This window comes from Escherichia sp. WS2035 (genome assembly GCF_046487065.1).
Lineage (GTDB): Bacteria > Pseudomonadota > Gammaproteobacteria > Enterobacterales > Enterobacteriaceae > Escherichia > Escherichia coli.
Window position 1 is genome coordinate 1 of record NZ_JBJQKD010000014.1, and the last position, 57,671, is coordinate 57,671.

Below are 57,671 nucleotides of genomic sequence, written 5' to 3' on the forward strand. Positions count from 1 at the left end.
CGCGGTGGTCCCACCTGACCCCATGCCGAACTCAGAAGTGAAACGCCGTAGCGCCGATGGTAGTGTGGGGTCTCCCCATGCGAGAGTAGGGAACTGCCAGGCATCAAATTAAGCGAAAGGCCCAGTCGGAAGACTGGGCCTTTTTGCATATGTGCGGAATAAATGCCGGATGCGACGCTGGCGCGTCTTATACTCCCACATAAGCCAGATTCAACAGCGAATACGTCTTCCCCAAATTGCCCACTTCCATACTTCCTCCTTACCAGAAATCTATCCTTAAGCTCCTTAATAACCATTTTCCTGCTAACTAAATTCATGGTTAAGGTTGTATAATGATGCGCAACAAATGTATAACATTTTCTTTACCAAAAAAAATAAACAAAAGCGACCGACAAAAGCATCGGATTACGGCAGGAGACATAATGGCATGGCTGAAAGTACTGTAACGGCAGACAGCAAACTGACAAGTAGTGATACTCGTCGCCGCATTTGGGCAATTGTTGGGGCCTCTTCAGGTAATCTGGTCGAGTGGTTCGATTTCTATGTCTACTCGTTCTGTTCACTCTACTTCGCCCACATCTTCTTCCCTTCCGGGAACACGACGACTCAACTACTGCAAACAGCAGGTGTTTTTGCTGCAGGATTTCTGATGCGCCCAATAGGCGGTTGGCTGTTTGGCCGCATAGCCGATAAACATGGTCGCAAAAAATCGATGCTGTTATCGGTGTGTATGATGTGTTTCGGCTCACTGGTTATCGCCTGTTTGCCAGGCTACGAAACAATCGGTACCTGGGCTCCGGCATTATTGCTTCTCGCGCGTTTATTCCAGGGATTATCCGTTGGCGGAGAATATGGCACCAGCGCCACCTATATGAGTGAAGTTGCCGTTGAAGGGCGCAAAGGTTTTTACGCATCATTTCAGTATGTGACGTTGATCGGCGGGCAACTGCTAGCTCTACTGGTTGTCGTGGTTTTACAACACACCATGGAAGACGCTGTACTCAGAGAGTGGGGATGGCGTATTCCTTTCGCGTTAGGAGCTGTGTTAGCTGTTGTGGCGTTGCGGTTACGTCGTCAGTTAGATGAAACTTCACAACAAGAAACACGCGCTTTAAAAGAAGCTGGATCTCTGAAAGGATTATGGCGCAATCGCCGTGCATTCATCATGGTTCTCGGTTTTACCGCTGCGGGCTCCCTTTGTTTCTATACCTTCACCACTTATATGCAGAAGTATCTGGTAAATACTGCGGGAATGCATGCCAACGTGGCGAGTGGCATTATGACTGCCGCATTGTTTGTATTCATGCTTATTCAACCAATTATTGGCGCGCTGTCGGATAAGATTGGTCGCCGTACCTCAATGTTATGTTTCGGTTCTCTGGCAACCATTTTTACCGTTCCTATTCTCTCAGCATTGCAGAACGTTTCCTCGCCTTATGCCGCTTTTGGTCTGGTGATGTGCGCCCTGCTGATAGTGAGTTTTTATACTTCAATCAGTGGAATACTGAAGGCTGAGATGTTCCCGGCACAGGTTCGCGCATTAGGCGTTGGTCTGTCATATGCGTTCGCCAATGCTATATTTGGTGGGTCGGCGGAGTACGTAGCGTTGTCGCTGAAATCAATAGGAATGGAAACAGCCTTCTTCTGGTATGTGACCTTGATGGCCGTGGTGGCGTTTCTGGTTTCACTAACATTGCACCGTAAAGGAAAAGGGATGCGGCTTTAGTGACGGGTCAGTTGCCAGACGGTATAGCCGGTGCTTGCACCGGCGATATCCCAGGCAAAATCCTTCCAGCTCCAGCCGCTCCCCTCAGGGCGGCTATCCCAAAGCTCTTTTGACGCCCCCAGACTGACAGAGAACATCAATCCAAACATGGCACTGCGATCCCGGCTCATCCCCTGATGCTGTGAATATTCATTTCCGGCGGCGGAAAGCATCGCCGAGGCGATAAAGTGTTGAGCTTTATCCTGCCCGCTCCAGTTATCGTTAGCCATATGGCTGCATCCAGAAAGTAACAATAGCGAACAGACAAAAAGAATACGCAAAACGTGGCCTCCAAAAAACAAACCCCGTACAGGACGGGGTTGTGATTACAGGATGCGGCTAATTAATCGGTCGATGCGGATACGGCGCAAACGGCGGATGAGTTTACGAACCTTCACCGGATAATCGGCAATACTTTGCAGATCGCGGTAGTGCTTAACGATGGTGGTATGCTCGCGGATCAGATCCAGTTCTTTCTCTCGCTGTGGCGCAAGCTCCAGTTGCGGATCGTGGATCAAAATGGCGTTTTCCAGATCCAGACGCCAGGCGCGCGGGTTCAGGTTATTACCGGTGATCAAAATCCACTTATCATCAACCCACATCCCTTTCAGGTGATAGGTGTTGTCGTCATCTTTCCATAACCGAACTACTAACTGGTCAGTGTTGACGTAATACTGTAAACGACTCAGGAAACGACGCAGATTGATCTCATAGAGATAAGGCAATGCGCCAATTATCTTGAAAGGTTCATCTTCCGGAATGTAGAAGTCATTCGCGGTTTTATCACCAACAATAATTTCGACCTTTTTCCCTTCGCGCAGCAACTGGATAATATTGCGCACAAGGATTGCTGGTAGGTTGAAGTAAGGTGTGCAGATGGTTAGTTTCTGCTCGGCACAAGGCATAAGATGGAAAATAGTCTTGTTCAACAGACTCGATTTCCCCAGCCCCACTAGCGGCGTTACGGAAAGCTGATCGTTGTCGGCATCGCCCTGGAAATGATAAGCGGCATCACGCAGCTCCTGGCGGAACAGGCGAATGTCGTTCTTGATTTCCGGGCTTTTTGGCCGATTAACATCATCCAGACGATTAACGCCGCGGCCATTCATAATATTCTGTGTAACCCATTCAAACATAATGTCTGACATCTTACGGTTACGGATCAGATGATAACGGTCGTAGCGATATTTATCGTGCTGATGCAGGTAAACATCGTTCAGGCTGGCACCGCTATAAAGTACGCTATCGTCGATGATAAAGCCTTTAAAGTGCAGAACACCAAGGGCTTCACGGGTATTGATTGGAACGCCATAAACCGGAACATTTACGCCCGGATTTTCCTGCGCCATGCGGCAGTACCAGTCAGCGTTAGTGTTAGATGCCGCAGCGCCAATGCGTCCACGTTGTGCACGATGCCAGTCGACCAGCACCCGCACATCCAGTTCCGGACGCTGCCTTTTAGCCTCATACAACGCGTTCAGAATGCCTTTGCCACCGTCATCCTGTTCGAGATACAGGGCAACAATGCAAATGCGCTGCTTCGCGCTGGCTATTTTTTCCAGCAACGTCTCCCGGAAGTCGGCGGGAGCGTAAAAGAAATCGACATCATCAACTGATTGAGAAATCTTGGGTAGTTGGGCAAGGTGTTGTTGATGTTTATTACGCTTAAATTTTGACAACATCACAGTGCATTTCTTCTCTGTTCATTGAAGGGTCCTCTGTGCAATGCAGACGACATAAGCGGGCAATAATAACACCAGTCCCGATTAAGTGGTCAACATTTCCAGTACCTTACTCATGATTCCTCGCGCTGGGCAAGACTTAGCGTAAGCCCAACGATCCCCTCTTCGAGCTGGATATCAACGTTAAACCCGAGCTTGCGGGCCAGCGCCACCATGCCACGATTGTTTGGCATCGTAATACCATTCAGACGTTGTAGTCCGTGATCTCGCGTATAGGTAATCAACTTTTCCATTAAGCGTCGACCTAAGCCTAACCCTTTAAGATCCGAGCGAACCAGTACGGCAAATTCGGCATCGATGTTATCAGGGTCGGAGATCGCACGTGTGACGCCGAGGATCTCTTCCGTTTGATCAATTCGTCGTACCGCTACAAATGCCATTTCCCGATCGTAGTCGATCTGCGTCATGTTGGCTAAATCTTCATGGGTAAATTCGTTGATCTCGCTAAAGTAGCGGTAATAAAGATCTTCTTTGGTGACTCGCGAAATGAATTGCTGAAGCTGTGGCTCATCTTCTGGCAAAATCGGGCGGAACAAGCAGCGTTCACCGTTTTTCAATTCTACCCATTCTTCCAGCTGATGCGGATAAGGGCGCACAGCCAGTCGGCTCTCGTTATCACCTTCAAACGGCGCGATATCCAGCGTGACATCCAGCGCGGTAAATTCACTGCCAGAAGCCAGCAAAGGATGAATATCCAGACGCTGAATTTCCGGGCAATCGACAATCAAGTTGGAAACCTGCACCAGAAGCTGGCTCAAGCCTGCAACATCCAATGGGCGTAGCGCACTGCGCGCACGAATCTTTTTACTTTTGATCCCCTGAATAACCAGATAGCGGGCCAGGTTCATGTTCAGCGGCGGCAGTGCGACGACGGCTTGATCTTCAGGACGCCACTCCACACCGCCTTCACCCAGCATGATCAACGGCCCGAAAACCGGATCGTGCTCAACCACAACCCGCAACTCCTGAGCGCCAGCACGGTTAGCCATACTTTGCACCAACAGGCCGTGGACCCGCGCCTGCGGCCAGGCCATTTTTACGCGATCGAAAATAGCGTTTGCCGCTTGCTGGACTTCATTGGCTGTACGTAGGTAGAGCATGACGCCCTGAACTTCCGATTTATGTGGAATATCCGGCGAGCGCAATTTCAGTGCCACCGGATAGCCAATCTGTTCGGCAATATGTACCGCTTCGGTGCTATCACTGGCAATCCAGGTAGGGAGAGTATTCATACCATACGCTTGCAGGATGGGCTGAACTTCATGGGTATCGAGCGACGTAGCCCCTTCGGCAATCGCCTGTTGCAACAGAAGATGCGCTTCTGCGGTATTGGAAGTCAGATTGCTGGGCAACGCCGGCGTTTCGCGTAGTTGCTTCTGATTACGCCGGTACTCGACCATATGCATAAAAGCAGTGATGGTTCCTTCCGGAGTACGGTAGGTCGGCAGCCCGGCTTCGCTGAATAAACGTCGTGCCTCTTGCGAGGAGTGCTCGCCGCACCAGTTCGTCAGCAAAGAGACATATTTGCTGCGGGGATGATGCTTTACCGCTTCAATTAATACTTGCGCGCTTTCTGTTGCGGGAGCAGCGGCGCTGGGCGAATGAATAACCATCAGCGCATCAAAATCCTGGCTGTGGAGCAGAATGTCCAGCGTTTTGACATAATGCTCGCTGCTGGCGTCATCGCGCAGATCGAGCGGGTTAGAGATTGCCACATGCCCTGGCAGTGCATCGCGCAGTTTCTGGCAGGTTTCTTCGCTTAGCGTTGCCAGCTTGCCATTGCGTGACCATAAGGCATCCAGCGCCAGCGCGGCAGGCGCAGCACCGTTGCTGATAATCATCAACCGGTCGCCACGCAGCGGGCGCATATGGCTAAGGGTTTCCACCGCCGAAAACAGTTCGTGGGTGTCCTGTACCCGCAACAAACCGGCACGCTGAATAGCTGCATCCCACGCCGGATCCATTCCTGCCGTGGTGTTCAACAGACGTTGAGCCGCCGGGCTACGTCCGCTTTTAATCACCAAAATCGGTTTATTGCGCGAGGCACTACGGGCTGCCGAAACAAAGCGTCGCGCGTCGCTTAACTGTTCGAGATAGAGCAGGATGGCGCTGGTTTTACTGTCGCGCGCCAGATAGTCGAGCAATTCATCAACGTCGATATCCAGGCTGTCGCCGAGCGCAATAAAGTAGGAAAAGCCCATCTCACGCTGTTGCGCCCAGTCGAGGATGGTGTTGGAGACAGCAGCCGATTGCGAAATAAACGCCAGCTTGCCGCGTTTAATCGGCACAGGCGAAAAGCTGGCATTCAGACCTTGCCAGGGAGCCAGTAAGCCCAGACTGTTTGGTCCTAGCAGGCGCATGTTATGGCGCAGGGCGCAGGCGCGGAGATCTTCGTGTTGCGATGCCGGGGCGGAAAGAATAATGCAGGTTTTACAGCCTTTCTCGCCGAGCTCTTCCAGAAGAGCAAGATTACGGCTGGCATTGGTACATAAAACCGCAAGGTCGGGTGTAAAGGGCAAGTTGGCAATATCCGGCCAGGCCAACACACCCAACACCGCTTTCCAGGCTGGCGTCACCGGGAGTACCGGTCCGTTAAAGCCTCCCGCCAGCAGGTTACGCATCATCAGGTAACCTGCGCGATTGGGTTTCATCGATGCGCCAATTACCGCAATCGATTTTGGTCGCAGTAGTGCTTCCAGTCCTCGCTGACTCATACCGGTCTCCCGCAGAAGTGACCGAATGATTTTAAACGCTTTCTAACTGTTCTGCTGTGATGCTTCCCGGATGTTGCGTTTTTCCTGCCAGATAGCGTGTTTTAAAGCGGGTAAAATGCTCGCCTAACCCTGTCGCCGCCCTGGTATCGCCGGCCATATCTAACAGTGCGATGGCTACCTCGGCAGTACAATATTGGCCTTCAGCCTGGGCTTCACGCAGGCGATAGGCAGAAAGCCGAGAAAGATCGACGGAAATGACGGGAAGATTATCCAGATACGGACTTTTACGAAACATCTTGCGAGCTTCTGGCCAGGTACCATCGAGCATGATAAATAGCGGAGGCTTATCGGCAGGTGGTGTGAAGATCACTTCCCGTTGCTCATCAACATACGAAGCGGGAAAGACCACCATTGGCTGATAGTCTGGGTTTTGCACCAGATCCAGCAAATCTTGCGAGGGTTCGGTACGCGACCATTGAAACGCAACGGTATCAGGCAAAATATCAGCAATCAGACGCCCGGTATTACTGGGCTTCATTGGCTCGGTGTCGAACATCAGCAAACAGAAGTGACTTTTTGCTTGTGCTGGGGTAATTGTCGAACAGAGACATAATTTCTCTGGCAAAAGACAGCGTTGGCAGCGACGAACGCGATTACCGCGGGCAAGAAAAGGACGTGTTGCGCGCGCAATACGCTCGGCGCGTAACTGGAGAACAGCGTTTTCGGTCATAAGAGAGCGTCGAAAAAACGCCATTGTCGCAGAGGAGAAAACGGGGCACAAGATGCGCCCCGGTAAGATTAAAGAGATTCGTTCAGCCAGCTGTCGAACGGCGCTTTCGGTACTGCGCCATTAAGCATGTCGACAACCTGACCGTTTTTGAAAATCATGATCGTCGGTATACTACGAATTCCAAAGCGACTGCTCAATTCACGTTCAGCTTCGGTATTCACTTTCACAAAGCGCACTTTACCGCTACGCTCTTGCGCGACATCTTCAAAAATTGGTGCGAAATTACGGCAGGGGCCGCACCACGGTGCCCAGAAGTCGATCACCACAGGTAGATCATCTTTCAGCAATTTGTCGAGCGTTTCACCGGTCGCATTAATCACCTCTCCGTCAAACAAGTCGTGACCGCAGCGTCCGCATTTTGCCGCATCTTCGATCCGATCGTCGGGAATGCGATTGATGGCCTGACAATGGGTACAAACGGTATTCATAACTAACCTCGGGATGAGTAAGGAGACTTATCGGCAACGACGCCGGTATGTTTCTAATATGTTACATATTATCGGGGACATTGTTCCAGACAACAATCTGTTTTATTCAATGGGTATGATAGACACAGGCTTTGGAACGAAATCATGGCGAACCGCGCGCACTTCGGGTAATCTGCGCGCTTCGCGCAGCGCTGGTGGAGAAAAGCATGAACGATGAAATGAAAGGTAAAAGCGGCAAGGTCAAAGTGATGTATGTCCGCAGTGATGATGATTCTGATAAACGTACCCACAACCCGCGTACCGGGAAAGGGGGCGGGCGTCCAGGAAAATCTCGTGCTGACGGTGGCCGTCGCCCCGCCCGCGATGACAAACAGAGTCAGCACCGTGACCGCAAGTGGGAAGATTCGCCGTGGCGCACGGTTTCCCGCGCGCCGGGTGATGAGACGCCGGAAAAGGCCGATCACGGTGGCATCAGTGGTAAAAGTTTTATTGATCCGGAAGTTTTGCGTCGTCAGCGTGCGGAAGAAACCCGCGTCTACGGCGAAAACGCCTGTCAGGCACTGTTCCAGAGCCGTCCGGAAGCGATTGTTCGCGCCTGGTTTATCCAGAGCGTAACGCCACGTTTTAAAGAAGCCTTGCGCTGGATGGCGGCAAACCGCAAAGCGTACCATGTGGTGGATGAAGCGGAACTGACAAAAGCGTCAGGCACGGAACATCACGGCGGCGTTTGCTTCCTGATCAAAAAGCGTAACGGTACAACCGTGCAGCAGTGGGTAAGCCAGGCAGGCGCGCAGGATTGTGTACTGGCCCTGGAAAACGAATCTAACCCGCATAACCTGGGTGGCATGATGCGTAGCTGTGCGCACTTCGGCGTGAAAGGTGTTGTGGTGCAGGATGCAGCACTGCTGGAGTCTGGGGCGGCTATCCGTACCGCAGAAGGCGGCGCAGAGCACGTTCAGCCGATTACTGGCGACAACATTGTTAACGTGCTGGATGATTTCCGTCAGGCGGGTTACACCGTAGTGACAACTTCCAGCGAGCAGGGTAAACCGCTGTTCAAAACCAGTCTGCCAGCGAAAATGGTACTGGTGCTGGGTCAGGAATATGAAGGGTTACCGGATGCCGCACGCGATCCGAACGATCTGCGCGTGAAGATTGATGGTACTGGCAACGTTGCCGGGCTGAATATCTCTGTCGCAACCGGCGTTCTTCTTGGCGAATGGTGGCGTCAGAATAAAGCCTGATAAATCAGCCGGGTGGCAACTCTGCCATCCGGCATTTTCCCGCAAATTTACTCACTCTCTGCCGGTAATACTGGCATCCAGTCAATCGGCGTCTCGCCACGTTGTTCCAGCCACTGATTTGCCAGCACAAAATGGTTGCAGCCAAAGAATCCACGATGCGCCGAAAGCGGCGACGGATGCGGTGCTTTCAGTACATGATGGCGTTGCTTATCTATAATCGCCCCTTTCTTTTGCGCATGTGATCCCCACAACAAAAACACCACGCCTTCGCGATGCTGATTTATGAGGCTGATGACTTTATCAGTAAACGTCTCCCAGCCGAGGCTGGCGTGGGAATGCGCCTGACCAGCGCGAACCGTCAAGACGGTATTGAGCAGCAGAACACCCTGACGCGCCCAGCTTTCAAGATAACCATGATTAGGGCGGGTGAAACCGGGAATAGTATTTTCCAGCTCTTTATACATATTCAGCAGTGACGGTGGTGTCGCAATGCCGGGGCGAACGGAAAATGCCAGACCATGCGCCTGTCCTGGTCCGTGATAAGGATCCTGACCGAGAATCACCACTTTAACGTCACCCAACTCCGTAAAGCGGAACGCGTTAAAGACATCTTTTTGTGGTGGATAGATAGTGACGCCGGACTGCCGCTCGCTGGCGACGGTCTGAAGGGTATTAAGAAAATAGGGTTGCTGCTTCTCTTCAGCCAGCACATCATGCCAGGTTAATTCGTTAGCCATCTCGCTCTCCTGCGAATCTTTAATCCGCCTAGCTTAACTGCTTCTTTCTACAGAACAAAATCATGCTCATTTTATAGACAAAAAGACATGCAAAAAAATGTAAATTGGTAAAATTTCACATCTGCATAAGTTGATGTAAAACAATAAAATCCATTTGTGACCACACTTGATATGTGGTTTTTATTGATTTAAATCAAAGAATCAAGGGTGTTTGAGGAGTATATATACACTCAAGCAACAATGGTTTTACCAATTGGCCGCGACAGGCTGAACAAATCAAATAATTTTGCCGGGGAGGCATCACATGATTACAGGTATCCAGATTACTAAAGCCGCTAACGACGATCTGCTGAACTCTTTCTGGTTGCTGGACAGCGAAAAAGGCGAAGCGCGTTGCATCGTTGCGAAAGCAGGTTTTGCAGAAGACGAAGTGGTTGCAGTAAGCAAACTGGGTGACATTGAATACCGTGAAGTTCCAGTAGAAGTGAAACCAGAAGTTCGCGTTGAAGGTGGTCAACACCTGAACGTTAACGTTCTGCGTCGTGAAACTCTGGAAGATGCAGTTAAGCATCCGGAAAAATATCCGCAGCTGACCATCCGTGTATCCGGTTATGCAGTTCGCTTTAACTCTCTGACTCCGGAACAGCAGCGCGACGTTATCGCTCGTACCTTTACTGAAAGCCTGTAAGGCTTAAGTAGCAAGTTACTAAGCGGAAGAGGGCGACCTCTTCCGCTTTTTTTCGTTAATAGAAAATGCGTACCGCGCAATAGACCAGCAACAGGGCAAGCACGATATTTAACTGGCGACCATACTGGCGAAACAATCGCTGAAACAGATGCCCCGCCAGCGCCCAGCACACATTGCCAAACGTCCCAATCATCGCCAGCAAAACGCTGACGCCAACTACCCAGCTTAGCGCCTGTGTTTGCGGCAGAACAAACGTCGACAGTGCCGTAACACCGTACAAAATGATTTTGACGTTCACAAACTGCAAAGCAAAGCTGGCCCAAAAGCTGATTGGTTTTGCCTGAAGTCCGTCTTCCTTTGTTGGGCTGGTGGCGATTTTCCACGCCAGCCAGACAATATATGCCGCCCCCGCCCAACTCAAAAGGTGTACCGCTGCCGGGTCAATCACTGCCAGTGAAAATGAAATGCCCGCACACAGTAACATCACAATCAAAAATCCCAGACTCATCCCTGCCAGCACACGGGTACTTTGACGAAATCCATGCGACGTAGCAGAGCTAAGGGCGAGAATATTGTTCGGTCCTGGCGTCATGGCGGTAATCAGGGTGTAAGTCCAAAAAGCACTTAAAAGGGTCGGTGTCACTTGTTATCTCCTCTGTTTTGGTAGACAGTACCCGACACGGAACATTTAAAAAAATGAATGTTTTTACATTCTAAATTCGATATTTTCGATAGGTTTGGGGTTATGGATCTGCGCCGTTTTATTACGCTTAAAACCGTGGTGGAAGAGGGTTCCTTTTTGCGAGCTTCGCAAAAATTGTGCTGTACACAATCGACGGTGACTTTTCATATTCAGCAGCTTGAGCAGGAGTTCTCGGTACAATTGTTTGAGAAAATTGGTCGACGAATGTGCCTTACCCGCGAAGGAAAAAAGCTGCTGCCGCACATCTATGAACTTACCCGAGTGATGGATACGCTTCGTGAGGCTGCTAAAAAAGAGTCGGATCCGGACGGGGAACTACGCGTTATTTCAGGCGAAACGTTGCTCTCTTATCGAATGCCGCAGGTGTTGCAGCGTTTTCGGCAACGCGCTCCAAAAGTGCGTTTATCGTTGCAGTCGCTGAACTGTTACGTGATCCGTGATGCGCTACTGAATGATGAGGCCGATGTCGGGGTTTTTTATCGCGTAGGGAATGATGATGCTCTGAACCGACGAGAGTTGGGTGAACAACCGCTGGTGCTGGTGGCTTCACCGCAAATTGCAGATGTCGATTTTACTGAGCCGGGAAGACATAACGCCTGTAGCTTTATTATCAACGAACCACAATGTGTCTTCCGGCAGATATTTGAGAGCACGCTGCGCCAGCGGCGGATCACGGTGGAAAACACCATTGAGCTTATAAGTATCGAAAGCATCAAGCGTTGTGTCGCGGCAAATATCGGAGTCAGTTACCTGCCGCGTTTTGCGGTAGTAAAAGAGTTGGAGTGCGGAGAATTAATTGAATTGCCTTTTGGCGAACAGTCGCAGACCATTACGGCAATGTGCGCTCACCATGCCGGAAAAGCGGTTAGCCCGGCGATGCACACTTTTATTCAGTGTGTTGAAGAGTGTTTTTTGCCGGGATAAAAACAATGCCGGGCTTAAACCCGGCATTGAGATTACTCTTCTGTCGTTTGCGGTGGCACGCCCGTTCCGCTTGGTTTACGGCGCTTACCAATATTTTTAGTGTCGCGATGGCGTTTTTTCACCCGCGGCTTCTCTTTCTCTTTAGCTTTTTTCTTCTCGGCACGTTTAGCCAACACTTTCTTCGATGGCTTGCCGGTCTGCTTCTCGCTTGGCGCACGCGTTTTCGGACGTAACTCATCAATTACGCGAGCTTTAATTGGCTCTTCAATATAACGGCCAACTTTGCCCAGCAGCAGATGGTCATGGGCTTCCACCAGCGAAATCGCGGTGCCTTTACGACCGGCGCGCGCGGTACGTCCGATACGGTGCAAATAAGTATCGCCACTGCGCGGCATATCGAAGTTAAAGACGTGGCTGACGTCAGGAATGTCGATACCGCGCGCGGCAACATCGGTAGCAACCAGTACGTTTACGCGGCCTTCGGTCAAGCGTTTAATCGCTTCGTTACGCTTGCCTTGTACCATCTCACCTTCGAGATAGCAGTTGTTGATGCCTGCTTCGCGCAGCCAGTTTGCCAGCTCATGCACACGCTCACGCTTACGCACAAACACAATTGAGCGGGTCGCTTCCGGCTGTTTTAACAGATGCACCAGCAACGCGGTTTTATGCTCAAGATCATCGGCGCGGTAATACCACTGATGAATTTTTTTGCGCTCACGGGTGGACGGATTGGCAGAAACTTCCACCGGATCTTCCAACAGACGCTCGGCAAAGTCCTGAATCGCATCGCCTTCCAGCGTTGCCGAAAAGAGCAGGGTCTGTTTACGCCAGCGCGTTTCGCCAGCAATATGTTCGATATCCTGGGCGAAGCCCATATCCAGCATACGGTCTGCTTCGTCGAGGATCAGCGTTTCAACCGCGCGGCAATCGAAGTTCTCTTCTTTTATGTATTGCAGCAGACGTCCGGTCGTGGCGACCACAATGTCCTGGTTTTCGCTGAACACTTCTGCGTGGTTCATATAGGCCACGCCGCCGGTGATGGTGGCAATATCCAGATGCGTATGTTTCGCCAGTTCGCGGGCATGATCGGCCACCTGCATCGCCAGCTCGCGAGTTGGGGTGAGGATCAAAATACGCGGCGGACCGGATTTCTTACGTGGGAAATCGAGCAGGTGCTGCAACGCTGGCAGCAGATACGCCGCCGTTTTACCGGTGCCTGTCGGCGCAGAACCGAGTACATCACGGCCATCGAGCGCAGGCGGAATGGCGGCAGCCTGAATGGCGGTCGGGCGAGTGAAACCTTTATCCTGGAGGGCTTCCAGCAGGCTTTCGTCGAGTTCAAGTTCGGAAAAAGTCGTTACAGTCATGTTCTACCTCTGTGTGGGGCGCTGATTATAGACGTTACGGCTGCAATCTTCATCTGTTTGTATGGATATCGCTTCTCGGGTATTGTTCTCACCCGGTGCTATCGCCGTTTTTCCTGCAAGGTTTTATTTTCATGTCACAGTCTACATCCGTGTTTCGTCGTAATGGATTTACTTTTAAACAGTTTTTTGTTGCTCACGATCGCTGTGCGATGAAAGTGGGAACGGATGGCATTTTGCTGGGCGCATGGGCACCGGTAGCTGGGGTAAAACGTTGCCTTGATATCGGCGCGGGTAGCGGGTTGCTGGCATTAATGCTGGCGCAGCGAACAGATGACAGCGTGATGATTGATGCAGTTGAACTGGAAAGTGAAGCTGCCGCGCAAGCGCAGGAAAATATCAACCAGTCCCCGTGGGCAGAGCGGATTAATGTCCATACGGCGGATATTCTGCAGTGGATCACACAGCAGACAGTACGCTTCGATTTAATCATCAGCAACCCACCTTACTATCAGCAGGGAGTAGAGTGCGCGACACCTCAACGGGAACAGGCTCGCTATACCACTACGCTTGATCACCCATCGTTGCTGACTTGTGCGGCGGAGTGCATTACCGAAGAGGGATTTTTCTGCGTGGTGCTGCCAGAGCAGATTGGTAATGGTTTTACTGAACTGGCATTAAGTATGGGCTGGCATTTACGTTTGCGGACGGATGTGGCGGAAAACGAAGCGCGACTGCCGCATCGGGTGCTGCTGGCATTCTCCCCGCAGGCGGGAGAGTGCTTTAGCGATCGCTTAGTCATTCGTGGGCCAGACCAGAACTATTCCGAAGCGTATACGGCGCTGACCCAGGCTTTTTATCTGTTTATGTAATGATTGCCGGCAGAAAGGATCGATGGACCGGAATGCGTGAGCAGTTCCGGATAATCCAGCGTGAAATGCAGGCCACGGCTCTCCTTGCGCATCATCGCACAGCGAACAATCAACTCGGCAACCTGTACCAGATTACGCAGCTCCAGCAAATTATTTGAGACGCGGAAATGGGCGTAATATTCGTCTATTTCTTGTTGGAGCATGGTTATCCGCCGCAGGGCGCGTTCCAGGCGCTTCGTTGTGCGAACAATGCCAACGTAATCCCACATAAACAGACGTAGCTCGTGCCAGTTATGCTGAATTACTACCCGTTCGTCAGGGTTCTCAACGCGGCTTTCATCCCACGGCGGTAACGTACTGACGCCGTGGGCATAAGGTATACGTCTGCTGATATCTTCTGCCGCCGACCAGCCATAGACCAGACACTCCAGCAATGAATTCGAGGCCATGCGGTTAGCGCCGTGTAAGCCGGTATAACTCACTTCGCCAATGGCATACAAACCCTCGACGTCCGTACGCCCATGATCATCAACCATTACACCACCGCAGGTATAATGTGCAGCAGGCACAATCGGCACGGGTTCTTTCGTGAGATCTATCCCCAGCCCGAGCAATTTTTCATAAATCATCGGGAAATGCTGGCGAATAAAATCGGCGGGCTTATGGCTGATGTCGAGGAACATACAATCTGCGCCGAGGCGTTTCATTTCATGGTCAATGGCGCGGGCGACAATATCGCGCGGGGCCAGTTCGCCGCGCTCATCAAAATCGGGCATAAAACGCGTGCCATCCGGGCGCTTGAGATAAGCGCCTTCGCCGCGCAGTGCTTCCGTTAACAGGAAATTGCGTGCCTGTGGGTGATACAGCGCGGTAGGGTGGAACTGATTAAATTCGAGATTGGCAACCCGGCAGCCTGCGCGCCACGCCATAGCAATGCCATCGCCAGAAGAAATATCCGGATTGGTGGTGTACTGATAAACTTTTGAAGCACCGCCGGTTGCCAGTACCACTGCTTTTGCGTGGCAGGTTTCAACCGTTTCTTTATTTCGGTTCCATACCCACGCGCCAACAACCCGTCGCGTGCCCGGCAGGCCAATTTTGTCAGAAACAATCAGATCAACCGCGTTGCTGCGCTCCAGCACGCGAATATTCGGATGGTTCTGCGCCTTGCCCACCAGCGTGGTTTCTACTTCTCTACCGGTGGCGTCGGCGGCATGAAGAATACGACGGTGACTATGTCCACCTTCACGAGTCAGATGGTAGCTTTCTTCGCCATTCGGCTGAATGTGGGTATCAAACAACACCCCCTGGTCGATTAGCCATTGCACACAGGATCGTGCATTACTGGCGACAAATTCAACTGCATGGCGATCGCAAATACCAGCCCCGGCAATCAATGTGTCTTCCACATGCGAGTCAATGCTGTCAGTTTCATCAAACACGGCGGCAATACCGCCCTGGGCATAAAATGTTGAACCTTCCGTTACCGGGCCTTTACTTAGAACGATGACCTGATGCTGGTCAGCCAGGCGTAGCGCCAGTGAAAGTCCAGCTGCGCCGCTACCGATAATCAACACGTCACATGAATGTTCAGGGAGAGTATTCATTTTCTTTGTTTAATTTACTAAACACTGTTTGGTCAGCATAACATCATGTTGTGCAAATAAACACCTGCTATTTTAATATTTGTTACAGTGACTAAACACGCTGGCTCAGGGCGGCGAGAAAAAGAGAAGTTACTGGCTGGTGGAGGATTAGGTGGTGAAATAAAAAGGCCGTTGGGTTACTCTTCAGGCAGTTAAATGGGCATTTCTACACAGATAATGCGATGTTCAGATTCTGTAGACTTATAATGATAGATAATGATCCGTCTACAGCATGACAAACAAAAACAGATGCGTTACGGAACTTTACAAAAACGAGACACTCTAACCCTTTGCTTGCTCAAATTGCAGCTAATGGAGTGGCGTTTCGATAGCGCGTGGAAATTTGGTTTGGGGAGACTTTACCTCGGATGAGCGAGCAGTTAACGGACCAGGTCCTGGTTGAACGGGTCCAGAAGGGAGATCAGAAAGCCTTTAACTTACTGGTAGTGCGCTATCAGCATAAAGTGGCGAGTCTGGTTTCCCGCTATGTGCCGTCGGGTGATGTTCCCGATGTGGTACAAGAAGCTTTTATTAAAGCCTATCGTGCGCTGGATTCGTTCCGGGGAGATAGCGCTTTTTATACATGGCTGTATCGGATTGCTGTAAATACAGCGAAAAATTACCTGGTTGCTCAGGGGCGTCGTCCACCTTCCAGTGATGTGGATGCCATTGAAGCTGAAAACTTCGAAAGTGGCGGCGCGTTGAAAGAAATTTCGAACCCTGAGAACTTAATGTTGTCAGAAGAACTGAGACAGATAGTTTTCCGAACTATTGAGTCCCTCCCGGAAGATTTACGCATGGCAATAACCTTGCGGGAGCTGGATGGCCTGAGCTATGAAGAGATAGCCGCTATCATGGATTGTCCGGTGGGTACGGTGCGTTCACGTATCTTCCGAGCGAGGGAAGCTATTGATAACAAAGTTCAACCGCTTATCAGGCGTTGACGATAGCGGGATACTGGATAAGGGTATTAGGCATGCAGAAAGAACAACTTTCCGCTTTAATGGATGGCGAAACGCTGGATAGTGAGCTGCTTAACGAACTGGCTCATAACCCAGAAATGCAGAAAACCTGGGAAAGCTATCACTTAATCCGTGACTCAATGCGGGGTGATACTCCCGAGGTGCTCCATTTCGATATCTCTTCACGCGTGATGGCCGCCATTGAAGAAGAGCCAGTACGTCAACCGGCGACATTGATCCCGGAAGCCCAGCCTGCGCCGCATCAATGGCAGAAAATGCCATTCTGGCAGAAAGTACGTCCGTGGGCGGCACAGCTTACCCAAATGGGCGTAGCAGCATGCGTATCGCTTGCAGTTATCGTTGGCGTCCAGCACTATAATGGGCAATCTGAAACGTCCCAGCAGCCCGAAACGCCAGTATTTAATACACTGCCGATGATGGGTAAAGCCAGCCCGGTTAGTCTGGGAGTACCTTCTGAAGCGACCGCAAATAATGGTCAACAGCAGCAGGTACAGGAGCAGCGTCGTCGCATTAATGCAATGTTGCAGGATTACGAACTGCAACGCCGACTCCACTCTGAACAGCTTCAGTTTGAGCAGGCACAAACTCAGCAAGCCGCTGTACAGGTGCCAGGAATTCAAACTTTAGGAACGCAATCGCAGTAATGAAGCAACTTTGGTTTGCCATGTCATTAGTGACAGGTAGCCTGTTATTCTCTGCTAACGCCTTGGCCACTCCCGCGTCCGGGGCGTTATTACAGCAGATGAACCTGGCCAGTCAGTCACTGAATTACGAGCTGTCATTTATCAGCATCAATAAACAGGGTGTTGAGTCTCTGCGTTATCGACATGCACGCCTCGATAACCGTCCTCTTGCACAATTGTTGCAAATGGATGGCCCGCGCCGGGAAGTGGTACAGCGCGGCAATGAAATCAGCTATTTTGAACCGGGACTTGAACCGTTCACGCTTAATGGCGATTACATTGTTGATTCTCTGCCATCGCTCATCTATACCGATTTCAAACGCCTTTCTCCTTACTACGACTTTATCTCTGTCGGGCGCACGCGTATTGCTGATCGTCTTTGCGAAGTCATTCGTGTGGTTGCCCGAGATGGTACACGCTACAGCTACATCGTGTGGATGGACACCGAATCGAAATTACCGATGCGGGTTGATCTCCTTGATCGCGATGGTGAAACGCTGGAACAATTTCGCGTGATTGCTTTTAACGTCAATCAGGATATCGGCAGCAGTATGCAGACGCTGGCGAAGGCAAATTTGCCGCCGTTGCTTTCTGTTCCTGTTGGTGAAAAAGCTAAATTCAGCTGGACGCCAACCTGGCTGCCACAGGGTTTTAGCGAAGTTTCCAGTAGTCGACGTCCGCTACCGACGATGGACAACATGCCTATCGAATCACGTCTCTATTCCGACGGATTATTCAGCTTCTCGGTAAACGTTAACCGCGCTACGCCATCGAGCACCGATCAGATGTTGCGCACCGGACGCAGAACCGTCAGTACAAGCGTACGTGATAACGCCGAAATCACCATTGTTGGTGAACTGCCGCCGCAAACGGCGAAACGCATTGCCGAGAATATTAAGTTCGGGACAGCGCAATGATCAAAGAGTGGGCTACCGTCGTCTCCTGGGAAAACGGGCAGGCGCTGGTCAGTTGTGATGTTAAAGCCTCATGCAGCAGCTGCGCTTCACGCGCCGGTTGCGGTAGCCGTGTGTTGAATAAACTTGGCCCGCAAACCACGCATACCATTGTCGTACCCTGTGATGAGCCGCTAGTGCCGGGGCAAAAAGTGGAATTGGGGATCGCCGAAGGCAGCCTTCTTAGCTCCGCATTACTGGTTTATATGTCGCCGCTGGTGGGATTATTCCTCATCGCTTCGCTATTTCAGCTACTCTTTGCTTCTGACGTCGCAGCATTATGTGGTGCGATCCTCGGCGGTATTGGTGGGTTCCTGATTGCGCGCGGCTATTCGCGTAAGTTTGCTGCCCGGGCAGAATGGCAACCGATCATCTTAAGCGTGGCATTGCCGCCTGGCCTTGTGCGATTTGAAACATCTTCGGAAGACGCGAGCCAGTGATTTCACTGGCTTTGTTGCATTTTGCATAACAAATGCGAGGACGTTTCCATATACCACAATCCATACGGTATGAACATTTCCTCGCCTCAATGTTGTAGTGTAGAATGCGGCGTTTCTATTAATACAGACGTTAAGCTCAGAACAGCGACTTCTAAAAGCCTGGTTAACCGGGCATTAAGGCACAATAATCATACTTTATGAAGAATATACGTAACTTTTCGATCATAGCTCACATTGACCACGGTAAATCGACGCTGTCTGACCGTATTATCCAGATCTGCGGTGGCCTGTCTGACCGTGAAATGGAGGCGCAGGTTCTCGATTCCATGGATCTTGAGCGTGAGCGTGGCATTACCATCAAAGCGCAAAGCGTGACGCTGGACTACAAAGCGTCTGACGGCGAAACCTATCAGCTTAACTTTATCGACACCCCGGGCCACGTAGACTTCTCCTATGAAGTTTCTCGTTCGCTGGCTGCCTGTGAAGGTGCATTGCTGGTGGTCGACGCCGGGCAGGGCGTAGAAGCGCAAACCCTGGCAAACTGCTACACCGCCATGGAAATGGATCTCGAAGTGGTGCCGGTACTGAACAAGATTGACCTGCCGGCAGCCGATCCTGAACGCGTGGCGGAAGAAATTGAAGATATCGTCGGCATCGACGCCACCGACGCGGTGCGCTGTTCAGCGAAAACCGGCGTTGGCGTGCAAGACGTTCTCGAACGCTTGGTGCTCGACATTCCGCCGCCGGAAGGCGATCCGGAAGGCCCATTGCAGGCGCTGATTATCGACTCCTGGTTCGACAACTACCTGGGCGTTGTTTCACTTATCCGTATTAAAAACGGCACCCTGCGTAAGGGCGACAAAGTGAAAGTCATGAGCACCGGGCAGACCTATAACGCCGATCGTCTGGGCATCTTCACGCCGAAGCAGATTGACCGCACTGAACTGAAATGTGGCGAAGTAGGCTGGCTGGTATGTGCGATTAAAGATATCCACGGCGCTCCAGTAGGCGATACCTTAACACTGGCGCGTAATCCGGCAGAAAAGGCGCTGCCTGGCTTTAAGAAAGTCAAACCTCAGGTATATGCTGGTCTGTTCCCGGTAAGTTCCGACGACTATGAAGCCTTCCGTGACGCGCTGGGTAAACTCAGCCTGAACGATGCCTCACTGTTCTATGAGCCGGAAAGCTCCAGCGCGTTGGGCTTTGGTTTCCGCTGCGGCTTCCTTGGCCTGCTGCACATGGAGATCATCCAGGAACGTCTGGAACGTGAATACGATCTGGATCTGATCACCACTGCGCCGACTGTAGTGTATGAAGTTGAAACCACGTCAAGAGAAGTTATCTACGTCGACAGCCCATCCAAGCTGCCAGCGGTAAATAACATTTACGAACTGCGCGAGCCGATTGCAGAGTGTCACATGCTGCTGCCGCAGGCATATCTCGGCAACGTTATTACGCTGTGCGTAGAAAAACGCGGCGTGCAGACCAATATGGTTTACCACGGTAATCAGGTGGCGCTGACGTACGAGATCCCGATGGCGGAAGTGGTGCTCGACTTCTTCGATCGCCTGAAATCTACCTCGCGTGGTTATGCGTCTCTGGATTACAACTTCAAACGCTTCCAGGCGTCCGACATGGTACGTGTAGACGTATTAATCAACGGTGAACGTGTTGATGCATTGGCGCTGATCACCCACCGTGGTAATTCGCAAAACCGCGGTCGCGAGCTGGTGGAGAAGATGAAAGATCTGATCCCACGCCAGCAGTTTGATATCGCCATTCAGGCAGCGATTGGTACGCACATCATTGCGCGCTCCACCGTGAAACAGCTGCGTAAAAACGTACTGGCTAAATGTTATGGCGGCGATATCAGCCGTAAGAAAAAGCTGCTGCAGAAGCAGAAAGAAGGTAAGAAACGCATGAAGCAGATCGGTAACGTCGAGCTGCCGCAGGAAGCGTTCCTCGCCATTCTGCACGTCGGCAAAGACAACAAATAACCCTTAGGAGTTGGCATGGCGAATATGTTTGCCCTGATTCTGGTGATTGCCACACTGGTGACGGGCATTTTATGGTGCGTGGATAAATTCTTTTTCGCACCTAAACGGCGGGAACGTCAGGCAGCGGCGCAGGCGGCTGCCGGTGACTCACTGGATAAAGCAACGCTGAAAAAGGTTGCGCCGAAGCCTGGCTGGCTGGAAACCGGTGCTTCTGTTTTTCCGGTACTGGCTATCGTATTGATTGTGCGTTCGTTTATTTATGAACCGTTCCAGATCCCGTCAGGTTCGATGATGCCGACTCTGTTAATCGGTGATTTTATTCTGGTAGAGAAGTTTGCTTATGGCATTAAAGATCCTATCTACCAGAAAACGCTGATCGAAACCGGTCATCCGAAACGCGGCGATATCGTGGTCTTTAAATACCCGGAAGATCCAAAGCTTGATTACATCAAGCGCGCGGTGGGTTTACCGGGCGATAAAGTCACTTATGATCCGGTCTCAAAAGAGCTGACGATTCAACCGGGATGCAGTTCCGGCCAGGCGTGTGAAAACGCGCTACCGGTCACTTACTCCAACGTGGAACCGAGCGATTTCGTTCAGACCTTCTCACGCCGTAATGGTGGGGAAGCGACCAGCGGATTCTTTGAAGTGCCGAAAAACGAAACCAAAGAAAATGGAATTCGTCTTTCCGAGCGTAAAGAGACACTGGGTGATGTGACGCACCGTATTCTGACAGTGCCGATTGCGCAGGACCAGGTGGGGATGTATTACCAGCAGCCAGGGCAACAACTGGCAACCTGGATTGTTCCGCCGGGACAATACTTCATGATGGGCGACAACCGCGACAACAGCGCGGACAGTCGTTACTGGGGCTTTGTGCCTGAAGCGAATCTGGTCGGTCGGGCAACGGCTATCTGGATGAGCTTCGATAAGCAAGAAGGCGAATGGCCGACAGGTGTGCGCTTAAGTCGCATTGGCGGTATCCATTAATAGCCATCTTCGTTCACGTTGTCGCCGTTATGGCGACAACGTGAATTATTTATGAGATAAATCTCCCGTGGCTAACGACATCCCCCGTCGTTGTGTATAGAATATTCCCCCGAAGTTTAAGGTTGGCACCTCCAGGTTGCCACGGCACACGAAACAGCGTTGGTCCCCATATACCGGTAAACTGAAACTGCAGTGAAGCAGTTAGCCGAGCCATGTATATCAGGTCTGTTTCGTGTGCTGAATTGTTGACGCATTTATTTATTGGTATCGCATGAACCCCATCGTAATTAATCGGCTTCAACGGAAGCTGGGCTACACTTTTAATCATCAGGAACTGTTGCAGCAGGCATTAACTCATCGTAGTGCCAGCAGTAAACATAACGAGCGTCTGGAATTTTTAGGTGACTCTATTCTGAGCTACGTTATCGCCAATGCGCTTTATCACCGTTTCCCTCGTGTGGATGAAGGCGATATGAGCCGGATGCGCGCCACGCTGGTCCGTGGTAATACGCTGGCTGAACTGGCGCGCGAATTTGAGTTAGGTGAGTGCTTACGTTTAGGGCCAGGTGAACTTAAAAGCGGTGGATTTCGTCGTGAGTCAATTCTCGCCGACACCGTCGAAGCATTAATTGGTGGCGTATTCCTCGACAGTGATATTCAAACCGTCGAGAAATTAATCCTCAACTGGTATCAAACTCGTCTGGACGAAATTAGCCCAGGCGATAAACAAAAAGATCCGAAAACGCGTCTGCAGGAATATTTGCAGGGTCGCCATCTGCCGCTGCCAACTTATCTGGTAGTCCAGGTACGTGGCGAAGCGCACGATCAGGAATTTACTATCCACTGCCAGGTCAGCGGCCTGAGTGAACCGGTGGTTGGCACAGGTTCAAGCCGTCGTAAGGCTGAGCAGGCTGCCGCCGAACAGGCGTTGAAAAAACTGGAGCTGGAATGAGCATCGATAAAAGTTACTGCGGATTTATTGCTATCGTCGGACGTCCGAACGTTGGCAAATCCACATTGTTGAACAAACTGCTGGGGCAGAAGATCTCCATTACCTCCCGCAAGGCGCAAACAACTCGTCACCGCATTGTGGGGATCCATACTGAAGGCGCGTATCAGGCGATCTACGTTGATACCCCAGGCCTGCATATGGAAGAAAAACGCGCCATTAACCGTCTGATGAACAAAGCGGCGAGCAGCTCCATTGGCGATGTTGAGCTGGTGATTTTTGTCGTAGAAGGCACTCGCTGGACGCCGGACGATGAAATGGTGCTCAACAAACTGCGCGATGGCAAAGCGCCGGTAATCCTCGCGGTGAACAAAGTGGATAATGTGCAGGAAAAAGCCGATCTGCTGCCACACTTACAGTTCCTGGCAAGCCAGATGAACTTCCTCGATATCGTGCCGATCTCTGCCGAAACCGGGCTGAATGTCGACACTATTGCAGCAATCGTGCGTAAGCATCTGCCTGAAGCGACCCATCACTTCCCGGAAGATTACATCACCGATCGCTCACAGCGTTTTATGGCGTCTGAAATTATCCGCGAAAAACTGATGCGTTTTCTCGGCGCTGAACTGCCGTACTCCGTGACCGTGGAGATCGAACGTTTCGTCTCTAACGAACGCGGCGGTTATGACATCAACGGTTTGATTCTCGTTGAGCGTGAAGGGCAGAAGAAGATGGTCATTGGCAACAAAGGGGCCAAGATCAAAACCATCGGGATTGAAGCGCGTAAAGACATGCAGGAAATGTTCGAAGCGCCTGTTCACCTTGAGCTGTGGGTAAAAGTGAAATCCGGTTGGGCCGACGACGAACGCGCACTGCGCAGTCTCGGTTATGTTGACGATCTTTAAGAGTAACTCCGATGGAAGGCTGGCAGCGCGCATTTGTCCTGCATAGTCGCCCGTGGAGCGAAACCAGCCTGATGCTGGACGTCTTCACGGAGGAATCGGGTCGCGTGCGTCTGGTTGCCAAAGGCGCACGCTCTAAACGCTCTACTCTGAAAGGTGCATTACAGCCTTTCACCCCTCTCTTGCTACGTTTTGGCGGGCGTGGCGAAGTCAAAACGCTGCGCAGTGCTGAAGCTGTCTCGCTGGCGCTGCCATTAAGCGGTATCACGCTTTACAGCGGTCTGTACATCAACGAACTTCTCTCCCGCGTACTGGAATACGAGACGCGCTTCTCTGAACTCTTTTTCGATTACTTGCACTGCATTCAGTCTCTTGCCGGGGTCACTGGTACGCCAGAACCCGCGTTGCGCCGCTTTGAACTGGCACTGCTCGGGCATCTGGGCTATGGCGTCAATTTTACCCATTGTGCGGGTAGCGGCGAGCCGGTAGATGACACCATGACGTATCGTTATCGCGAAGAAAAAGGGTTTATCGCAAGCGTCGTTATCGACAATAAAACGTTCACCGGAAGGCAGTTAAAAGCGTTAAACGCGCGGGAATTTCCTGACGCAGACACACTGCGCGCCGCGAAACGCTTTACCCGCATGGCGCTTAAGCCGTATCTTGGCGGTAAACCATTAAAGAGCAGGGAACTGTTCCGGCAGTTTATGCCTAAGCGAACGGTGAAAACACATTATGAATGATGAGGATTGTCATGGCTGAATTACTGTTAGGCGTCAACATTGACCATATTGCAACACTGCGTAACGCGCGCGGTACTGCTTACCCGGATCCGGTGCAGGCGGCGTTTATTGCTGAGCAGGCGGGAGCGGACGGCATTACCGTGCATTTACGTGAAGACCGCCGCCACATTACCGACCGCGATGTGTGCATCCTGCGCCAGACGCTGGATACCCGCATGAATCTGGAGATGGCGGTGACCGAAGAGATGCTGGCGATCGCCGTTGAGACGAAGCCACATTTTTGCTGTCTGGTACCGGAAAAGCGTCAGGAAGTAACAACCGAAGGCGGCCTGGACGTCGCAGGGCAGCGTGAAAAAATGCGCGATGCCTGCAAACGTCTGGCAGATGCCGGGATCCAGGTTTCTCTGTTTATCGACGCCGATGAAGAGCAGATCAAAGCTGCGGCAGAGGTTGGCGCACCGTTTATCGAGATCCACACCGGTTGCTATGCTGATGCCAAAACTGACGCCGAACAGGCGCAAGAGTTGGCGCGTATCGCCAAAGCCGCGACCTTTGCCACTAGTCTCGGTCTGAAAGTTAACGCCGGACACGGTCTGACCTATCACAACGTGAAAGCCATTGCCGCCATCCCTGAGATGCATGAACTGAATATCGGTCATGCCATTATTGGTCGTGCAGTGATGACCGGACTGAAAGATGCGGTGGCAGAAATGAAGCGTCTGATGCTGGAAGCGCGTGGCTAATGGCAATATTAGGTTTAGGTACGGATATCGTAGAGATCGCTCGCATAGAAGCGGTGATCGCCCGATCCGGTGAGCGCCTGGCACGCCGCGTATTAAGCGATAACGAATGGGAAATCTGGAAAACGCACCACCAGCCAGTGCGTTTTCTGGCGAAGCGTTTTGCTGTGAAAGAAGCGGCGGCAAAAGCATTTGGCACAGGGATCCGCAATGGTCTGGCGTTTAATCAGTTTGAAGTATTCAATGATGAGCTCGGCAAACCACGGCTACGGCTATGGGGTGAGGCATTAAAACTGGCGGAAAAGCTCGGCGTTGTAAATATGCATGTAACGCTTGCCGATGAGCGCCACTATGCTTGTGCCACGGTAATTATTGAAAGTTAAAATAATACCGTTCTCTTTATAAAGTAAAACCCCCGAACTGGTAAGGAACGGGGGTTTTACTTTTTAACTTTAATTTTGTGCAGCACACGATTCCAACGAAAATGATTATGGATCAATTTCGTTGACCTGTACAAGCAACTTGCAATCTCTGACATAAAAAACGCGAGCCTTTACGAAGAAATCGACATTGATGAAAAGATTAACGTGACCGCTTTTTGATAAGTACATTAAAATCGGTTTCGTTATTGGCAATTTTGCTGTGCTTTACACCATGCCACTGAATTCCCCCATTGAAACGAGTGGTGTCGTCAAAGCTCTGGTGTGGAGTGCAGCACTCGATTCCAATAACTCGCACGTTCAGTTTTGGGGAGATGTAAGGGCTAATCTGAACGGCTGCATTCCTTGTTTAAGGAAAAACGAATGACTGATTGCCGATACCTGATTAAACGGGTCATCAAAATCATCATTGCTGTTTTACAGCTGCTCCTTTTGTTCTTATAACACAAGGAAACGTACTTAAGGTGCGTCCGGTGAACCAATCGGACGCGCCTTTAATAACTATAAATAAGTGTCTGGGCAGATACTATATAAATTAACTTAGTGAATGATTATGCTAATGTCATCATTTAAATAAATATAATAGCGTTAAGATTTCTCTATAAAATAATTAACACTCTACTTCCAGAGCAGAATATTAAATTTTATCCGCGTGGTGCATCAGCACAAATTTATCCCACAACTGTTCTTCCGTCTCGACATGTTGCGGATCTTTCACAATAGTATTGGGGATCGGACACACCTTCTGGCAGGTTGGTGTCTCGTAGTGCCCTACGCATTCGGTACACTTATCGCTGTTAATCTCGTAGATATGTTCACCCATCGAAATCGCCTCATTCGGGCATTCGGGTTCACACATATCACAATTGATGCATTTTTTAGTGATTAACAGCGCCATAAGGAAACTCTCAAAACAACACAAACCGGGCGGGCATTATACGCGCATTCTTTACTCAGACCAGTTTTTTCACCAGCGCTTCGCTATGACGAATACGTTCTGGTGCCAGTTCCAGATCCTGCTGAATCAGCGCAATGAACAGCAAATCCGTTAACATTCCCTGCGCGTGACAAGCAGAGATTGAAGCACTGTTTGTCGCTTGTTCTTCGGCAATGGTATACAGGCAATGAGAAGCACGCTGTTGCAGGGCATTGGGAGTAAAGCCGGTAATCGCCAGCACTTTTCCGCCCACTCGCAGCATCTCATCTGCCGCCAGGTTTAACTCGCGCCGTACACCGGTGTAGGAAATGGCTAATAACAGATCGTCAGGGGACGACGCCTGTACGGTAGCGAGTAGCGCATGCATATCGCGCACTGCGGCAGCATTGAAGCCAATCTTCATCAGCTTCCAGGCAAAGTTTTGCGCCACCAGACCCGAAGCGCCAATACCGGTCAGAATTATCCGCCGCGCAGAGCGCAACATTGCCACGCATTCATGCAGTTTCTCTTCACTATTAACGTTTAACGTTGCGTACATAGCGGCAGTATTTTCTTTAATCAGTTTTTCGCCGACCAGCCGTAACGGATCATCACCGCGGATTTGGTTATGAATGGGCACGGAGGGAGATTCCGGCTGGCTTGCCAGCGCTTCACTCAACGCCAACTTTAGTGCCGGAAAACCTTTATAGCCGAGTTTTTGCGCGAACTTCACGACGCTGGACTGACTGACTCCGGCTTCGTTGGCCAGTTGCTGAGAGCTTAAATGGCGCGCCGTATCAGGTTGTAGCAGCAGATAATCCGCCAGTTTTTTATCACTCTGGGCAAGCCCCTGGTAACGCTGACGGATACGAAGTAAGCCGTTCATATCTTTCCTCGCGATGAAATAATGGCGACAACAGGCAATATGAGACACACGCGAGTGAATTTTATATTCCATTGCCGCTAATTGCCATGAATTAAAAATTCCAGTTAGCCATGATGCGGTCGATTGTTGCCGGAAAAGTGATGATCTATCTGTTAGGCTATGTAGTAGCGAAAATTAATCAGGATGTTTCAGTCCAGAGGAGTATGGTTTGGCAACTCACGAGCGTCGTGTGGTGTTTTTTGACTTAGATGGAACATTGCATCAGCAGGATATGTTCGGCAGTTTTTTGCGTTATTTACTGCGTCGCCAACCGCTGAATGCGTTACTTGTTCTGCCGTTGTTGCCGATCATAGCCATTGCGTTATTGATAAAAGGTCGTGCGGCACGCTGGCCGATGAGTCTGCTTCTGTGGGGATGCACTTTTGGTCACAATGAAGCGCGTTTGCAGGCGTTGCAGGCCGATTTCGTACGCTGGTTTCGTGACAATGTTACCGCCTTTCCGCTGGTTCAGGAGCGATTAACCACCTACCTGTTAAGTTCCGATGCTGATATCTGGTTGATTACCGGCTCTCCGCAGCCGCTGGTTGAAGCGGTTTATTTCGATACGCCCTGGCTGCCGCGGGTTAATCTTATCGCCAGTCAGATTCAGCGTGGCTATGGTGGTTGGGTATTGACGATGCGTTGCCTCGGGCATGAGAAGGTCGCGCAACTGGAGCGCAAAATCGGCACGCCGCTGCGGCTGTACAGTGGCTATAGCGACAGTAACCAGGACAACCCGCTGCTTTACTTTTGCCAGCATCGCTGGCGGGTAACCCCGCGCGGTGAACTCCAGCAACTGGAATAGAGTAAAGCATAGCGTCCGTGTATAATGCGCCGCGCTTTTATAACCGGAGTTTTCTTTTTGTCTGAAGTCGAATTTAGCTACGAATACTGGATGCGTCATGCAATGACGCTGGCGAAGCGTGCCTGGGATGAGCGGGAAGTACCGGTCGGCGCGGTATTAGTGCATAACAATCGTGTTATTGGCGAAGGCTGGAACCGTCCGATTGGTCGACATGATCCCACCGCACATGCAGAAATCATGGCCCTACGGCAGGGCGGTCTGGTGATGCAAAATTATCGTCTGATCGACGCCACGTTGTATGTCACGCTTGAACCCTGTGTAATGTGTGCCGGAGCAATGATCCACAGTCGCATTGGTCGCGTGGTCTTTGGTGCGCGTGACGCGAAAACTGGCGCTGCGGGATCTTTAATGGATGTGCTGCATCATCCGGGTATGAATCACCGGGTGGAAATTACGGAAGGAATACTGGCGGATGAGTGTGCGGCGTTGCTCAGTGACTTCTTTCGCATGCGCCGCCAGGAAATTAAAGCGCAGAAAAAAGCGCAATCCTCGACAGATTAATTTTGTTTCTCTTCACTCCCTTTTCTGGAAAACAGCAGAGAGGGAGAGTGGGTCAAATAGTTTGATGACGACTGGGAAAGAAACGAGAGAAAAGGAAATTTCTCTTTGCCCAGCTCCGTAGGCGATACCGCCGGATAATCCTGCGCCAGTTGCATCGCCGCTTCTGTAGCCTGCTTCTCTTTCTCCTGCAGATAACCCACCAGGCTAATCTGGTATTTACGAATATTTTCGACATAAGCGTAGGCTTCATGCCCACGAGCGTAGCCGTAAGTCAGCTTGCTGTAATAGGGTTTCTGGCTAAGTAAAGGCAGACGCTGTTTTACGTCAGCCCAACTGTCAGGATTACCTTTGGTTTTTGCCGTCAGGGCGCGGGCATCCAGCATATGCGCATAGCCCATATTGTACGCGGCGAGGGCAAACCAGATCCGTTCGTTCTCCGGCACACTTTCCGGCACTTTACTCATCATATCCTGTAAATAACGCACGCCGCCGCTGATGCTCTGTTCGGCATCGGTACGATCCGTAATGCCGAGGCTTTGCGCGGTGTTTTTGGTTAACATCATCATGCCGCGCACACCCGTCGGTGAAGTGGCCTGCGCATCCCAGTGCGATTCCTGATAAGCAATAGCGGCCAGCAAACGCCAGTCAATTTCTTCGGCGTATTTCTCAAACAGGGGCTTTAACTGCGGCAGTACCGCATCGACGGCGCGTAAAAATGTGCGCGTATCGACGTAATCAAAATCATCGCCATGCCCCAGGTATTTCTCTTCAATGCGTGCCAGTGTACCGTCTTCATTCATTTCGTTGAAGAAGTCGAGCAGGGCGGCGGAAAGGGTATTATCGCCATCTAACGGGCTAAACCAGGTCACCGGTTGTTCATCGGTGATATCGAGCGCTACGGCGAGTTCCGGGTGAACGCGCTGAAACAGGCTGATGGCGACAGAATCAGCAATGGTGTAATCGAGTTTTCCTTCGATGACATCTTCCATTAATTCCGCAGAGCCTTTTTTGTCGTCTACCTTCCAGCTTAATTCCGGGAATTTTGTGTCTTTCAGGGTCTGGAGATCGTTAACCACCACGTGACCCGGTGCAACGGTGAGTTGCTCCGCCGTCAGGTTGCCCAGCGTACGTGGGCGATACTGACCCACTTTATAAACCAGTTGTTGTGACACGGAATAATAGGTAGGACCAGGCTGATAATTTTTTACCCGCTCACTGTTATAGACCAGTCCTGCCGCCAGCAGGTCGGCGTTACCATTATCGAGGTCGTCAAACAGCTGGCTGATATTCTGCCGCACGGTCACTTTCAGTTTTACACCGAGGTAATCGGCAAACTGTTTCGCCAGTTCGTAATCCAGGCCAAAAGGTTTCCCGTTGATTTCGTTATAAGTCAGGGGAGTATGAATGGTGCTCACACGCAACTCTCCCCGCGCTTGAATGGCGGCGATACGGTTGTCGGCTTTACCAAACCAGGGAATGGATGGCCAGAGAGCGACCGCGAGCAGCAGTGCCAGAATGCCGATGAACAGATAATTAATCTTTAATTTTTTCAATTAGTTAATTCTCTGTGTCGTGCGCGTCCCAGCTTGAAAAAACGTAATAATAGTGAAAGGTTTACTCATAAATGAGCGGCATTTTGCGTAAACCTGCGCCAGATGGCAACTTATTACAGCCATTGGCGGCACGCGTTGCTAATTCACGATGGTGATTTTATTTCCACGCAAACGGTTTCGTCAGCGCATCAGATTCTTTATAATGACGCCCGTTTCCCCCCCTTGGGTACACCGAAAGCTTAGAAGACGAGAGACTTATGATGGAAATTCTGCGTGGTTCGCCTGCATTGTCGGCATTCCGAATCAACAAACTGCTGGCACGTTTTCAGGCTGCCAGGCTCCCGGTTCACACTATTTACGCCGAGTATGTCCATTTTGCTGACCTCAATGCGCCGTTAAACGATGATGAGCACGCACAACTTGAACGCCTGCTGAAATATGGCCCGGCACTCGCCAGCCACGCCCCGCAAGGCAAACTCCTGCTGGTGACCCCGCGTCCTGGCACCATCTCTCCCTGGTCTTCGAAAGCGACCGATATCGCCCATAATTGCGGTCTACAACAGGTAAACCGCCTTGAGCGCGGCATGGCTTACTATATAGAAGCCGGTACGCTGACCAATGAACAATGGCAGCAGGTGACCGCTGAACTGCACGACCGCATGATGGAAACGGTCTTTTTTGCTTTAGATGATGCAGAGCAGTTGTTTGCACACCATCAACCGACTCCGGTCACCAGCGTAGATTTGCTGGGGCAGGGCCGTCAGGCGCTAATCGACGCTAACCTGCGTCTTGGCCTGGCACTGGCGGAAGATGAAATTGACTATCTGCAGGATGCGTTCACAAAGCTGGGTCGTAACCCGAACGACATCGAGCTGTATATGTTCGCGCAGGCGAACTCCGAGCACTGCCGTCACAAAATTTTTAACGCCGACTGGATTATCGACGGTGAACAGCAGCCGAAATCGCTGTTCAAGATGATCAAAAACACCTTCGAAACCACGCCAGACCACGTTCTCTCTGCTTATAAAGATAACGCCGCTGTAATGGAAGGTTCTGAAGTGGGTCGCTACTTTGCTGACCACGAAACGGGCCGCTACGATTTCCATCAGGAACCGGCGCATATTCTGATGAAAGTTGAAACCCACAACCACCCGACGGCGATTTCTCCGTGGCCGGGTGCGGCGACCGGTTCTGGCGGTGAAATCCGCGATGAAGGTGCCACCGGGCGCGGCGCAAAGCCGAAAGCCGGTCTGGTTGGTTTCTCCGTATCCAACTTGCGTATTCCGGGCTTTGAACAGCCGTGGGAAGAAGATTTCGGTAAGCCTGAGCGCATTGTCACCGCGCTGGACATCATGACCGAAGGCCCGTTGGGCGGCGCGGCGTTTAACAACGAATTTGGTCGCCCGGCACTGAACGGCTACTTCCGTACTTATGAAGAAAAAGTGAACAGCCACAATGGCGAAGAGCTGCGCGGTTATCACAAACCGATCATGCTGGCGGGTGGGATCGGCAACATTCGCGCCGATCACGTACAAAAAGACGAGATCAACGTTGGTGCGAAGCTGGTCGTTCTCGGCGGCCCGGCAATGAACATCGGTCTTGGCGGCGGCGCGGCGTCTTCCATGGCATCTGGTCAGTCTGATGCCGACCTCGACTTTGCTTCCGTACAGCGCGACAACCCGGAGATGGAGCGTCGCTGCCAGGAAGTGATCGACCGTTGCTGGCAGCTTGGTGATGCCAACCCAATCCTGTTTATCCACGACGTTGGCGCAGGCGGTCTTTCTAACGCCATGCCGGAACTGGTGAGCGACGGCGGGCGCGGCGGTAAATTCGAACTGCGCGATATTCTGAGCGACGAGCCAGGCATGAGCCCGCTGGAAATCTGGTGTAACGAATCCCAGGAACGCTACGTGCTGGCAGTTGCTGCCGATCAGTTACCGCTGTTTGACGAACTGTGTAAGCGTGAACGCGCACCGTACGCGGTGATTGGTGAAGCGACCGAAGAACTGCATCTTTCTCTGCACGATCGTCATTTTGATAATCAGCCGATTGATCTACCGCTGGACGTACTGCTTGGCAAAACGCCGAAGATGACCCGCGATGTGCAAACGCTGAAAGCGAAAGGCGACGCGCTGGCCCGTGAAGGGATCACCATCGCTGACGCGGTGAAACGCGTGCTGCATCTGCCGACCGTGGCGGAGAAAACTTTCCTGGTGACCATCGGTGACCGCAGCGTAACCGGCATGGTGGCGCGCGATCAGATGGTGGGGCCGTGGCAGGTGCCGGTCGCTAACTGCGCGGTCACTACCGCCAGCCTCGACAGCTACTATGGCGAAGCGATGGCAATTGGCGAACGTGCGCCAGTTGCGCTGCTGGATTTCGCCGCTTCTGCCCGTCTGGCAGTCGGTGAAGCGCTAACCAACATCGCCGCAACACAAATTGGCGATATCAAACGCATTAAACTTTCCGCCAACTGGATGGCGGCGGCAGGCCACCCTGGTGAAGATGCGGGCCTGTATGAAGCCGTTAAAGCTGTGGGCGAAGAACTTTGTCCGGCGCTGGGCCTGACGATACCGGTGGGTAAAGACTCTATGTCGATGAAAACCCGCTGGCAGGAAGGTAACGAAGAGCGCGAAATGACGTCGCCGTTGTCGCTGGTGATTTCCGCATTTGCCCGCGTGGAAGATGTACGTCACACCATTACGCCGCAGCTTTCTACCGAAGATAACGCACTGTTGCTGATTGATTTGGGCAAAGGCAATAACGCGCTGGGCGCAACGGCACTGGCGCAGGTTTATCGTCAGCTTGGCGACAAACCGGCAGATGTACGCGATGTTGCCCAACTGAAAGGCTTCTATGACGCGATTCAGGCGCTGGTTGCACAGCGTAAGCTGCTGGCGTATCACGACCGCTCTGATGGCGGCCTGCTGGTAACGCTGGCGGAAATGGCCTTTGCTGGTCATTGTGGCATTGACGCGGATATCGCCTCTCTGGGTGACGATCGCCTGGCGGCGTTGTTTAACGAAGAACTGGGTGCGGTGATTCAGGTTCGAGCTGCTGATCGTGAAGCCGTTGAAGCGGTACTGGCACAGCATGGGCTTGCTGATTGCGTCCATTATGTTGGGCAGGCGGTTTCCGGTGACCGTTTTGTGATTACTGCCAACGGGCAGACTGTATTTAGCGAAAGCCGCACCACGCTGCGTGTCTGGTGGGCAGAAACTACCTGGCAGATGCAGCGCCTGCGTGACAACCCGGAGTGTGCCGATCAGGAACACCAGGCGAAATCAAACGACGCCGATCCGGGCCTGAATGTGAAACTGTCGTTTGATATCAACGAAGATGTGGCAGCACCGTTTATTGCCACTGGCGTGCGCCCGAAAGTTGCCGTGCTGCGTGAGCAGGGCGTGAACTCGCATGTTGAAATGGCGGCAGCTTTCCACCGTGCAGGCTTCGATGCTATCGACGTGCATATGAGCGATCTGCTGGCTGGACGCACGGGCCTGGAGGGTTTCCACGCCCTGGTCGCGTGTGGTGGTTTCTCCTACGGTGATGTGCTGGGCGCTGGTGAAGGTTGGGCGAAGTCTATCCTGTTCAATGACCGTGTACGCGATGAGTTTGCAACCTTCTTCCATCGTCCGCAAACGCTGGCGCTGGGGGTATGTAACGGTTGCCAGATGATGTCTAATCTGCGTGAACTGATCCCGGGTAGCGAGTTGTGGCCACGTTTTGTGCGTAACACCTCCGATCGCTTTGAAGCGCGTTTCAGTCTGGTAGAAGTAACCCAAAGCCCGTCGCTGCTGTTGCAGGGGATGGTGGGCTCGCAGATGCCGATTGCTGTGTCTCATGGTGAAGGGCGCGTGGAAGTGCGTGATGCGGCGCATCTGGCGGCACTGGAAAGCAAAGGGCTGGTGGCACTGCGCTATGTCGATAACTTCGGCAAAGTCACTGAAACCTACCCGGCTAACCCGAACGGTTCACCGAACGGTATTACGGCGGTCACGACTGAAAGTGGTCGAGTCACCATTATGATGCCGCACCCGGAACGAGTTTTCCGTACTGTCAGCAACTCCTGGCATCCGGAAAACTGGGGCGAGGATGGCCCATGGATGCGCATTTTCCGCAATGCACGTAAGCAGTTGGGGTAAGTCGTCAACCCATTGGTATTGCAGCCCGGATGAGGCATTCACGCCGCATCCGGCATTAAGCACCAACCGCTATTATGAGCTCCCAACTTCGGGAGCTTTTTTGTGTCTTTAAATCACGACAATGGGTGGTTTGCCGTGTCGCTTTTTGGTGACACTTAACTCATTGATTTTAATATTATCTAATAAGTTTATCTTAAGTTGTCTCTTTTTAGCGACACAGTGGCTGATTTACATTCAAATAGCGGAGAAGCCATAAACCCCTCAAAGCAGCGTATAATCAGTATGTTACCAAACTATTTTCTTTATTGGCACAGTTACTGCATAATAGTAAGCAGTGGCTCATTCACCGACTTATGTCAGCCCCTTCGGGACGTGCTACATAAAATTCGAATGACGCACAACAAGGTGCCTGCCGTCCAACTTCTGATATCAGCTTAGCTATATCAACCATCGGGCGAAACGTCGAGTTAGGCACCGCCTTATTCCATAACAAAGCCGGGTAATTCCCGGCTTTGTTGTATCTGAACTTCCCCTCGGTTAGCATCAGGCTATTCGCGTCTGACGAGAGTAACGCCTTGAAACGCTGGCCCGTTTTTCCCCGCTCATTACGACAACTGGTAATGCTGGCATTTTTGCTGATTCTGCTGCCCCTGTTGGTGCTGGCATGGCAAGCCTGGCAAAGCCTGAATGCACTTAGCGATCAGGCGGCGCTGGTTAACCGCACTACGCTTATTGATGCCCGGCGCAGTGAAGCGATGACCAACGCGGCACTGGAGATGGAGCGCAGCTACCGTCAGTACTGCGTGCTGGACGACCCTACGCTTGCGAAGGTTTATCAAAGCCAGCGCAAGCGTTACAGCGAAATGCTCGATGCCCACGCAGGCGTGCTGCCGGACGATAAACTCTACCAGGCATTACGTCAGGATTTGAACAATCTGGCTCAACTTCAGTGTAACAACAGCGGTCCCGATGCTGCTGCCGCCGCGCGTCTGGAAGCCTTTGCCAGTGCCAATACCGAAATGGTGCAGGCCACGCGCACAGTGGTGTTCTCTCGTGGGCAGCAACTTCAGCGTGAAATCGCCGAACGTGGGCAATATTTTGGTTGGCAATCGCTGGTGCTATTTCTGGTGAGTCTGGTGATGGTACTGCTTTTCACGAGGATGATTATCGGTCCGGTGAAAAATATCGAGCGCATGATCAACCGGCTGGGGGAAGGGCGTTCTCTGGGCAATAGCGTCTCGTTCAGTGGACCGAGCGAGTTACGCTCGGTTGGGCAACGTATTCTTTGGTTAAGTGAGCGCCTGTCATGGCTGGAATCCCAACGCCATCAATTTTTAAGACATTTATCTCATGAATTAAAAACGCCACTGGCGAGTATGCGCGAGGGCACTGAATTACTGGCTGATCAGGTTGTCGGGCCGCTTACGCCAGAGCAAAAAGAGGTGGTGAGCATTCTTGATAGCAGCAGCCGCAATTTGCAAAAACTGATCGAACAACTGCTTGATTACAACCGTAAACAGGCGGACAGTGCGGTGGAACTGGAGAATGTTGAGTTAGCACCGCTGGTGGAGACATTGGTTTCTGCTCATAGCCTGCCCGCACGGGCTAAAATGATGCATACCGACGTTGATCTCAAAGCAACAGCTTGCCTGGCGGAGCCAATGCTGCTGATGAGCGTACTGGATAATCTTTACTCCAATGCGGTGCACTACGGGGCTGAATCCGGTAACATTTGCCTTCGCAGCAGTTTACATGGTGCGCGGGTTTATATTGATGTCATCAATACAGGCACGCCCATTCCGCAAGAGGAACGCGCCATGATCTTCGAACCCTTTTTTCAGGGAAGCCACCAGCGAAAAGGGGCGGTGAAGGGCAGCGGTCTGGGATTAAGCATTGCCAGGGATTGTATTCGCCGTATGCAAGGGGAACTGTATCTGGTCGACGAGAGCGGGCAAGACGTTTGTTTCCGCATTGAATTACCGTCGTCGAAAAACACGAAATAATGCTAACAGCCCATCCCATCAGGCTATTTTATTTGTCAGTTCGGCCCCGGGCAGTGCTCGAAATCTTCACGTACGACATGTACGCTCCGGTTTCTCCGCGCTGTCCATGTCCAAACTGCCTGCAACAATTACGCCCACTGGGATAGGCTTTAAGTCTGGTGAATATGCGACACATTTTTCAACGATTATTGCCCCGACGGCTGTGGCTGGCAGGGCTGCCATGTCTGGCATTGCTGGGTTGCGTGCAGAGTCACAATAGGCCAGCCATTGATACGCCAGCAGAAGAAAAAATTCCGGTTTATCAACTGGCTGACTATCTTTCTACTGAATGTAGCGACATCTGGGCGCTGCAAGGTAAATCAACCGAAACCAATCCGCTTTACTGGCTGCGGGCGATGGATTGTGCTGATCGTTTAATGCCTGCGCAGTCGCGTCAGCAAGCCCGCCAATATGACGACGGCAACTGGCAAAATACCTTTAAACAAGGGATTTTGCTCGCCGACGCCAAAATTACGCCGTATGAGCGCCGCCAGCTGGTCGCGCGCATTGATGCGCTAAGTACCGAGATCCCGGCACAGGTTCGCCCACTGTATCAACTTTGGCGCGACGGTCAGGCGCTGCAACTGCAACTGGCGGAAGAGCGCCAACGCTACAGCAAACTCCAGCAGTCCAGCGACAGCGAGCTGGATACTTTGCGCCAGCAACATCACGTTCTACAACAGCAACTGGAACTCACTACTCGCAAGCTGGAAAACCTGACCGATATTGAACGCCAGCTCTCGACCCGCAAACCGGCTGGAAATTTCTCGCCGGATACGCCGCACGAGAGTGAAAAGCCCGCGCCATCCACCGATGAGGTCACTCCTGATGAGCCATAAACCTGCGCATTTATTACTGGTCGATGACGATCCGGGATTGCTGAAACTGCTTGGCCTGCGTCTGACCAGCGAAGGCTACAGTGTGGTCACGGCGGAAAGTGGTGCTGAAGGATTGCGGGTACTGAATCGCGAAAAAGTAGATTTAGTCATCAGCGACCTGCGGATGGATGAAATGGACGGTATGCAGCTGTTTGCTGAAATCCAGAAAGTGCAGCCGGGAATGCCAGTAATTATTCTTACCGCGCATGGTTCTATTCCTGATGCCGTTGCTGCAACACAGCAGGGCGTGTTCAGTTTTCTCACCAAGCCTGTCGATAAAGATGCGCTATATCAGGCAATTGACGATGCGCTGGAACAATCCGCGCCAGCCACCGACGAACGTTGGCGCGAGGCGATTGTCACCCGCAGCCCGCTGATGCTGCGCTTGCTGGAACAGGCGCGGCTGGTGGCACAATCAGACGTTAGCGTTTTGATTAACGGCCAGAGCGGCACCGGGAAAGAGATTTTCGCCCAGGCTATCCACAACGCCAGCCCGCGCAACAGCAAGCCATTTATTGCTATTAACTGTGGCGCATTACCCGAGCAATTGCTGGAGTCGGAGCTGTTTGGTCATGCACGTGGCGCGTTTACTGGCGCTGTCAGCAATCGCGAAGGTTTATTCCAGGCGGCGGAAGGCGGTACGCTATTTCTTGATGAGATTGGCGATATGCCTGCACCGTTGCAGGTCAAACTGCTGCGCGTGTTGCAGGAGCGTAAAGTGCGCCCGCTGGGCAGTAACCGCGATATTGATATTGACGTGCGGATTATTTCCGCCACTCACCGCGACCTGCCAAAAGCGATGGCGCGTGGGGAATTCCGTGAAGATCTTTATTACCGCCTCAATGTTGTCAGCCTGAAAATTCCGGCACTGGCGGAGCGCACAGAAGACATTCCGCTACTGGCAAATCACCTGTTGCGCCAGGCGGCAGAGCGACATAAACCGTTTGTCCGCGCGTTCTCCACCGATGCAATGAAACGCCTGATGACTGCAAGCTGGCCGGGCAACGTGCGCCAGTTGGTCAACGTGATTGAACAGTGTGTGGCGCTGACCTCATCTCCGGTAATTAGTGATGCGCTGGTGGAGCAGGCGCTGGAGGGTGAAAATACGGCGCTGCCAACCTTTGTTGAGGCACGTAATCAGTTTGAACTCAACTATTTGCGTAAGCTGCTGCAAATCACCAAAGGCAACGTCACCCACGCGGCGAGAATGGCGGGGCGCAACCGGACAGAATTTTATAAACTGCTTTCCCGAAACGAGCTGGATGCAAACGATTTCAAGGAATGAATTGGCGTTATGTGTTACGTTTAGCAGATCAAAAGACAGGCGACCTTTTCAAGGAATAGCATGAAAAAGATTGATGCGATTATTAAACCCTTCAAGCTGGACGATGTCCGCGAAGCACTGGCTGAAGTCGGTATTACCGGCATGACGGTCACTGAGGTGAAAGGTTTTGGCCGCCAGAAAGGCCATACCGAGCTGTACCGTGGTGCGGAGTATATGGTGGATTTTCTGCCGAAAGTGAAAATTGAGATTGTCGTACCGGACGACATTGTCGATACCTGTGTCGATACCATTATTCGCACGGCGCAAACCGGCAAAATCGGTGATGGTAAAATCTTCGTCTTCGACGTGGCACGGGTCATTCGCATCCGTACCGGTGAAGAGGACGACGCGGCAATTTAAAACGCGTCAAGGGTTGCCGGATGTGTCCATCCGGCAACATCAAATCACAGCACCTTATGCGGGCCAAAGCATTCGTAATGAATGTTTTCCTGTTTCACGCCCAAATCCACTAACTGTTTCGCGGCAAACTGCATGAAGCCAACCGGGCCGCAGAGATAGAACTGCATTGTCGGATCGCTGAACGCACCTTCCAGTTTGCTCAAATCCATCAGACCTTCGCTATCAAACTGACCTTTAGCGCGATCGGCTTCGCTCGGCTGACGATACCAGGTGTGTGCGGTAAAGCGTGGCAGTGATTGACCCAGTTCCTTAACTTCATCGGCAAAGGCGTGAACATCGCCATTTTCTGCCGCATGGAACCAGTTCACTTGTGCTGTGTGGCCTGCTTTTGCCAGCGTGTCGAGCATTGCCAGCATTGGCGTTTGACCGACACCGGCAGAGATTAACGTCACTGGTGTGTCATCTGCGACAGCCATAAAGAAATCACCTGCCGGAGCGACCAGTTTCACGACATCGCCAACATTGGCGTGATTGTGCAGCCAGTTGGATACCTGCCCACCCTCTTCGCGTTTCACCGCAATACGATAGCCTTTGCCATCCGGTTTGCGAGTCAAAGAGTACTGACGAATTTCCTGATGCGGGAAACCTTCCGGCTTCAGCCAGACGCCGAGATATTGCCCCGGACGGTATTCTGCCACTGCGCCACCGTCGACCGGCTCCAGTTCGAAGCTGGTGATAAGTGCGCTGCGTGGTGTTTTAGCCACAATGCGGAAATCGCGAGTACCTTCCCAGCCACCGGCTTTGCTGGCGTTTTCGTTATAGATTTCCGCCTCGCGATTGATAAATACATTAGCCAGTACGCCATAGGCTTTACCCCACGCGTCCAGCACTTCCTGCCCCGGGCTGAACATTTCGTCCAGCGTTGCCAACAGGTGTTCACCGACGATGTTGTACTGTTCCGGTTTGATCTGGAAACTGGTGTGCTTCTGCGCGATTTTTTCTACCGCTGGCAGCAGCGCAGGCAGGTTTTCAATATTGCTGGCGTAGGCGGCAACAGCGTTAAACAGGGCTTCACGTTGATCGCCATTACGCTGGTTACTCATGTTAAAAATTTCTTTGAGTTCTGGGTTATGAGTAAACATACGGTCGTAGAAATGGGCGGTTAACTTTGGTCCCGTTTCCACCAGTAAAGGGATGGTGGCTTTTACTGTAGCGATGGTTTGAGCGTCAAGCATATGGTCTTCCTTTTTTTTGCATCTTAATTGATGTATCTCAAATGCATCTTATAAAAAATAGCCCTGCAATGTAAATGGTTCTTTGGTGTTTTTCAGAAAGAATGTGATGAAGTGAAAAATTTGCATCACAAACCTGAAAAGAAATCCGTTTCCGGTTGCAAGCTCTTTATTCTCCAAAGCCTTGCGTAGCCTGAAGGTAATCGTTTGCGTAAATTCCTTTGTCAAGACCTGTTATCGCACAATGATTCGGTTATACTGTTCGCCGTTGTCCAACAGGACCGCCTATAAAGGCCAAAAATTTTATTGTTAGCTGAGTCAGGAGATGCGGATGTTAAAGCGTGAAATGAACATTGCCGATTATGATGCCGAACTGTGGCAGGCTATGGAGCAGGAAAAAGTACGTCAGGAAGAGCACATCGAACTGATCGCCTCCGAAAACTACACCAGCCCGCGCGTAATGCAGGCGCAGGGTTCTCAGCTGACCAACAAATATGCTGAAGGTTATCCGGGCAAACGCTACTACGGCGGTTGCGAGTATGTTGATATCGTTGAACAACTGGCGATCGATCGTGCGAAAGAACTGTTCGGCGCTGACTACGCTAACGTCCAGCCGCACTCCGGCTCCCAGGCTAACTTTGCGGTCTACACCGCGCTGCTGGAACCAGGCGATACCGTTCTGGGTATGAATCTGGCGCATGGCGGTCACCTGACTCACGGTTCTCCGGTTAACTTCTCCGGTAAACTGTACAACATCGTTCCTTACGGTATCGATGCTACTGGTCATATCGACTACGCCGATCTGGAAAAACAAGCTAAAGAACACAAACCGAAAATGATTATCGGTGGCTTCTCTGCATATTCCGGCGTGGTTGACTGGGCGAAAATGCGTGAAATCGCTGACAGCATCGGTGCTTACCTGTTCGTTGATATGGCGCACGTTGCGGGCCTGGTTGCTGCTGGCGTCTACCCGAACCCGGTTCCTCATGCTCACGTAGTAACTACCACCACTCACAAAACCCTGGCGGGTCCGCGCGGCGGCCTGATCCTGGCGAAAGGTGGTAGCGAAGAGCTGTACAAAAAACTGAACTCTGCCGTTTTCCCTGGTGGTCAGGGCGGTCCGTTGATGCACGTAATCGCCGGTAAAGCGGTTGCTCTGAAAGAAGCGATGGAACCTGAGTTCAAAACTTACCAGCAGCAGGTCGCGAAAAACGCCAAAGCGATGGTAGAAGTGTTCCTCGAACGCGGCTACAAAGTGGTTTCCGGCGGTACTGATAACCACCTGTTCCTGGTTGATCTGGTTGATAAAAACCTGACCGGTAAAGAAGCAGACGCCGCTCTGGGCCGTGCTAACATCACCGTCAACAAAAACAGCGTACCGAACGATCCGAAGAGCCCATTTGTGACTTCCGGTATTCGTGTAGGTACTCCGGCGATTACCCGTCGTGGCTTTAAAGAAGCCGAAGCGAAAGAACTGGCTGGCTGGATGTGTGACGTGCTGGACAGCATCAATGATGAAGCCGTTATCGAGCGCATCAAAGGTAAAGTTCTCGACATCTGCGCACGTTACCCGGTTTACGCATAAGCGAAACGGTTAATCTGTTGAAAAAAGGCTTCCTTCGGGAAGCCTTTCTACGTTATCGCGCCATCAAATCTGCCGTAACTGCGCCTCAACATACAAATAGCCAATTCCCAGTACCTGTTGTGCGCGGCTTAATTGCCCAAAGCCAATCTGTGTCGCTTTCACGCTCGGTCCTTCGTCGCGGTCGAACGGGTTAAATCCCGTCTGGCGAATAATGGTATTAAGCCAGTTCTCACCAAAGGCACAACTGCGACCGTACAACCAAATCTGATTAATATTGAGGATGTTGAGGAAGTTATACAGACTCAAACCAATGGCGTTGGCACTGTGGTCAACCCAACTGGTGAACCACGGTTCTCCACTCTGCCAGGCAGCGATTAACTGCGCGGTAGTCAATTTTTCAGGATTAAGCTGAGTATTAACCGGTTGTGATTTTAGCCATACCCGCGCCTGTTTTTTTAATGCGCTTAACGAGGCGACGGTTTCCAGGCAGCCATAACGCCCGCAGTCGCAGACGACGCCATCCGGATTAACGATGGTGTGGCCAATCTGTCCACTGCCATACAAACTGCCGCGATAAATTTGCTCGTTAATCACGAACGACGAGCCAATGCCGTAATCAACGTTGATTACGCAGAAATCACGCACTTGCGAATTATTTTGCCATTTCTCCGCCAGCGCCAGCATCACGCAGTCATTATCGACCATTACCCGAATACCCAGCTTCTCTTCCAGCAGGTACTTCACCTCAATCGGTGTTGCCCACGGCGCTTGCGGCATGGTTTGCGACACGCCGGTCACCGGATCCACCTGACCGTGGATTGCCAGAGCCAGATTGATGGTGCGATCCGGCCACAATTTACGGTGGCGATGCCAGCATTTTTCGATTTCGGACAGCAGCGCCTGCGGCGTCGGTGCATCAATCTGTAAATACTCAAATTCGCCTTTCGGACTTAAACAGGCATTAGCGACCTGACACTCAATGCTGGTGGGCGTCACGTTCAGACACAGCGTCCAGTCACCTTCCGGCGCAATCAGCCATGTACCGCTACTATGTCCGCGCGTTTGACTTTCATCGTCGATATTCACCACCCGTTTTTCGCTTTCCAGTTCCTGCAAAATATTACTGACCGCCGGAATCGAAATTTGCGCCAGCCGGGCCAGCGTTGATTTATTGGCGCGCTTTTGCCGGTACAGCAGTTCCAGAATCACGCATTTGTTATGGTGGCGAATCTGTTGATTGTTAATGCAGGCTCTCATCTTCACTAAACCTTGTTTAGTTAATTGCGTGATTATTCCGCGAAAACATTGCCAGATTGTTCAATACACTGCCACAAATCTTTTAATTCAGTATGTCTTGTTAATATTGAGGGCACCATGACTCCAGTAAAAGTGTGGCAAGAGCGCGTTGAGATCCCGACCTATGAAACCGGGCCGCAGGATATACATCCCATGTTCCTGGAAAATCGCGTTTATCAGGGATCGTCCGGCGCGGTTTATCCCTACGGCGTGACCGATACGCTGAGCGAGCAGAAAACCCTGAAATCCTGGCAGGCGGTGTGGCTGGAAAACGACTACATCAAAGTGATGATCCTGCCGGAACTGGGCGGTCGGGTGCATCGCGCGTGGGATAAAGTGAAACAGCGCGATTTTGTTTATCACAATGAAGTCATTAAACCGGCGCTGGTGGGACTGCTGGGGCCGTGGATCTCCGGCGGGATTGAGTTTAACTGGCCGCAACACCATCGCCCGACCACCTTTATGCCCGTTGATTTCACCCTCGAAGCCCATGACGACGGCGCACAGACGGTGTGGGTCGGCGAAACGGAGTCGATGCACGGTTTACAGGTGATGACAGGTTTCACCCTGCGCCCTGACCGGGCGGCGCTGGAAATCGCCAGTCGCGTCTATAACGGCAACGCCACGCCGCGTCATTTCTTGTGGTGGGCCAACCCGGCAGTGAAAGGGGGGGAAGGGCATCAGAGCGTCTTCCCGCCGGATGTAACGGCGGTGTTTGATCACGGCAAACGGGCCGTCTCCGCTTTCCCCATCGCCACCGGCACTTACTACAAAGTGGACTACTCCGCCGGAGTGGACATTTCTCGCTATAAAAATGTGCCCGTTCCAACCTCATATATGGCTGAAAAATCACAGTACGATTTTGTTGGCGCGTGGTGTCACGATGAAGATGGTGGTTTGCTACACGTTGCCAACCACCATATTGCGCCAGGTAAAAAACAGTGGAGCTGGGGACACAGTGAATTTGGCCAGGCGTGGGATAAGAGCCTGACTGACAATAACGGCCCGTATATCGAACTGATGACCGGTATTTTTGCCGATAACCAGCCTGATTTTACCTGGCTTGATGCTTACGAGGAGAAGCGTTTCGAGCAGTATTTCCTGCCTTATCATTCTCTGGGCATGGTGCAAAATGCCTCCCGCGATGCGGTGATAAAACTCCAGCGTAGTGAGCGGGGGATTGAGTGGGGGCTGTATGCCATCTCTCCGTTGAACGGATACCGCCTGGCGATCCGCGAAATCGGCAAATGCAACGCGTTGCTCGATGATGCCGTGGCCCTGACACCAGCGACCGCCATCCAGGGCGTGTTGCACGGTATCAATCCTGAAAGGCTGACCATTGAGCTCTCCGATGCCGACGGCAATATTGTACTGAGTTATCATGAACATCAGCCGCAAGCGTTGCCGTTGCCGGACGTCGCCAAAGCGCCACTGGCAGCACAAGACATTACCAGTACAGATGAAGCCTGGTTTATCGGTCAACATCTGGAGCAATATCATCACGCCAGCCGTTCACCGTTCGATTACTACCTGCGCGGCGTGGCGCTGGATCCGCTGGATTATCGCTGTAATCTGGCGCTGGCAATGCTGGAATATAACCGTGCAGATTTCCCGCAAGCGGTGGTATATGCCAGTCAGGCACTGAAACGCGCACATGCGCTGAACAAAAATCCGCAGTGCGGACAGGCGAGTTTGATTCGCGCCAGTGCTTACGAACGTCAGGGGCAATATCAACAAGCCGAAGAGGATTTCTGGCGTGCGGTCTGGAGCGGCAACAGTAAAGCGGGCGGCTATTATGGTCTGGCACGACTGGCGGCGCGTAATGGTAACTTCGACGCTGGTCTGGATTTTTGCCAACAAAGTCTTCGCGCCTGCCCAACCAATCAGGAAGTGCTTTGCCTGCATAACCTGCTACTGGTGTTAAGTGGTCGTCAGGACAACGCGCGTTTGCAGCGCGAGAAACTGCTGCGTGATTATCCGCTGAACGCCACTCTGTGGTGGCTGAACTGGTTCGATGGTCGTAGCGAATCAGCCCTCGCGCAGTGGCGAGGTCTTTGTCAGGGACGCGACGTTAACGCCCTGATGACCGCCGGGCAACTGATTAACTGGGGCATGCCCGCCCTGGCGGCAGATATGCTGAACGCACTGGACTGTCAGCGCACGCTACCGCTTTACCTGCAAGCCAGTTTGCTACCAAAAGCTGAACGCGGAGAACTGGTCGCAAAAGCTATTGATGCCTTCCCGCAGTTTGTCCGTTTCCCGAATACGCTGGAAGAAGTGGCGGCGCTGGAGAGTATCGAAGAGTGCTGGTTTGCCCGGCATTTACTGGCCTGCTTCTACTACAACAAGCGTAGCTACGGCAAAGCCATTGCCTTATGGCAGCGTTGCGTAGAGATGTCGCCGGAGTTTGCCGACGGCTGGCGCGGGTTGGCGATCCATGCGTGGAATAAGCAGCACGATTATGAGCTGGCCGCGCGTTATCTTGATAATGCTTATCAGCTTGCGCCGCAGGATGCACGTCTGCTTTTCGAACGGGATTTGCTGGATAAGTTAAGCGGTGTCACACCGGAGAAACGACTGGCGCGTCTGGAAGATAATCTGGAAATTGCGCTGAAACGCGACGACATGACCGCAGAACTGCTCAATTTGTGGCATCTCACGGGTCAGGCAGACAAAGCGGCGGACATTCTCGCCACGCGCAAATTCCACCCGTGGGAAGGTGGGGAAGGGAAGGTCACCAGCCAGTTTATCCTCAACCAGTTATTACGCGCCTGGCAGCATCTTGATGACAGAGAGCCGCAGCAGGCCAGCGAACTGCTTCATGCCGCGCTGCATTATCCGGAGAATTTAAGCGAAGGCCGTTTACCGGGGCAAACTGACAACGACATCTGGTTCTGGCAGGCAGTATGCGCCAACGCGCAGGGCGATGAAACTGAAGCGACGCGTTGTTTACGTCTGGCGGCGACCGGCGATCGCACCATTAACATCCACAGTTATTACAACGATCAGCCGGTTGATTATCTCTTCTGGCAAGGAATGGCGCTGCGACTGCTGGGCGAACAACAAACTGCACAGCAACTGTTTAGTGAAATGAAACAGTGGGCACAAGAGATGGCGAAAACCAGTATCGAGGCGGATTTCTTTGCCGTCTCGCAGCCTGACTTGTTGTCGCTGTATGGCGATTTACAACAGCAGCATAAAGAAAAATGCCTGATGGTGGCGATGCTGGCGGCCGCGGGATTAGGGGAGGTTGCGCACTATGAATCTGCTCGCGCTGAATTGATGGCGATTAATCCAGCCTGGCCGAAAGCGGCATTATTCACCACCGTGATGCCTTTTATTTTTAGCTACGTTCACTAAACCCTATTAACTGTAATATTTGAGCGGCACGTGCTGCCGCTCACGCTCAAATAATTAAAATAAGCCGTTGTAAATAAAAACCCTACAGGAGGCACTATGCCTAAAAAAATGACAAGAACCCGTAATTTATTATTAATGGCTACACTATTGGGTAGCGCACTATTTGCCAGGGCTTCTGATAAAGAAATGACTATTGGCGCAATATACCTTGATACCCAGGGATATTACGCCGGAGTGCGTCAGGGCGTTCAGGATGCGGCAAAAGATTCTTCAGTACAGGTACAGTTAATTGAAACTAACGCTCAGGGCGATATTTCGAAAGAAAGTACCTTTGTTGATACCCTCGTGGCGCGTAATGTCGATGCCATTATTTTATCGGCAGTGTCTGAAAATGGCAGTAGCCGTACCGTTCGTCGCGCCAGTGAAGCGGGTATTCCGGTGATTTGCTACAACACCTGTATTAATCAAAAGGGTGTCGATAAATATGTCTCGGCATATCTGGTTGGTGACCCGCTGGAATTTGGTAAAAAACTGGGTAACGCTGCCGCCGATTATTTTATTGCCAACAAAATTGACCAGCCGAAAATTGCCGTCATCAATTGCGAAGCCTTTGAAGTTTGTGTGCAACGTCGTAAAGGGTTTGAAGAAGTATTAAAAACCCGCGTTCCCGGCGCGCAAATTGTCGCTAATCAGGAAGGGACTGTTTTAGATAAAGCGATTTCTGTCGGTGAAAAACTGATTATCTCCACGCCGGATCTCAACGCCATTATGGGGGAATCGGGCGGAGCGACACTCGGCGCGGTAAAAGCGGTACGTAATCAAAATCAGGCCGGAAAAATTGCTGTTTTCGGTTCTGATATGACCACTGAAATTGCTCAGGAGCTGGAAAACAACCAGGTGCTGAAAGCGGTGGTGGATATTTCTGGTAAGAAAATGGGCAATGCTGTTTTTACGCAAACATTGAAGGTTATCAATAAACAAGCCGACGGTGAAAAAGTGATTCAGGTGCCAATCGATCTCTATACCAAAACGGAAGACGGTAAACAGTGGCTGGCAACGCACGTTGATGGTCTGCCCTAATCGCTGATTCGCAGAGGTCCCTATGTTCACGGCAACAGAGGCAGTCCCGGTAGCAAAAGTGGTGGCAGGAAATAAGCGTTATCCCGGAGTCGTTGCGCTGGATAACGTTAACTTCACGCTCAAAAAAGGCGAAGTTCGTGCGCTGTTAGGCAAAAACGGTGCGGGAAAATCGACCCTCATTCGAATGCTTACCGGTAGCGAACGTCCGGATAGCGGTGATATCTGGATTGGCGAGACGCGACTGGAAGGTGACGAAGCTACGCTGACTCGCCGTGCCGCTGAACTGGGGGTACGCGCGGTTTATCAGGAGTTAAGTCTGGTGGAAGGGCTGACAGTGGCGGAAAACCTCTGCCTCGGTCAGTGGCCCCGCCGCAACGGCATGATTGATTACCTGCAAATGGCGCGGGATGCCCAACGTTGCTTACAGGCGCTGGGCGTTGACGTTAGCCCTGAACAACTTGTTTCAACGCTAAGCCCGGCGCAAAAGCAACTGGTGGAAATTGCGCGGGTGATGAAGGGCGAGCCGCGCGTGGTCATTCTTGATGAACCCACCAGCTCGCTTGCCAGTGCGGAAGTTGAACTGGTGATCAGCGCGGTGAAAAAGATGTCGGCACTGGGCGTGGCGGTGATTTATGTCAGCCACCGGATGGAAGAAATTCGCCGCATTGCCTCCTGTGCCACCGTTATGCGCGATGGTCAGGTGGCGGGCGATGTGATGCTCGAAAACACCTCTACGCATCATATTGTGTCGCTAATGCTCGGGCGCGATCACGTTGATATTGCGCCGGTTGCCCCTCAGGAAATTATGGATCAAGCCGTGCTGGAAGTCCGTGCGTTACGCCATAAGCCCAAGCTGGAGGATATCAGTTTTACGCTACGTCGTGGCGAAGTGCTCGGCATTGCTGGTCTGCTGGGGGCAGGGCGCAGTGAATTGCTGAAGGCGATTGTTGGTCTGGAGACGTATGAACAGGGCGAAATTGTTATCAACGGCGAGAAAATCATGCGCCCCGATTACGGCGACATGCTGAAACGCGGCATTGGCTATACGCCAGAAAACCGCAAAGAAGCGGGGATCATTCCCTGGTTGGGCGTTGACGAAAATACAGTGCTGACCAATCGGCAAAAAATCAGCGCCAACGGTGTGCTGCAATGGTCCACCATCCGCCGCCTGACCGAAGAGGTGATGCAGCGGATGACGGTCAAGGCCGCCAGTAGCGAAACGCCCATCGGCACGCTTTCTGGCGGCAATCAGCAAAAAGTGGTGATCGGTCGTTGGGTCTATGCCGCCAGCCAGATTTTGTTGCTCGACGAGCCAACGCGCGGCGTCGATATCGAAGCCAAACAGCAGATTTACCGTATTGTCCGCGAGCTGGCTGCCGAAGGAAAAAGCGTGGTGTTTATCTCCAGTGAAGTGGAGGAGTTGCCACTGGTGTGTGACCGCATCCTGTTATTACAGCACGGCACGTTCTCGCAGGAGTTTCACTCGCCGGTCAATGTGGATGAGCTGATGTCCGCCATTCTGTCCACTGATGAATTTTACCGAGGAACCTGAAGATGTCTGCTTCGTCATTACCATTGCCGCAGGGCAAGAGCGTCTCGCTCAAACAATTTGTCAGTCGCCATATTAATGAGATCGGTTTGCTGGTGGTGATTGCCATTCTTTATCTGGTCTTCTCCCTGAATGCGCCTGGCTTTATCTCATTGAATAACCAAATGAACGTGCTGCGCGATGCCGCCACCATCGGGATCGCCGCCTGGGCGATGACGCTGATTATTATCTCCGGTGAAATTGATGTCAGCGTTGGGCCGATGGTGGCTTTTGTTTCAGTGTGCCTGGCGTTTTTGCTGCAATTTGAAGTTCCGCTGGCGATTGCTTGTCTGCTGGTGTTGCTGTTAGGTGCGCTGATGGGAACGCTCGCCGGGGTGCTGCGCGGTGTTTAACGTGCCAAGTTTTGTTGCCACGCTGGGTTTATGGAGCGCCCTGCGCGGAATGGGGCTGTTTATGACGAACGCCTTGCCAGTGCCAATTAACGAAAACGAAGTGCTGGACTGGCTGGGCGGACAATTTCTCGGTGTGCCGGTATCCGCGCTGATCATGATGGTGTTATTTGCGCTGTTTGTGTTCATTAGCCGCAAAACCGCCTTCGGGCGCTCGGTTTTTGCTGTTGGCGGTAATGCCACTGCAGCGCAGTTGTGCGGTATTAACGTTCGTCGGGTACGCATTCTTATTTTTACCCTTTCGGGATTATTAGCGGCGGTGACCGGCATTTTGTTGGCGGCGCGCCTCGGTTCCGGTAACGCAGGTGCCGCAAACGGTCTGGAGTTTGACGTCATCGCCGCGGTCGTGGTCGGCGGTACGGCGCTTTCCGGCGGTCGCGGCTCGTTGTTCGGTACGCTGCTTGGCGTACTGGTGATTACGCTAATCGGTAACGGTCTGGTGCTGCTCGGGATTAACTCCTTTTTCCAGCAGGTGGTGCGCGGCGTCATCATTGTGGTGGCGGTGCTGGCAAATATCTTGCTGACCCAGCGTAGTAGTAAAGCGAAACGCTAAACCTTAACGCCCCTGGCGCGGGTGCGGCAGGGATGAAAATTAATCGTATTGTTAATGAGGGATTTATGAAAACGATGCTGGCAGCTTATTTACCAGGAAATTCGACCGTCGATCTGCGGGAAGTTGCGGTGCCGACGCCGGGGATTAACCAGGTACTGATCAAAATGAAATCCTCCGGGATTTGCGGAAGCGATGTCCACTATATCTACCACCAGCACCGCGCTACGGCGGCGGCACCCGATAAACCGTTATACCAGGGATTTATCAACGGTCATGAACCGTGCGGGCAGATTGTGGCGATGGGGCAAGGCTGCCGCCATTTTAAAGAGGGCGACCGCGTGCTGGTGTATCACATTTCTGGCTGTGGTTTTTGCCCGAACTGCCGTCGCGGTTTTCCTATTTCTTGTACTGGCGAAGGAAAAGCGGCTTACGGCTGGCAGCGTGACGGCGGCCATGCTGAATACCTGCTGGCGGAAGAAAAAGATCTGATCCTGCTGCCGGACGCGCTGAGCTATGAAGATGGTGCGTTTATCAGTTGCGGCGTTGGTACAGCGTATGAAGGGATTTTGCGCGGCGAAGTTTCCGGTAGCGATAACGTGCTGGTGGTCGGTCTGGGGCCGGTCGGCATGATGGCGATGATGCTGGCGAAAGGTCGTGGTGCAAAAAGGATCATCGGCGTTGATATGCTGCCGGAACGTCTGGCGATGGCGAAACAGTTAGGAGTGATGGATCACGGCTATTTAGCGACCACCGAAGGTCTGCCGCAGATAATCGCCGAACTCACTCACGGCGGCGCGGATGTTGCGCTTGATTGTTCCGGTAATGCCGCAGGTCGCTTACTGGCACTGCAATCCACAGCTGACTGGGGACGCGTGGTTTACATTGGTGAAACCGGAAAAGTCGAGTTCGAGGTTAGCGCTGACCTGATGCACCATCAACGGCGGATTATTGGCTCCTGGGTGACCAGTTTGTTCCATATGGAAAAATGCGCCCACGATTTAACGGACTGGAAACTGTGGCCGCGTAACGCCATTACCCATCGTTTCTCGCTGGAACAGGCAGGAGATGCTTATGCACTGATGGCAAGCGGCAAATGTGGGAAAGTTGTGATTAATTTCCCGGATTAAGGAGTCTGCGGATGACCATCTATACCTTATCTCACGGGCCGCTAAAGCTGGACGTTTCTGATCAGGGCGGCGTAATCGAAGGCTTCTGGCGCGATACGACGCCGCTGCTACGTCCTGGTAAAAAAAGCGGTGTGGCAACCGATGCCTCTTGTTTTCCGCTGGTACCATTTGCAAACCGGGTGAGCGGCAACCGTTTTGTCTGGCAGGGGCGTGAGTATCAACTGCAACCGAATGTTGAGTGGGATGCGCACTATCTACACGGCGATGGCTGGTTGGGCGAGTGGCAATGTGTCTCGCGCAGCGATGATAGCTTGTGTCTGGTGTATGAACATCTCAGCGGTGTTTATCACTATCGGGTAAGCCAGGCATTTCATTTAACGGCGGATACGCTGACGGTGACGCTCGCTGTCACCAATCAAGGGGCAGAGACGCTGCCATTTGGTACCGGCTGGCATCCTTATTTTCCGTTGTCGCCGCAAACGCGGATTCAGGCACAGGCGAGCGGTTACTGGCTGGAGCGGGAGCAGTGGCTGGCGGGTGAGTTTTGCGAGCAGCTACCGCAGGAGCTGGATTTTAACCAGCTCGCGCCGTTGCCGCGCCAGTGGGTAAACAATGGTTTTGCCGGATGGAATGGTAAGGCCCGCATCGAGCAGCCGCAGGAGGGGTATGCCATCATCATGGAAACGACGCCACCTGCACCGTGTTATTTCATCTTTGTTTCAGACCCTGCGTTTGATAAAGGATATGCGTTTGATTTCTTCTGTCTGGAACCGATGAGTCATGCGCCGGATGACCATCATCGCCCGGAAGGTGGTGACCTCATTGCGCTTGCACCAGGGGAATCAACAATTTCAGAGATGTCGTTGCGGGTTGCGTTGCTGTAATTTATAAAATGCCGGATAAGGCGTTCACGCCACATCCGGCATCTTTCCTAACGGCGATCGAGAGAAATCGCCCCCGGCCCGGTAATTGCCAACAGCAGGAATGCGCCAGCGATACTGACATTCTTCCAGAAATTAATCATATTTGGCCCAACCGCATCGCCGGTCATATCCCAGTAATGGTGACCAATCACCGCCGTACCCAGCGTGTAGAAAATAAACAGCACCGCCAGCGGACGGGTGAAAAAGCCAAGCACGATTAATATCGCGGCGGGCACTTCCATAACTACCGCAATAATCGCTGCCAGCATCGGCATTGGCGCGCCCAGCGAGGCCATATATTGGACCGTACCGTCAAAGCCCATCATTTTGGGAAAACCAAAAATAATGAAAATTAAGACCACGGCGATACGGGCAATTAATAATAAAACGGGGCGGGCAGTGCCAAAATCAAAATAACGTAGTGAGTTCATAACCAATCCCTTTGCAAGATGATGTGATTTAAACGTAATACACACTCTGGTACCTCGCCACGCCCCAGGCGTTGAGATATTCGTTTCTGGTATAACGGCATAACGCAGATGGCTGACAATGTGCTTATTGTTTCCTGCCGAATGCGACATGCACGCCTTATCCGTCTCACATGAGTTTGTCAGTTCAATAAATTGCGATTTTCACCTGTTTCATCGTTCTTTTTTACATGTTGTGTTGTGGGCCGCACTTTTTTGTCATTTCCTGATATGCAGGATAACCGTCAGGAAGCTGGCTCGAATATTCTTATTTTTCAACTTGCACCAACATTCGATTAACCCCAGACTAACGCCTCCTGACGGGAGGGACTCATGGTTTTGCAATCCACGCGCTGGTTGGCGCTCGGCTATTTCACATACTTTTTTAGTTACGGCATTTTTCTACCTTTCTGGAGCGTCTGGCTTAAAGGGATTGGTTTAACGCCAGAAACCATCGGCCTGTTATTGGGGGCGGGTCTGGTTGCCCGTTTCCTCGGGAGTTTGCTCATCGCGCCCCGCGTCAGCGATCCTTCCCGCCTGATTTCCGCCTTGCGCGTGCTGGCACTGCTGACACTTCTCTTTGCTGTCGCCTTCTGGGCGGGGGCGCACGTAGCGTGGCTAATGCTGGTGATGATTGGCTTTAACCTCTTTTTCTCACCGCTGGTACCGTTGACCGATGCACTGGCGAATACGTGGCAAAAGCAGTTCCCGCTTGATTACGGCAAAGTGAGACTGTGGGGCTCGGTGGCGTTTGTCATTGGCTCGGCGCTGACGGGCAAACTGGTCAGTATGTTTGATTATCGGGTGATCCTCGCGCTGTTGACGTTGGGCGTGGCATCCATGCTGCTCGGCTTTCTCATCCGTCCGACGATTCAGCCACAAGGGGCAAGCCGCCAGCAGGAGAGCACCGGCTGGTCTGCGTGGTTGGCGTTGGTTCGCCAGAACTGGCGCTTTCTGGCCTGCGTTTGTTTATTGCAGGGGGCACATGCGGCCTATTACGGTTTTAGCGCCATTTACTGGCAGGCAGCTGGCTACTCGGCCTCGGCGGTGGGGTATTTGTGGTCGCTGGGCGTGGTGGCGGAAGTCATTATTTTTGCGCTGAGTAATAAACTTTTCCGCCGTTGTAGTGCACGCGATATGCTGTTGATCTCGGCGATTTGCGGCGTAGTGCGCTGGGGCATTATGGGAGCAACGACGGCGTTGCCGTGGTTGATAGTGGTGCAAATTCTGCATTGCGGTACCTTCACGGTCTGCCACCTGGCTGCCATGCGCTATATTGCTGCTCGCCAGGGTAGCGAAGTCATCCGTTTACAGGCGGTTTACTCTGCCGTCGCGATGGGCGGCAGTATCGCCATCATGACCGTTTTCGCCGGTTTCCTGTATCAATATCTCGGCCACGGCGTGTTCTGGGTGATGGCGCTGGTGGCGCTTCCGGCAATGTTTTTGCGCCCGAAAGTTGTTCCCTCATGCTGATTCGAGCATTTTGCGGATCTGCTCCTGTTGATGTGTTGTCAACGTCAGGTCCGTATAGATCAGCGGTGGTGAAAAGAGCGGTAACGGCATGGTATAAGGCGCAATAATCAGTGCCGCGCCGCGCGGAGCGCCTGTCTGCAAAAATGCCTTTACCGACATATGTTTAATGTTGAGCGGCAGTAACGTTAGTTCGCGTAGCTGCTGCTCAATCTGCGCTTCTCGCTCGCTATCATTCCCGGTCAGTAGAATAATCTGTTTCTCATGCAGGTCGTTTTCCTGCATTAGCCAGGCACCAAAAATCACCGCGACCAGACCGCTTTCCTCATCAGAAAGATGGACGCCGTATTCACTTTCAAATCCGGCCAGCGCCGCGCGGGTGGTGCGCACCAGGCGTGGATACAGGCGGGCGAACTCTTCCGGCAGGGTGTTATCAATACCGATGGCAAACAAACTGCGATTTAACGCCTGGGCGAGGTGGGTATAAAGCTGATCGCATAACCCCTGTTCATCATAAAAACGAACATTTCCCAGCTCACGAAAATGGTTTACCAGACGTTTGATAGACTGACGCAGTTGTCTGTCCCGCTGATGCGCATCCCGCAGTGGATCGGGAACCCGCAACATGGAAAAAAGTAGTGCCATAAATAGTGGCTCATCAGGCGGTACAGGCTGGAGCGCCCGACGCTGCCAGTGGCGTCCAATTTCCTGCGCTACCTGAAATTCAAGGCAGGATTCCGCCCAGCGACGTTGGAGCGGATTAAACTGAGGCGTAATTCCAGCGTGATGTTGCAACAAACAATATTGCAAATACAGACACAGGAAATGAATATCGCGCGTTTCAAAGCGTTTTTGCAGCCGTCGGGAGCAGAGATTCACTAACGCTTGTAGATTGGTATCGTCGTAAAAGTTACGCGCAATTCCGCGCCGCTTCAGTTCACTCTTCAGGGCGGGGGTGAATCGGCTGGTAATAAATGACGGACACAGACGGAAACCACGTCGTAGCCAGTGAAATAAACACAAACGTTGGTTAAGCACTGTACCTTCAACCCGGTAGCTGCCGTCATAACCAGTCGTCAGTGTGAGTTGATGATAGCGCAGGATCTCCCGTCCTGTTTCGCTGATATCAAGACTGGCGATATCATCATCCACACCATTAAGCTCGCTGAAAGTTGCCGTGGTGGCGGTCAACCCCGGCTGAAAGAGCGTCAGCAAGATCTGGCAGCGGCGCTGGGGAGCCGAAAGGACAGATGGTGGAGCAAGCGTAGGCATCATCTGTAGATCTCCCATAAGCATAATTGATAAGAATAGCTAAAGTTTGCTCAGGGAAATGGCGAAGGGAATGCTAATCATCAGAAATGTTGGCAAGCATCACAGAATTTTTCTCATCTTAAACTGTTCTGACCAGTGGATTAGCATGTCTTAAGGTGGTTTTGTGAATGATTATCGTGCTAGCGATCATGGGTTAGTTCTGCGGATTCAATGCGCTAAGGATAAAATCCACCATCTGTTCGCGATAAACATCGCCGTGACGATCGGAAAAAGCATCAATGTGTTCGCCATCCGGGATTAGGATCAACCGTTTTGGCTCTTTTGCCAGGCTATACAACTTTTCGCTGTGCTGCCATGGGATAACGTGATCAGCTTTACCGTGAATGAGTAAAAGCGGGATCGGGCTGACGCTGGCGATGTAATTTTCGCCGCTGTAACTCTCATCAAGTAAGTAGCCACTGCCGGGGATCATCTGGTTGGCAATGGTCGCATAAGAGGCAAAGGTGGAGTCGAGGATCACCGCACGTATGCCTTCACGATCACCCTGACCAATAACATCCAGAATATTCGCCCCGCCAATACTCTGCCCGAACAGCACCAGCCGTTGTGGGTTTACATCACTGCGATGGCGCACCACATTGATGGCACTTTGCGTATCGTCCAGCAATCCGGCCAGGGACGGCGTGCCTTTTGATTTACCAAACCCGCGATAATCAAACATAAAAACGTTGAAATTACGCTCGGGTAACCAACTGACCAGCGGCCAGTGGGCGGACATATTTCCGGCATTGCCGTGAGCATGAATGATGGTTGCGATGGCGTTGTCAGCAGGGCCCGTCGAAGAAGGAATAAACCAGCCTTGCAGACGAGTACCGTCCTTAGCCGTAAATTCGACGGATTCCGCCGACCAGGGGTCGGGACCGTATATTTTATCGTCAGGATAATAGAAGAAGTTGATGGCGACGCGCGGCACTAAATAAACGCAGAAGGCAACAACAAAGAGAATAAACAGAATTTTGAGAACGCGTTTGTTCACTGGCAGCGCCATAACCTTTCCTTGCGACTTCTTTATCATCCATTAATCGGCGAAAGATGGTGGGAGAGTGACGAAAGAAAGTAAAGCGGTGAGGAAGTATTTCGGAATAGCGCCTGAAAGGCGAGGGCGGGTGAGTGATATCACCCGCCTGAGTCATTAACGCTTCAGAGCGTCGCTTAACTCGTCACGCATGTTCGCCAGCATGGCTTTAACAACGCGCGGGTTACCAGCAACGATGTTACCGGTCAGCATATAGTTATGACCACCGGTGAAGTCGCTGACGATGCCGCCTGCTTCACGAACCAGCAGCTCGCCTGCCGCGAAATCCCACGGGCGCAGACCGATTTCAAAGAAACCGTCAACACGACCCGCAGCGACGTAAGCCAGATCCAGCGCCGCAGAACCGGTACGACGGAAGTCTGCACATTCGTTAAACAGTTTGCCGACGATGTTGATGTAGGTAGTGGCGTACTGTTTTGCTTTGAACGGGAAGCCGGTCGCCAGAATAGTACCGTCGAGATCGCGAGCGGTGCTGCCGCGCAGACGGTAGCCGTTCAGCTGTGCGCCCTGACCGCGAGTGGCGGTGAACAGTTCGTTACGCATAGGATCGTATACCACAGCAACTTCGGTGCGGCCTTTGATACGAACGGCGATAGATACCGCGAAGTGCGGCAGACGTTTGATAAAGTTGGTAGTGCCATCCAGTGGATCGATAACCCATTGAACATCCTGATCAGTACCTTCAAGTTCACCGCTTTCTTCGGTGATGATGGTGTGCTGTGGGTAAGATTTACGAATCGTGTCGATAATCACCGCTTCGGCAGCTTTATCTACGTTGGTCACGAAATCGTTACTGCCTTTCTGGCTCGCTTCTACAGCGTCCGGGGTTTCATAGTTTTTGGCAATTAAATTACCCGCCTTGCGCGCTGCGCGCACGGCGATGTTCAGCATCGGATGCATCGGTCTCTCTCACTGGATGTTAAAGAACGGGAAAACGGCGCAGAGTATAGCAGCGAGATCGGCATCTGTCTTCGTTTTATGATAAGATGCGTGAATAATCTTTAGATGAAGAAAGACAATGCTGCAAAATATTCGAATTGTGCTGGTGGAGACGTCACACACCGGCAATATGGGTTCTGTTGCCCGTGCCATGAAAACAATGGGATTAACCAATCTGTGGCTGGTTAATCCACTAGTGAAACCTGACTCCCAGGCGATTGCCCTGGCAGCAGGGGCCAGCGATGTGATTGGTAATGCTCACATCGTCGATACGCTCGACGAAGCGTTAGCCGGTTGTAGTCTGGTGGTGGGCACCAGCGCTCGCTC

General features: G+C 51.9%; 51 protein-coding genes, 1 rRNA gene and 1 pseudogene (1 of these 53 running past the window's edge). 35 read left to right on the top strand and 18 right to left on the bottom strand.

The features are described 5' to 3' along the window. Window positions 1-102 (top strand): 5S ribosomal RNA (gene rrf / locus ACJHX4_RS20080); the annotation flags it as partial. A gap of 325 nt (window positions 103-427) precedes the next feature. Further along, window positions 428-1,726 (top strand): alpha-ketoglutarate permease, encoded by a 1,299-nt coding sequence (kgtP, locus tag ACJHX4_RS20085; RefSeq protein ID WP_000852119.1) that lies wholly within the window; start codon window positions 428-430, stop codon window positions 1,724-1,726. Here the strand turns inward: kgtP and ACJHX4_RS20090 are convergent. The 5 genes from ACJHX4_RS20090 to trxC all read right to left on the bottom strand — a co-directional run bounded on the left by ACJHX4_RS20090 (window position 1,723) and on the right by trxC (window position 7,439). Continuing rightward, complete coding sequence (locus tag ACJHX4_RS20090; protein ID WP_001467872.1) at window positions 1,723-2,046, bottom strand: YfiM family lipoprotein; 324 nt, start codon at window positions 2,044-2,046, stop codon at window positions 1,723-1,725. The genes kgtP and ACJHX4_RS20090 overlap by 4 nt on opposite strands. Window positions 2,047-2,091: 45 nt before the next feature. Continuing rightward, window positions 2,092-3,447 (bottom strand): CDP-diacylglycerol--serine O-phosphatidyltransferase, encoded by a 1,356-nt coding sequence (pssA, locus tag ACJHX4_RS20095; protein WP_001312028.1) that lies wholly within the window; start codon window positions 3,445-3,447, stop codon window positions 2,092-2,094. A gap of 113 nt (window positions 3,448-3,560) precedes the next feature. Then, complete coding sequence (gene patZ, locus ACJHX4_RS20100) at window positions 3,561-6,221, bottom strand: peptidyl-lysine N-acetyltransferase PatZ (protein WP_000082935.1); 2,661 nt, start codon at window positions 6,219-6,221, stop codon at window positions 3,561-3,563. A 31-nt stretch (window positions 6,222-6,252) separates the two neighbouring features. Continuing rightward, window positions 6,253-6,951 (bottom strand): tRNA-uridine aminocarboxypropyltransferase, encoded by a 699-nt coding sequence (gene tapT, locus ACJHX4_RS20105; protein WP_332279017.1) that lies wholly within the window; start codon window positions 6,949-6,951, stop codon window positions 6,253-6,255. Between the two features lie 68 nt (window positions 6,952-7,019). Beyond that, entirely contained in the window at window positions 7,020-7,439 is a 420-nt protein-coding gene (trxC, locus tag ACJHX4_RS20110) for a thioredoxin TrxC (RefSeq protein ID WP_001098726.1), read from the bottom strand. A 206-nt stretch (window positions 7,440-7,645) separates the two neighbouring features. Between trxC and ACJHX4_RS20115 the strand changes: the two genes are divergently transcribed. After that, window positions 7,646-8,683: a tRNA/rRNA methyltransferase gene (locus ACJHX4_RS20115; RefSeq protein WP_000997384.1), complete on the top strand. Its 1,038-nt coding sequence runs from the start codon at window positions 7,646-7,648 to the stop codon at window positions 8,681-8,683. A 47-nt stretch (window positions 8,684-8,730) separates the two neighbouring features. Here ACJHX4_RS20115 and ung read toward each other — a convergent pair whose 3' ends face one another. Then, on the bottom strand, window positions 8,731-9,420 hold the full coding sequence (gene ung / locus ACJHX4_RS20120; RefSeq protein ID WP_001262723.1) for a uracil-DNA glycosylase: 690 nt from the start codon (window positions 9,418-9,420) through the stop codon (window positions 8,731-8,733). 304 nt (window positions 9,421-9,724) lie between these two features. On the opposite strand from ung, the gene grcA reads away from it, so the two are divergent. Then, the gene (gene grcA, locus ACJHX4_RS20125) at window positions 9,725-10,108 is read left to right on the top strand and encodes an autonomous glycyl radical cofactor GrcA (protein WP_000627804.1); all 384 of its coding nucleotides are present in this window, start codon (window positions 9,725-9,727) and stop codon (window positions 10,106-10,108) included. Window positions 10,109-10,163: 55 nt separating this feature from the next. Here grcA and eamB read toward each other — a convergent pair whose 3' ends face one another. Then, window positions 10,164-10,751 carry a cysteine/O-acetylserine transporter gene (gene eamB / locus ACJHX4_RS20130; protein ID WP_000189207.1) on the bottom strand — a complete coding sequence of 196 codons (588 nt, stop codon included), beginning with the start codon at window positions 10,749-10,751 and terminating at the stop codon, window positions 10,164-10,166. A 102-nt stretch (window positions 10,752-10,853) separates the two neighbouring features. Here eamB and ACJHX4_RS20135 point away from each other — a divergent pair, with 102 nt between their 5' ends. After that, on the top strand, window positions 10,854-11,735 hold the full coding sequence (locus ACJHX4_RS20135; protein WP_001296304.1) for a LysR family transcriptional regulator: 882 nt from the start codon (window positions 10,854-10,856) through the stop codon (window positions 11,733-11,735). 32 nt (window positions 11,736-11,767) lie between these two features. Here the strand turns inward: ACJHX4_RS20135 and srmB are convergent, their stop codons facing one another. Then, window positions 11,768-13,102 carry an ATP-dependent RNA helicase SrmB gene (srmB, locus tag ACJHX4_RS20140; protein WP_000219193.1) on the bottom strand — a complete coding sequence of 445 codons (1,335 nt, stop codon included), beginning with the start codon at window positions 13,100-13,102 and terminating at the stop codon, window positions 11,768-11,770. A gap of 131 nt (window positions 13,103-13,233) precedes the next feature. Between srmB and trmN the strand changes: the two genes are divergently transcribed. Further along, complete coding sequence (gene trmN / locus ACJHX4_RS20145) at window positions 13,234-13,971, top strand: tRNA(1)(Val) (adenine(37)-N(6))-methyltransferase TrmN (protein WP_000083664.1); 738 nt, start codon at window positions 13,234-13,236, stop codon at window positions 13,969-13,971. Here trmN and nadB read toward each other — a convergent pair. Then, the gene (gene nadB, locus ACJHX4_RS20150) at window positions 13,956-15,578 is read right to left on the bottom strand and encodes an L-aspartate oxidase (RefSeq protein WP_001094476.1); all 1,623 of its coding nucleotides are present in this window, start codon (window positions 15,576-15,578) and stop codon (window positions 13,956-13,958) included. The two genes, trmN and nadB, sit on opposite strands and share 16 nt — an antisense overlap. 255 nt (window positions 15,579-15,833) lie before the next feature. Between nadB and rseD the strand changes: the two genes are divergently transcribed. The 13 genes from rseD (at window position 15,834) to shoB (ending at window position 25,881) form a co-directional block, all read left to right on the top strand. Then, window positions 15,834-15,989 (top strand): rpoE leader peptide RseD, encoded by a 156-nt coding sequence (gene rseD / locus ACJHX4_RS20155; protein ID WP_001303621.1) that lies wholly within the window; start codon window positions 15,834-15,836, stop codon window positions 15,987-15,989. Beyond that, the gene (gene rpoE / locus ACJHX4_RS20160) at window positions 15,986-16,561 is read left to right on the top strand and encodes an RNA polymerase sigma factor RpoE (protein ID WP_001295364.1); all 576 of its coding nucleotides are present in this window, start codon (window positions 15,986-15,988) and stop codon (window positions 16,559-16,561) included. The genes rseD and rpoE overlap by 4 nt, the downstream gene beginning before the upstream one ends. Window positions 16,562-16,593: 32 nt before the next feature. Then, the gene (gene rseA / locus ACJHX4_RS20165) at window positions 16,594-17,244 is read left to right on the top strand and encodes an anti-sigma-E factor RseA (protein WP_001168459.1); all 651 of its coding nucleotides are present in this window, start codon (window positions 16,594-16,596) and stop codon (window positions 17,242-17,244) included. Further along, window positions 17,244-18,200 carry a sigma-E factor regulatory protein RseB gene (rseB, locus tag ACJHX4_RS20170; RefSeq protein ID WP_000812028.1) on the top strand — a complete coding sequence of 319 codons (957 nt, stop codon included), beginning with the start codon at window positions 17,244-17,246 and terminating at the stop codon, window positions 18,198-18,200. Before rseA ends, rseB begins: the two co-directional genes overlap by 1 nt. Next, window positions 18,197-18,676, top strand: a complete 480-nt coding sequence (rseC, locus tag ACJHX4_RS20175) for a SoxR-reducing system protein RseC (protein ID WP_000589057.1) — start codon at window positions 18,197-18,199, stop codon at window positions 18,674-18,676. Before rseB ends, rseC begins: the two co-directional genes overlap by 4 nt. Before the next feature lie 197 nt (window positions 18,677-18,873). Then, window positions 18,874-20,673, top strand: a complete 1,800-nt coding sequence (lepA, locus tag ACJHX4_RS20180; protein WP_247773283.1) for a translation elongation factor 4 — start codon at window positions 18,874-18,876, stop codon at window positions 20,671-20,673. A 15-nt stretch (window positions 20,674-20,688) separates the two neighbouring features. Continuing rightward, a complete protein-coding gene (gene lepB / locus ACJHX4_RS20185) occupies window positions 20,689-21,663 on the top strand; it encodes a signal peptidase I (protein WP_000002542.1) in 975 nt (324 codons plus the stop codon). A 271-nt stretch (window positions 21,664-21,934) separates the two neighbouring features. Further along, entirely contained in the window at window positions 21,935-22,615 is a 681-nt protein-coding gene (rnc, locus tag ACJHX4_RS20190; protein ID WP_001068343.1) for a ribonuclease III, read from the top strand. Then, entirely contained in the window at window positions 22,612-23,517 is a 906-nt protein-coding gene (gene era, locus ACJHX4_RS20195) for a GTPase Era (protein WP_000020737.1), read from the top strand. Before rnc ends, era begins: the two co-directional genes overlap by 4 nt. 11 nt (window positions 23,518-23,528) lie before the next feature. After that, window positions 23,529-24,257 (top strand): DNA repair protein RecO, encoded by a 729-nt coding sequence (gene recO / locus ACJHX4_RS20200; protein ID WP_000399404.1) that lies wholly within the window; start codon window positions 23,529-23,531, stop codon window positions 24,255-24,257. Window positions 24,258-24,268: 11 nt separating this feature from the next. After that, window positions 24,269-25,000, top strand: coding sequence for a pyridoxine 5'-phosphate synthase (gene pdxJ, locus ACJHX4_RS20205; RefSeq protein WP_001296302.1), 732 nt, complete (start codon window positions 24,269-24,271; stop codon window positions 24,998-25,000). Further along, window positions 25,000-25,380: a holo-ACP synthase gene (gene acpS / locus ACJHX4_RS20210; RefSeq protein ID WP_000986038.1), complete on the top strand. Its 381-nt coding sequence runs from the start codon at window positions 25,000-25,002 to the stop codon at window positions 25,378-25,380. The genes pdxJ and acpS overlap by 1 nt, the downstream gene beginning before the upstream one ends. A 420-nt stretch (window positions 25,381-25,800) precedes the next feature. Beyond that, a complete protein-coding gene (shoB, locus tag ACJHX4_RS20215; RefSeq protein WP_000128777.1) occupies window positions 25,801-25,881 on the top strand; it encodes a type I toxin-antitoxin system toxin ShoB in 81 nt (26 codons plus the stop codon). A gap of 193 nt (window positions 25,882-26,074) precedes the next feature. On the opposite strand, the gene yfhL is transcribed toward shoB, so the two are convergent. Together yfhL and ACJHX4_RS20225 are read right to left on the bottom strand one after the other, a co-directional pair. Then, entirely contained in the window at window positions 26,075-26,335 is a 261-nt protein-coding gene (gene yfhL, locus ACJHX4_RS20220) for a 4Fe-4S dicluster ferredoxin YfhL (RefSeq protein WP_001196297.1), read from the bottom strand. A gap of 55 nt (window positions 26,336-26,390) precedes the next feature. Beyond that, a complete protein-coding gene (locus tag ACJHX4_RS20225) occupies window positions 26,391-27,239 on the bottom strand; it encodes a MurR/RpiR family transcriptional regulator (protein ID WP_001296301.1) in 849 nt (282 codons plus the stop codon). A 208-nt stretch (window positions 27,240-27,447) separates the two neighbouring features. Here ACJHX4_RS20225 and yfhb point away from each other — a divergent pair, with 208 nt between their 5' ends. Together yfhb and tadA are read left to right on the top strand one after the other, a co-directional pair. Continuing rightward, a complete protein-coding gene (gene yfhb, locus ACJHX4_RS20230; RefSeq protein WP_000190644.1) occupies window positions 27,448-28,083 on the top strand; it encodes a phosphatidylglycerophosphatase C in 636 nt (211 codons plus the stop codon). A 57-nt stretch (window positions 28,084-28,140) separates the two neighbouring features. Continuing rightward, the gene (tadA, locus tag ACJHX4_RS20235; protein ID WP_001531894.1) at window positions 28,141-28,644 is read left to right on the top strand and encodes a tRNA adenosine(34) deaminase TadA; all 504 of its coding nucleotides are present in this window, start codon (window positions 28,141-28,143) and stop codon (window positions 28,642-28,644) included. Here tadA and mltF read toward each other — a convergent pair. Next, window positions 28,641-30,197 carry a membrane-bound lytic murein transglycosylase MltF gene (gene mltF / locus ACJHX4_RS20240; RefSeq protein ID WP_000734193.1) on the bottom strand — a complete coding sequence of 519 codons (1,557 nt, stop codon included), beginning with the start codon at window positions 30,195-30,197 and terminating at the stop codon, window positions 28,641-28,643. The two genes, tadA and mltF, sit on opposite strands and share 4 nt — an antisense overlap. Window positions 30,198-30,454: 257 nt before the next feature. On the opposite strand from mltF, the gene purL reads away from it, so the two are divergent. The 5 genes from purL (at window position 30,455) to glnB (ending at window position 38,946) form a co-directional block, all read left to right on the top strand. Next, complete coding sequence (gene purL / locus ACJHX4_RS20245; protein WP_001531893.1) at window positions 30,455-34,342, top strand: phosphoribosylformylglycinamidine synthase; 3,888 nt, start codon at window positions 30,455-30,457, stop codon at window positions 34,340-34,342. Between the two features lie 575 nt (window positions 34,343-34,917). Beyond that, window positions 34,918-36,345, top strand: coding sequence for a two component system sensor histidine kinase QseE/GlrK (qseE, locus tag ACJHX4_RS20250; protein WP_001296299.1), 1,428 nt, complete (start codon window positions 34,918-34,920; stop codon window positions 36,343-36,345). 164 nt (window positions 36,346-36,509) lie between these two features. Beyond that, window positions 36,510-37,223, top strand: coding sequence for a two-component system QseEF-associated lipoprotein QseG (gene qseG, locus ACJHX4_RS20255; RefSeq protein ID WP_001215903.1), 714 nt, complete (start codon window positions 36,510-36,512; stop codon window positions 37,221-37,223). Next, window positions 37,213-38,547, top strand: coding sequence for a two-component system response regulator GlrR (glrR, locus tag ACJHX4_RS20260; RefSeq protein ID WP_001296298.1), 1,335 nt, complete (start codon window positions 37,213-37,215; stop codon window positions 38,545-38,547). The genes qseG and glrR overlap by 11 nt, the downstream gene beginning before the upstream one ends. 60 nt (window positions 38,548-38,607) lie before the next feature. Next, a complete protein-coding gene (gene glnB / locus ACJHX4_RS20265) occupies window positions 38,608-38,946 on the top strand; it encodes a nitrogen regulatory protein P-II (protein ID WP_000717694.1) in 339 nt (112 codons plus the stop codon). Between the two features lie 44 nt (window positions 38,947-38,990). Here glnB and hmpA read toward each other — a convergent pair whose 3' ends face one another. Continuing rightward, entirely contained in the window at window positions 38,991-40,181 is a 1,191-nt protein-coding gene (gene hmpA, locus ACJHX4_RS20270; RefSeq protein WP_000883165.1) for an NO-inducible flavohemoprotein, read from the bottom strand. 328 nt (window positions 40,182-40,509) lie between these two features. On the opposite strand from hmpA, the gene glyA reads away from it, so the two are divergent. Continuing rightward, the gene (gene glyA / locus ACJHX4_RS20275; RefSeq protein ID WP_000919159.1) at window positions 40,510-41,763 is read left to right on the top strand and encodes a serine hydroxymethyltransferase; all 1,254 of its coding nucleotides are present in this window, start codon (window positions 40,510-40,512) and stop codon (window positions 41,761-41,763) included. 63 nt (window positions 41,764-41,826) lie between these two features. Here glyA and ACJHX4_RS20280 read toward each other — a convergent pair whose 3' ends face one another. After that, on the bottom strand, window positions 41,827-43,020 hold the full coding sequence (locus ACJHX4_RS20280) for an ROK family protein (protein ID WP_001296297.1): 1,194 nt from the start codon (window positions 43,018-43,020) through the stop codon (window positions 41,827-41,829). Between the two features lie 117 nt (window positions 43,021-43,137). On the opposite strand from ACJHX4_RS20280, the gene ACJHX4_RS20285 reads away from it, so the two are divergent. The 6 genes and pseudogenes from ACJHX4_RS20285 (at window position 43,138) to ACJHX4_RS20310 (ending at window position 52,061) form a co-directional block, all read left to right on the top strand. Beyond that, window positions 43,138-46,419, top strand: coding sequence for a DUF5107 domain-containing protein (locus ACJHX4_RS20285; RefSeq protein ID WP_001296296.1), 3,282 nt, complete (start codon window positions 43,138-43,140; stop codon window positions 46,417-46,419). A 96-nt stretch (window positions 46,420-46,515) separates the two neighbouring features. Then, complete coding sequence (locus ACJHX4_RS20290) at window positions 46,516-47,499, top strand: substrate-binding domain-containing protein (RefSeq protein WP_001124928.1); 984 nt, start codon at window positions 46,516-46,518, stop codon at window positions 47,497-47,499. Between the two features lie 22 nt (window positions 47,500-47,521). Next, a complete protein-coding gene (locus ACJHX4_RS20295) occupies window positions 47,522-49,051 on the top strand; it encodes a sugar ABC transporter ATP-binding protein (RefSeq protein ID WP_001531891.1) in 1,530 nt (509 codons plus the stop codon). 2 nt (window positions 49,052-49,053) lie between these two features. Then, a pseudogene (locus tag ACJHX4_RS20300) lies at window positions 49,054-50,050 on the top strand (ABC transporter permease). 32 nt (window positions 50,051-50,082) lie between these two features. Next, window positions 50,083-51,177, top strand: coding sequence for a zinc-dependent alcohol dehydrogenase family protein (locus tag ACJHX4_RS20305; protein ID WP_000700787.1), 1,095 nt, complete (start codon window positions 50,083-50,085; stop codon window positions 51,175-51,177). 11 nt (window positions 51,178-51,188) lie between these two features. Then, window positions 51,189-52,061 (top strand): aldose 1-epimerase, encoded by an 873-nt coding sequence (locus ACJHX4_RS20310; protein WP_000158510.1) that lies wholly within the window; start codon window positions 51,189-51,191, stop codon window positions 52,059-52,061. A 47-nt stretch (window positions 52,062-52,108) separates the two neighbouring features. Here ACJHX4_RS20310 and ACJHX4_RS20315 read toward each other — a convergent pair whose 3' ends face one another. Beyond that, window positions 52,109-52,531 (bottom strand): DoxX family protein, encoded by a 423-nt coding sequence (locus ACJHX4_RS20315; protein ID WP_001296295.1) that lies wholly within the window; start codon window positions 52,529-52,531, stop codon window positions 52,109-52,111. A gap of 369 nt (window positions 52,532-52,900) precedes the next feature. Between ACJHX4_RS20315 and ACJHX4_RS20320 the strand changes: the two genes are divergently transcribed. Next, the gene (locus tag ACJHX4_RS20320) at window positions 52,901-54,040 is read left to right on the top strand and encodes a 3-phenylpropionate MFS transporter (RefSeq protein ID WP_000244186.1); all 1,140 of its coding nucleotides are present in this window, start codon (window positions 52,901-52,903) and stop codon (window positions 54,038-54,040) included. On the opposite strand, the gene csiE is transcribed toward ACJHX4_RS20320, so the two are convergent. The 3 genes from csiE to suhB form a co-directional block, all read right to left on the bottom strand. Further along, window positions 54,032-55,312, bottom strand: a complete 1,281-nt coding sequence (csiE, locus tag ACJHX4_RS20325) for a stationary phase inducible protein CsiE (RefSeq protein WP_000983028.1) — start codon at window positions 55,310-55,312, stop codon at window positions 54,032-54,034. The genes ACJHX4_RS20320 and csiE overlap by 9 nt on opposite strands. Before the next feature lie 190 nt (window positions 55,313-55,502). Beyond that, a complete protein-coding gene (locus tag ACJHX4_RS20330; RefSeq protein WP_001296293.1) occupies window positions 55,503-56,357 on the bottom strand; it encodes an alpha/beta hydrolase in 855 nt (284 codons plus the stop codon). Window positions 56,358-56,501: 144 nt separating this feature from the next. Next, complete coding sequence (gene suhB / locus ACJHX4_RS20335) at window positions 56,502-57,305, bottom strand: inositol-1-monophosphatase (RefSeq protein WP_000553451.1); 804 nt, start codon at window positions 57,303-57,305, stop codon at window positions 56,502-56,504. A 118-nt stretch (window positions 57,306-57,423) separates the two neighbouring features. Here suhB and trmJ point away from each other — a divergent pair, with 118 nt between their 5' ends. Continuing rightward, on the top strand, window positions 57,424-57,671 hold the 5' end (the start) of the coding sequence (gene trmJ, locus ACJHX4_RS20340) for a tRNA (cytosine(32)/uridine(32)-2'-O)-methyltransferase TrmJ (protein WP_000940019.1). It continues 493 nt past the right edge of the window; 248 of the gene's 741 nt are visible here — the first part of the coding sequence; it begins with the start codon at window positions 57,424-57,426; its stop codon lies off the right edge, out of view.

Excerpts from the sequence above, each read along its gene's own strand:
- purL (WP_001531893.1), top strand. The coding sequence starts at position 30,455 with ATGATGGAAATTCTGCGTGGTTCGCCTGCATTGTCGGCATTCCGAATC.
- trxC (WP_001098726.1), bottom strand. The coding sequence starts at position 7,439 with ATGAATACCGTTTGTACCCATTGTCAGGCCATCAATCGCATTCCCGAC.
- lepB (WP_000002542.1), top strand. The coding sequence starts at position 20,689 with ATGGCGAATATGTTTGCCCTGATTCTGGTGATTGCCACACTGGTGACG.
- kgtP (WP_000852119.1), top strand. The coding sequence starts at position 428 with ATGGCTGAAAGTACTGTAACGGCAGACAGCAAACTGACAAGTAGTGAT.
- rnc (WP_001068343.1), top strand. The coding sequence starts at position 21,935 with ATGAACCCCATCGTAATTAATCGGCTTCAACGGAAGCTGGGCTACACT.
- suhB (WP_000553451.1), bottom strand. The coding sequence starts at position 57,305 with ATGCATCCGATGCTGAACATCGCCGTGCGCGCAGCGCGCAAGGCGGGT.
- nadB (WP_001094476.1), bottom strand. The coding sequence starts at position 15,578 with ATGAATACTCTCCCTGAACATTCATGTGACGTGTTGATTATCGGTAGC.
- csiE (WP_000983028.1), bottom strand. The coding sequence starts at position 55,312 with ATGATGCCTACGCTTGCTCCACCATCTGTCCTTTCGGCTCCCCAGCGC.
- glnB (WP_000717694.1), top strand. The coding sequence starts at position 38,608 with ATGAAAAAGATTGATGCGATTATTAAACCCTTCAAGCTGGACGATGTC.
- tapT (WP_332279017.1), bottom strand. The coding sequence starts at position 6,951 with ATGACCGAAAACGCTGTTCTCCAGTTACGCGCCGAGCGTATTGCGCGC.
- grcA (WP_000627804.1), top strand. The coding sequence starts at position 9,725 with ATGATTACAGGTATCCAGATTACTAAAGCCGCTAACGACGATCTGCTG.
- rseB (WP_000812028.1), top strand. The coding sequence starts at position 17,244 with ATGAAGCAACTTTGGTTTGCCATGTCATTAGTGACAGGTAGCCTGTTA.
- glrR (WP_001296298.1), top strand. The coding sequence starts at position 37,213 with ATGAGCCATAAACCTGCGCATTTATTACTGGTCGATGACGATCCGGGA.
- ACJHX4_RS20320 (WP_000244186.1), top strand. The coding sequence starts at position 52,901 with ATGGTTTTGCAATCCACGCGCTGGTTGGCGCTCGGCTATTTCACATAC.
- era (WP_000020737.1), top strand. The coding sequence starts at position 22,612 with ATGAGCATCGATAAAAGTTACTGCGGATTTATTGCTATCGTCGGACGT.
- ACJHX4_RS20115 (WP_000997384.1), top strand. The coding sequence starts at position 7,646 with ATGAACGATGAAATGAAAGGTAAAAGCGGCAAGGTCAAAGTGATGTAT.
- pssA (WP_001312028.1), bottom strand. The coding sequence starts at position 3,447 with ATGTTGTCAAAATTTAAGCGTAATAAACATCAACAACACCTTGCCCAA.
- ACJHX4_RS20135 (WP_001296304.1), top strand. The coding sequence starts at position 10,854 with ATGGATCTGCGCCGTTTTATTACGCTTAAAACCGTGGTGGAAGAGGGT.
- ACJHX4_RS20295 (WP_001531891.1), top strand. The coding sequence starts at position 47,522 with ATGTTCACGGCAACAGAGGCAGTCCCGGTAGCAAAAGTGGTGGCAGGA.
- acpS (WP_000986038.1), top strand. The coding sequence starts at position 25,000 with ATGGCAATATTAGGTTTAGGTACGGATATCGTAGAGATCGCTCGCATA.
- ACJHX4_RS20330 (WP_001296293.1), bottom strand. The coding sequence starts at position 56,357 with ATGGCGCTGCCAGTGAACAAACGCGTTCTCAAAATTCTGTTTATTCTC.
- rpoE (WP_001295364.1), top strand. The coding sequence starts at position 15,986 with ATGAGCGAGCAGTTAACGGACCAGGTCCTGGTTGAACGGGTCCAGAAG.
- pdxJ (WP_001296302.1), top strand. The coding sequence starts at position 24,269 with ATGGCTGAATTACTGTTAGGCGTCAACATTGACCATATTGCAACACTG.
- rseA (WP_001168459.1), top strand. The coding sequence starts at position 16,594 with ATGCAGAAAGAACAACTTTCCGCTTTAATGGATGGCGAAACGCTGGAT.
- ACJHX4_RS20305 (WP_000700787.1), top strand. The coding sequence starts at position 50,083 with ATGAAAATTAATCGTATTGTTAATGAGGGATTTATGAAAACGATGCTG.
- ACJHX4_RS20310 (WP_000158510.1), top strand. The coding sequence starts at position 51,189 with ATGACCATCTATACCTTATCTCACGGGCCGCTAAAGCTGGACGTTTCT.
- glyA (WP_000919159.1), top strand. The coding sequence starts at position 40,510 with ATGTTAAAGCGTGAAATGAACATTGCCGATTATGATGCCGAACTGTGG.
- yfhL (WP_001196297.1), bottom strand. The coding sequence starts at position 26,335 with ATGGCGCTGTTAATCACTAAAAAATGCATCAATTGTGATATGTGTGAA.
- ACJHX4_RS20285 (WP_001296296.1), top strand. The coding sequence starts at position 43,138 with ATGACTCCAGTAAAAGTGTGGCAAGAGCGCGTTGAGATCCCGACCTAT.
- srmB (WP_000219193.1), bottom strand. The coding sequence starts at position 13,102 with ATGACTGTAACGACTTTTTCCGAACTTGAACTCGACGAAAGCCTGCTG.
- hmpA (WP_000883165.1), bottom strand. The coding sequence starts at position 40,181 with ATGCTTGACGCTCAAACCATCGCTACAGTAAAAGCCACCATCCCTTTA.
- shoB (WP_000128777.1), top strand. The coding sequence starts at position 25,801 with ATGACTGATTGCCGATACCTGATTAAACGGGTCATCAAAATCATCATT.
- trmN (WP_000083664.1), top strand. The coding sequence starts at position 13,234 with ATGTCACAGTCTACATCCGTGTTTCGTCGTAATGGATTTACTTTTAAA.
- patZ (WP_000082935.1), bottom strand. The coding sequence starts at position 6,221 with ATGAGTCAGCGAGGACTGGAAGCACTACTGCGACCAAAATCGATTGCG.
- rseC (WP_000589057.1), top strand. The coding sequence starts at position 18,197 with ATGATCAAAGAGTGGGCTACCGTCGTCTCCTGGGAAAACGGGCAGGCG.
- ACJHX4_RS20290 (WP_001124928.1), top strand. The coding sequence starts at position 46,516 with ATGCCTAAAAAAATGACAAGAACCCGTAATTTATTATTAATGGCTACA.
- qseG (WP_001215903.1), top strand. The coding sequence starts at position 36,510 with ATGCGACACATTTTTCAACGATTATTGCCCCGACGGCTGTGGCTGGCA.
- recO (WP_000399404.1), top strand. The coding sequence starts at position 23,529 with ATGGAAGGCTGGCAGCGCGCATTTGTCCTGCATAGTCGCCCGTGGAGC.
- ung (WP_001262723.1), bottom strand. The coding sequence starts at position 9,420 with ATGGCTAACGAATTAACCTGGCATGATGTGCTGGCTGAAGAGAAGCAG.
- ACJHX4_RS20225 (WP_001296301.1), bottom strand. The coding sequence starts at position 27,239 with ATGAACGGCTTACTTCGTATCCGTCAGCGTTACCAGGGGCTTGCCCAG.
- lepA (WP_247773283.1), top strand. The coding sequence starts at position 18,874 with ATGAAGAATATACGTAACTTTTCGATCATAGCTCACATTGACCACGGT.
- ACJHX4_RS20280 (WP_001296297.1), bottom strand. The coding sequence starts at position 43,020 with ATGAGAGCCTGCATTAACAATCAACAGATTCGCCACCATAACAAATGC.
- rseD (WP_001303621.1), top strand. The coding sequence starts at position 15,834 with ATGATCCGTCTACAGCATGACAAACAAAAACAGATGCGTTACGGAACT.
- ACJHX4_RS20315 (WP_001296295.1), bottom strand. The coding sequence starts at position 52,531 with ATGAACTCACTACGTTATTTTGATTTTGGCACTGCCCGCCCCGTTTTA.